52 protein-coding genes, 1 tRNA gene and 1 riboswitch are annotated in these 56,095 nt (G+C 64.6%); of the genes, 30 read left to right on the forward strand and 23 right to left on the reverse strand.

Features of this window, described 5'->3' with window-relative positions; translation table 11 throughout:
• Positions 1-229 (forward strand): hypothetical protein (locus tag CEJ42_RS25165; protein ID WP_207760438.1); only part of this gene is annotated, 229 nt, incomplete at its 5' end.
• Between the two features lie 205 nt (positions 230-434).
• On the opposite strand, the gene metF is transcribed toward CEJ42_RS25165, so the two are convergent.
• The 4 genes from metF to metK form a co-directional block, all read right to left on the reverse strand.
• A complete protein-coding gene (gene metF / locus CEJ42_RS15295; protein ID WP_088751679.1) occupies positions 435-1,280 on the reverse strand; it encodes a methylenetetrahydrofolate reductase [NAD(P)H] in 846 nt (281 codons plus the stop codon).
• The gene (locus CEJ42_RS15300) at positions 1,277-1,630 is read right to left on the reverse strand and encodes a phage holin family protein (protein WP_088751680.1); all 354 of its coding nucleotides are present in this window, start codon (positions 1,628-1,630) and stop codon (positions 1,277-1,279) included. Before CEJ42_RS15300 ends, metF begins: the two co-directional genes overlap by 4 nt.
• A 135-nt stretch (positions 1,631-1,765) precedes the next feature.
• A complete protein-coding gene (ahcY, locus tag CEJ42_RS15305; protein WP_207760439.1) occupies positions 1,766-3,169 on the reverse strand; it encodes an adenosylhomocysteinase in 1,404 nt (467 codons plus the stop codon).
• A 50-nt stretch (positions 3,170-3,219) separates the two neighbouring features.
• Positions 3,220-3,307, reverse strand: a riboswitch (S-adenosyl-L-homocysteine riboswitch).
• Positions 3,308-3,462: 155 nt separating this feature from the next.
• The gene (gene metK / locus CEJ42_RS15310; protein WP_088751682.1) at positions 3,463-4,626 is read right to left on the reverse strand and encodes a methionine adenosyltransferase; all 1,164 of its coding nucleotides are present in this window, start codon (positions 4,624-4,626) and stop codon (positions 3,463-3,465) included.
• A 194-nt stretch (positions 4,627-4,820) separates the two neighbouring features.
• On the opposite strand from metK, the gene CEJ42_RS15315 reads away from it, so the two are divergent.
• From CEJ42_RS15315 to dapF, 3 genes are read left to right on the forward strand one after another with little or no spacing between them, the layout of a single operon-like run.
• Positions 4,821-5,666 carry a lysophospholipid acyltransferase family protein gene (locus tag CEJ42_RS15315; RefSeq protein WP_088751683.1) on the forward strand — a complete coding sequence of 282 codons (846 nt, stop codon included), beginning with the start codon at positions 4,821-4,823 and terminating at the stop codon, positions 5,664-5,666.
• Positions 5,663-6,547 carry an LpxL/LpxP family acyltransferase gene (locus CEJ42_RS15320; RefSeq protein WP_088751684.1) on the forward strand — a complete coding sequence of 295 codons (885 nt, stop codon included), beginning with the start codon at positions 5,663-5,665 and terminating at the stop codon, positions 6,545-6,547. Before CEJ42_RS15315 ends, CEJ42_RS15320 begins: the two co-directional genes overlap by 4 nt.
• A gap of 55 nt (positions 6,548-6,602) precedes the next feature.
• Entirely contained in the window at positions 6,603-7,460 is an 858-nt protein-coding gene (dapF, locus tag CEJ42_RS15325) for a diaminopimelate epimerase (protein WP_088751685.1), read from the forward strand.
• A 94-nt stretch (positions 7,461-7,554) separates the two neighbouring features.
• On the opposite strand, the gene CEJ42_RS15330 is transcribed toward dapF, so the two are convergent.
• On the reverse strand, positions 7,555-9,150 hold the full coding sequence (locus CEJ42_RS15330) for a tetratricopeptide repeat protein (protein WP_088751686.1): 1,596 nt from the start codon (positions 9,148-9,150) through the stop codon (positions 7,555-7,557).
• Between the two features lie 367 nt (positions 9,151-9,517).
• On the opposite strand from CEJ42_RS15330, the gene CEJ42_RS15335 reads away from it, so the two are divergent.
• The 4 genes from CEJ42_RS15335 (at position 9,518) to CEJ42_RS15350 (ending at position 13,520) form a co-directional block, all read left to right on the forward strand.
• A complete protein-coding gene (locus tag CEJ42_RS15335; protein WP_088751687.1) occupies positions 9,518-10,690 on the forward strand; it encodes a porin in 1,173 nt (390 codons plus the stop codon).
• Positions 10,691-11,035: 345 nt separating this feature from the next.
• The gene (locus CEJ42_RS15340; RefSeq protein WP_079217955.1) at positions 11,036-11,704 is read left to right on the forward strand and encodes a DUF484 family protein; all 669 of its coding nucleotides are present in this window, start codon (positions 11,036-11,038) and stop codon (positions 11,702-11,704) included.
• Between the two features lie 63 nt (positions 11,705-11,767).
• Positions 11,768-12,760: a tyrosine recombinase XerC gene (locus CEJ42_RS15345; RefSeq protein ID WP_088751862.1), complete on the forward strand. Its 993-nt coding sequence runs from the start codon at positions 11,768-11,770 to the stop codon at positions 12,758-12,760.
• Positions 12,761-12,947: 187 nt separating this feature from the next.
• Complete coding sequence (locus tag CEJ42_RS15350) at positions 12,948-13,520, forward strand: Fur family transcriptional regulator (protein ID WP_088751688.1); 573 nt, start codon at positions 12,948-12,950, stop codon at positions 13,518-13,520.
• A 39-nt stretch (positions 13,521-13,559) separates the two neighbouring features.
• On the opposite strand, the gene CEJ42_RS15355 is transcribed toward CEJ42_RS15350, so the two are convergent.
• A complete protein-coding gene (locus CEJ42_RS15355) occupies positions 13,560-14,294 on the reverse strand; it encodes an HAD-IA family hydrolase (protein WP_079217953.1) in 735 nt (244 codons plus the stop codon).
• Between the two features lie 98 nt (positions 14,295-14,392).
• Between CEJ42_RS15355 and CEJ42_RS15360 the strand changes: the two genes are divergently transcribed.
• Positions 14,393-15,298, forward strand: a complete 906-nt coding sequence (locus CEJ42_RS15360) for a TraB/GumN family protein (RefSeq protein WP_338064259.1) — start codon at positions 14,393-14,395, stop codon at positions 15,296-15,298.
• A 151-nt stretch (positions 15,299-15,449) separates the two neighbouring features.
• On the opposite strand, the gene argB is transcribed toward CEJ42_RS15360, so the two are convergent.
• From argB to CEJ42_RS15380, 4 genes are all read right to left on the reverse strand, one after another.
• The gene (argB, locus tag CEJ42_RS15365) at positions 15,450-16,343 is read right to left on the reverse strand and encodes an acetylglutamate kinase (protein ID WP_079217951.1); all 894 of its coding nucleotides are present in this window, start codon (positions 16,341-16,343) and stop codon (positions 15,450-15,452) included.
• A 105-nt stretch (positions 16,344-16,448) separates the two neighbouring features.
• Positions 16,449-17,270, reverse strand: a complete 822-nt coding sequence (locus CEJ42_RS15370; RefSeq protein ID WP_088751690.1) for a hypothetical protein — start codon at positions 17,268-17,270, stop codon at positions 16,449-16,451.
• A gap of 53 nt (positions 17,271-17,323) precedes the next feature.
• Positions 17,324-18,100 carry a type III pantothenate kinase gene (locus tag CEJ42_RS15375; protein WP_088751863.1) on the reverse strand — a complete coding sequence of 259 codons (777 nt, stop codon included), beginning with the start codon at positions 18,098-18,100 and terminating at the stop codon, positions 17,324-17,326.
• Positions 18,101-18,114: 14 nt separating this feature from the next.
• Positions 18,115-18,978, reverse strand: coding sequence for a biotin--[acetyl-CoA-carboxylase] ligase (locus CEJ42_RS15380; protein ID WP_420840772.1), 864 nt, complete (start codon positions 18,976-18,978; stop codon positions 18,115-18,117).
• A gap of 171 nt (positions 18,979-19,149) precedes the next feature.
• Between CEJ42_RS15380 and CEJ42_RS15385 the strand changes: the two genes are divergently transcribed.
• From CEJ42_RS15385 to CEJ42_RS24630, 5 genes are all read left to right on the forward strand, one after another.
• Positions 19,150-20,280, forward strand: a complete 1,131-nt coding sequence (locus CEJ42_RS15385) for a VanZ family protein (protein ID WP_088751865.1) — start codon at positions 19,150-19,152, stop codon at positions 20,278-20,280.
• 93 nt (positions 20,281-20,373) lie between these two features.
• Positions 20,374-20,694 (forward strand): (2Fe-2S) ferredoxin domain-containing protein, encoded by a 321-nt coding sequence (locus tag CEJ42_RS15390; protein WP_079217948.1) that lies wholly within the window; start codon positions 20,374-20,376, stop codon positions 20,692-20,694.
• Between the two features lie 17 nt (positions 20,695-20,711).
• Positions 20,712-21,374: an alpha/beta hydrolase gene (locus CEJ42_RS15395; protein WP_088751691.1), complete on the forward strand. Its 663-nt coding sequence runs from the start codon at positions 20,712-20,714 to the stop codon at positions 21,372-21,374.
• Positions 21,375-21,640: 266 nt separating this feature from the next.
• Positions 21,641-22,795, forward strand: coding sequence for a D-alanyl-D-alanine carboxypeptidase family protein (locus CEJ42_RS15400; RefSeq protein WP_088751692.1), 1,155 nt, complete (start codon positions 21,641-21,643; stop codon positions 22,793-22,795).
• Positions 22,796-23,125: 330 nt separating this feature from the next.
• A complete protein-coding gene (locus CEJ42_RS24630) occupies positions 23,126-23,362 on the forward strand; it encodes a hypothetical protein (RefSeq protein ID WP_129587745.1) in 237 nt (78 codons plus the stop codon).
• A gap of 356 nt (positions 23,363-23,718) precedes the next feature.
• Here the strand turns inward: CEJ42_RS24630 and ahpF are convergent, their stop codons facing one another.
• On the reverse strand, positions 23,719-25,314 hold the full coding sequence (gene ahpF, locus CEJ42_RS15405) for an alkyl hydroperoxide reductase subunit F (protein ID WP_088751693.1): 1,596 nt from the start codon (positions 25,312-25,314) through the stop codon (positions 23,719-23,721).
• Between the two features lie 234 nt (positions 25,315-25,548).
• On the reverse strand, positions 25,549-26,112 hold the full coding sequence (gene ahpC, locus CEJ42_RS15410) for an alkyl hydroperoxide reductase subunit C (protein ID WP_079217944.1): 564 nt from the start codon (positions 26,110-26,112) through the stop codon (positions 25,549-25,551).
• A 379-nt stretch (positions 26,113-26,491) separates the two neighbouring features.
• Between ahpC and CEJ42_RS15415 the strand changes: the two genes are divergently transcribed.
• Positions 26,492-26,938: an acyl-CoA thioesterase gene (locus CEJ42_RS15415; RefSeq protein ID WP_088751694.1), complete on the forward strand. Its 447-nt coding sequence runs from the start codon at positions 26,492-26,494 to the stop codon at positions 26,936-26,938.
• A 197-nt stretch (positions 26,939-27,135) separates the two neighbouring features.
• Here CEJ42_RS15415 and CEJ42_RS15420 read toward each other — a convergent pair whose 3' ends face one another.
• Together CEJ42_RS15420 and CEJ42_RS15425 are read right to left on the reverse strand one after the other, a co-directional pair.
• A complete protein-coding gene (locus CEJ42_RS15420; RefSeq protein ID WP_088751695.1) occupies positions 27,136-29,004 on the reverse strand; it encodes a phosphoenolpyruvate carboxykinase (GTP) in 1,869 nt (622 codons plus the stop codon).
• Positions 29,005-29,403: 399 nt separating this feature from the next.
• A complete protein-coding gene (locus CEJ42_RS15425; RefSeq protein ID WP_088751696.1) occupies positions 29,404-30,294 on the reverse strand; it encodes a LysR family transcriptional regulator in 891 nt (296 codons plus the stop codon).
• Positions 30,295-30,480: 186 nt separating this feature from the next.
• On the opposite strand from CEJ42_RS15425, the gene CEJ42_RS15430 reads away from it, so the two are divergent.
• Positions 30,481-31,491, forward strand: coding sequence for a zinc-dependent alcohol dehydrogenase family protein (locus CEJ42_RS15430; RefSeq protein ID WP_207760440.1), 1,011 nt, complete (start codon positions 30,481-30,483; stop codon positions 31,489-31,491).
• 108 nt (positions 31,492-31,599) lie between these two features.
• Positions 31,600-32,586: a D-2-hydroxyacid dehydrogenase family protein gene (locus tag CEJ42_RS15435; RefSeq protein ID WP_088751697.1), complete on the forward strand. Its 987-nt coding sequence runs from the start codon at positions 31,600-31,602 to the stop codon at positions 32,584-32,586.
• Here CEJ42_RS15435 and CEJ42_RS15440 read toward each other — a convergent pair.
• Complete coding sequence (locus CEJ42_RS15440) at positions 32,564-33,328, reverse strand: L-asparaginase (RefSeq protein WP_088751698.1); 765 nt, start codon at positions 33,326-33,328, stop codon at positions 32,564-32,566. The genes CEJ42_RS15435 and CEJ42_RS15440 overlap by 23 nt on opposite strands.
• A 454-nt stretch (positions 33,329-33,782) precedes the next feature.
• Here CEJ42_RS15440 and CEJ42_RS15445 point away from each other — a divergent pair, with 454 nt between their 5' ends.
• Both CEJ42_RS15445 and CEJ42_RS15450 read left to right on the forward strand, forming a co-directional pair.
• Positions 33,783-36,374 carry a chemotaxis protein CheW gene (locus CEJ42_RS15445; RefSeq protein WP_088751699.1) on the forward strand — a complete coding sequence of 864 codons (2,592 nt, stop codon included), beginning with the start codon at positions 33,783-33,785 and terminating at the stop codon, positions 36,372-36,374.
• A 101-nt stretch (positions 36,375-36,475) separates the two neighbouring features.
• Entirely contained in the window at positions 36,476-36,964 is a 489-nt protein-coding gene (locus CEJ42_RS15450; protein WP_079217937.1) for an asparaginase domain-containing protein, read from the forward strand.
• Between the two features lie 25 nt (positions 36,965-36,989).
• On the opposite strand, the gene CEJ42_RS15455 is transcribed toward CEJ42_RS15450, so the two are convergent.
• Positions 36,990-37,892, reverse strand: a complete 903-nt coding sequence (locus tag CEJ42_RS15455) for a LysR family transcriptional regulator (protein ID WP_079217936.1) — start codon at positions 37,890-37,892, stop codon at positions 36,990-36,992.
• Positions 37,893-38,049: 157 nt separating this feature from the next.
• Here CEJ42_RS15455 and CEJ42_RS15460 point away from each other — a divergent pair, with 157 nt between their 5' ends.
• A complete protein-coding gene (locus CEJ42_RS15460) occupies positions 38,050-39,090 on the forward strand; it encodes a YeiH family protein (protein ID WP_088751700.1) in 1,041 nt (346 codons plus the stop codon).
• 82 nt (positions 39,091-39,172) lie between these two features.
• On the opposite strand, the gene CEJ42_RS15465 is transcribed toward CEJ42_RS15460, so the two are convergent.
• Positions 39,173-39,643, reverse strand: a complete 471-nt coding sequence (locus CEJ42_RS15465) for an SRPBCC family protein (protein ID WP_079217934.1) — start codon at positions 39,641-39,643, stop codon at positions 39,173-39,175.
• 109 nt (positions 39,644-39,752) lie between these two features.
• Here CEJ42_RS15465 and CEJ42_RS15470 point away from each other — a divergent pair, with 109 nt between their 5' ends.
• The 7 genes from CEJ42_RS15470 (at position 39,753) to CEJ42_RS15500 (ending at position 47,529) form a co-directional block, all read left to right on the forward strand.
• Positions 39,753-41,825, forward strand: a complete 2,073-nt coding sequence (locus CEJ42_RS15470) for a UvrD-helicase domain-containing protein (RefSeq protein WP_088751701.1) — start codon at positions 39,753-39,755, stop codon at positions 41,823-41,825.
• Between the two features lie 285 nt (positions 41,826-42,110).
• Positions 42,111-42,929, forward strand: coding sequence for a basic amino acid ABC transporter substrate-binding protein (locus tag CEJ42_RS15475; protein WP_088751702.1), 819 nt, complete (start codon positions 42,111-42,113; stop codon positions 42,927-42,929).
• Between the two features lie 89 nt (positions 42,930-43,018).
• Complete coding sequence (locus CEJ42_RS15480) at positions 43,019-43,762, forward strand: amino acid ABC transporter permease (RefSeq protein ID WP_079217931.1); 744 nt, start codon at positions 43,019-43,021, stop codon at positions 43,760-43,762.
• 45 nt (positions 43,763-43,807) lie between these two features.
• Positions 43,808-45,094, forward strand: a complete 1,287-nt coding sequence (locus tag CEJ42_RS15485) for a TIGR03862 family flavoprotein (protein ID WP_088751867.1) — start codon at positions 43,808-43,810, stop codon at positions 45,092-45,094.
• Positions 45,091-45,300: a SlyX family protein gene (locus CEJ42_RS15490; RefSeq protein ID WP_079217930.1), complete on the forward strand. Its 210-nt coding sequence runs from the start codon at positions 45,091-45,093 to the stop codon at positions 45,298-45,300. Before CEJ42_RS15485 ends, CEJ42_RS15490 begins: the two co-directional genes overlap by 4 nt.
• Before the next feature lie 38 nt (positions 45,301-45,338).
• On the forward strand, positions 45,339-46,493 hold the full coding sequence (dinB, locus tag CEJ42_RS15495; RefSeq protein ID WP_088751703.1) for a DNA polymerase IV: 1,155 nt from the start codon (positions 45,339-45,341) through the stop codon (positions 46,491-46,493).
• Positions 46,494-46,602: 109 nt separating this feature from the next.
• Positions 46,603-47,529 carry a recombination-associated protein RdgC gene (locus CEJ42_RS15500; RefSeq protein WP_079217928.1) on the forward strand — a complete coding sequence of 309 codons (927 nt, stop codon included), beginning with the start codon at positions 46,603-46,605 and terminating at the stop codon, positions 47,527-47,529.
• 118 nt (positions 47,530-47,647) lie between these two features.
• Here the strand turns inward: CEJ42_RS15500 and CEJ42_RS15505 are convergent, their stop codons facing one another.
• Both CEJ42_RS15505 and CEJ42_RS24635 read right to left on the reverse strand, forming a co-directional pair.
• Positions 47,648-48,523 carry an NYN domain-containing protein gene (locus CEJ42_RS15505; protein WP_079217927.1) on the reverse strand — a complete coding sequence of 292 codons (876 nt, stop codon included), beginning with the start codon at positions 48,521-48,523 and terminating at the stop codon, positions 47,648-47,650.
• 208 nt (positions 48,524-48,731) lie between these two features.
• A complete protein-coding gene (locus CEJ42_RS24635; RefSeq protein WP_129587746.1) occupies positions 48,732-49,091 on the reverse strand; it encodes a hypothetical protein in 360 nt (119 codons plus the stop codon).
• A gap of 329 nt (positions 49,092-49,420) precedes the next feature.
• On the opposite strand from CEJ42_RS24635, the gene CEJ42_RS15515 reads away from it, so the two are divergent.
• Positions 49,421-49,732: a hypothetical protein gene (locus CEJ42_RS15515; protein WP_129587747.1), complete on the forward strand. Its 312-nt coding sequence runs from the start codon at positions 49,421-49,423 to the stop codon at positions 49,730-49,732.
• A gap of 91 nt (positions 49,733-49,823) precedes the next feature.
• Here the strand turns inward: CEJ42_RS15515 and CEJ42_RS15520 are convergent, their stop codons facing one another.
• Positions 49,824-50,483, reverse strand: coding sequence for a TetR/AcrR family transcriptional regulator (locus CEJ42_RS15520; protein ID WP_079217924.1), 660 nt, complete (start codon positions 50,481-50,483; stop codon positions 49,824-49,826).
• Between the two features lie 283 nt (positions 50,484-50,766).
• On the opposite strand from CEJ42_RS15520, the gene fusA reads away from it, so the two are divergent.
• Positions 50,767-52,872: an elongation factor G gene (fusA, locus tag CEJ42_RS15525; protein ID WP_079217923.1), complete on the forward strand. Its 2,106-nt coding sequence runs from the start codon at positions 50,767-50,769 to the stop codon at positions 52,870-52,872.
• Between the two features lie 79 nt (positions 52,873-52,951).
• On the opposite strand, the gene CEJ42_RS15530 is transcribed toward fusA, so the two are convergent.
• On the reverse strand, positions 52,952-53,764 hold the full coding sequence (locus CEJ42_RS15530) for a class II aldolase/adducin family protein (protein ID WP_088751704.1): 813 nt from the start codon (positions 53,762-53,764) through the stop codon (positions 52,952-52,954).
• A 139-nt stretch (positions 53,765-53,903) separates the two neighbouring features.
• Between CEJ42_RS15530 and CEJ42_RS15535 the strand changes: the two genes are divergently transcribed.
• Entirely contained in the window at positions 53,904-54,794 is an 891-nt protein-coding gene (locus tag CEJ42_RS15535; protein ID WP_088751705.1) for a LysR substrate-binding domain-containing protein, read from the forward strand.
• Between the two features lie 332 nt (positions 54,795-55,126).
• Here the strand turns inward: CEJ42_RS15535 and CEJ42_RS15540 are convergent.
• Together CEJ42_RS15540 and CEJ42_RS15545 are read right to left on the reverse strand one after the other, a co-directional pair.
• Positions 55,127-55,203 (reverse strand) — tRNA-Asp (locus tag CEJ42_RS15540).
• Between the two features lie 123 nt (positions 55,204-55,326).
• The gene (locus CEJ42_RS15545) at positions 55,327-55,920 is read right to left on the reverse strand and encodes a nitroreductase family protein (protein ID WP_088751706.1); all 594 of its coding nucleotides are present in this window, start codon (positions 55,918-55,920) and stop codon (positions 55,327-55,329) included.
• Between the last annotated feature and the right edge of the window lie 175 nt (positions 55,921-56,095).

The following is a 56,095-nucleotide window of genomic DNA, read 5'->3' on the forward strand; positions in this document are numbered from 1 at the left end:
TGGCAAATCGTTTTGTTTGTCAGCAGCAGAGAAACGAGATTATGAAGTTGTTTTTGAATCGCGTCAACTACTTTTTTACGCTTTTCTTAAATTTTTTATCTCGGCGTTTTTAACTTCCCACCTCGACAAATCATTTAAAAACTCTTCAAAACCTTCCGCTTCGCGCCTTCACATCGGCTCTTCTTTCGTTTCGCTTTTGTGCGTCGCGTCAGCAGGGGGCGAACTATAGCAACGCCCATTGACCCACGCAAGCACTTTTTGAAAATAATCAGAAATTATTTATAAAACCACGTCTACCCGAACCAGCCATCTCCGCTGAAAGCCGCAGCCGGCAAGGCTTTGCGGGCAGAACAGTTAAAAGCAGCCCCCCCAAAAACAAAACTGGTACCGCCCCTGACGGGGCGGTACCAGTTTTTTCACACCTTATCTATTGCTTACTGTTTTACCAGACGCTGCCAGATCGCCTGGGTGGGCGCGGCCTGATTGAGCGAATAGAAATGCAGGCCGGGCGCGCCGCCTGCCAGCAGGCGCTCGCACAACTGCGTCACCACATCCAGGCCGAAGGCGCGGATCGACTCCGTGTCATCGCCATAGCTGGCGAGCTTGAGGCGCACCCAGCGCGGGATCTCGGTGCCGCACATGTCCGAGAAACGCATCAGCTGCGAATAATTCGTGATCGGCATGATGCCGGCGATCACCGGGACGTCCGCACCCAGCCTGGTTGCATCTTCGACAAAACGGAAATAGGCGTCCGCGTTATAGAAATACTGGGTAATCGCCGAGTTGGCGCCGGCCTTGACCTTGCGCACGTAGTTCTGCACATCGTCCTGCGGCGACTTGGCTTGCGGGTGCATTTCCGGATAGGCCGCCACTTCGATGTTGAACCAGTCGCCGGTCTCGGCGCGGACGAACTCCACCAGTTCGTTGGCATAGCGAAACTCGCTGGATGCCTGGCTCATTGCGCCGTAGCCGCTGGGCAGGTCGCCGCGCAGCGCCACCAGGCGTTTGACTCCGTTGGCCTTGTAGTCCGCCAGAATCGCACGCAGGCTTTCACGCGAGCTGCCGATACAGGACAAATGCGGGGCAGCCTGATGGCCCTCACCAATGATCTCCAACACGGTGTCGCGCGTACCCTGCTGGGTCGAGCCGCCGGCGCCGAAGGTCACCGAGAAATACTTGGGTTGCAAGGTCGCCAGCTTGGCGCGTGTGGCACGCAGCTTTTCCGCGCCTTCAGCTGTCTTCGGCGGGAAAAACTCGATACTGAAATTATGCTTGCTCATTGGTTCGATCCAGATTTCAACAGCAGCGTCGACAAGGCCCAGGAAACGATGCTATACAGCAATGCGCCGCCTACCGCAGACCAGAAGCCCGCGACATGGAAGCCGCCCACCAGTTGCGCCACGACCCAGAACATCAGGCCGTTGATCACCAGAATGAACAGGCCGAGCGTCACCAGCGTGACCGGCAGCGTCAGCACCACCAGCACCGGGCGCACGATCGTGTTGACGAAGCCCAGGATGAGCGCAGCAATCAGCGCCGCGCCAAAGCTGTCGACCTGCACCGAGTGCATCAGGTAGGGAACGGCCAGCAAGGCCAGGGCATTGATCAGCCAGGTCAGCAACAAACGCATGGCATTTCCTTTCAGCCCCTGTGGGGACATTAAAGAAGAGATGAAAAAACGCCCGGTCTTCGCGATACTGCCGCGACGGCCGGGCGCTGCGCTCCATCAGATGCGAATCCGGCGGCAGCCGGACTCGCGCTCTGATCAGTAGCGGTAGTGATCGGCCTTGTACGGACCGTCGGCCGACACGCCGATATAAGCCGCCTGCTCGGGGGTTAGCGTGGACAGCTGCGCATTGAGCTTCTTCAGCTGCAGGCGGGCAACCTTTTCGTCCAGGTGCTTGGGCAGCGTGTAGACGCCCACTGGATATTGCGAGGTGTTCACGAACAGCTCGATCTGGGCGATGGTCTGGTTGGCGAACGAGGAGCTCATCACATAGGACGGGTGACCAGTGCCGCAACCCAGGTTCACCAGGCGGCCTTCAGCCAGCAGGATGATGCGCTTGCCGTCAGGGAAGATCACGTGGTCGACCTGCGGCTTGATGTTTTCCCAGGTGTACTGCTTCAGGGCGGCAACTTCGATTTCGTTGTCGAAGTGGCCGATGTTGCAGACGATGGCCTGGTCTTTCATCTTCTTCATGTGCTCATGGGTGATCACATGGTAGTTGCCGGTGCAGGTGACGAAGATGTCGCCGTGTTCCGCGGCGTAGTCCATGGTCACGACGCGGTAGCCTTCCATGGCGGCCTGCAGCGCGCAGATCGGGTCGATCTCGGTCACCCAGACCTGGGCCGACAGCGCACGCAGCGCCTGGGCCGAACCCTTGCCGACGTCACCGTAGCCGGCCACGATGGCGACCTTGCCGGCCACCATCACGTCGGTGGCGCGCTTGATGCCGTCCACCAGCGATTCGCGGCAGCCGTACAGATTGTCGAACTTGGACTTGGTGACGGAGTCGTTGACGTTGATCGCCGGGAAGGCCAGCTTGCCTTCCTTGTGCATCTGGTACAGGCGGTGCACGCCGGTGGTGGTCTCTTCGGTCACGCCCTTGATTTCCTTCAGGCGCTTGGAATACCAGTTGCCGTCCTTGGCCAGGTAGCGCTTGATGGAGTTGAACAGGCAGACGGCTTCTTCCGAATCCGGCTTGTCCAGCACCGACAGGTCGGTCTCGGCGCGCGCGCCCAGGTGCAGCAGCAGGGTGGCGTCGCCGCCGTCGTCCAGGATCATGTTCGAGTAGCCGCCGTCGGTCCACTCGAAGATGCGGTGGGTGTATTCCCAGTATTCGTCCAGGTTTTCGCCCTTGACTGCGAACACCGGGGTGCCGGCGGCGGCGATGGCGGCTGCGGCGTGGTCCTGGGTCGAATAGATGTTGCACGAGGCCCAGCGCACCTTGGCGCCCAGCGCTTCCAGCGTCTGGATCAGCACGGCGGTCTGGATCGTCATGTGCAGCGAGCCGGTGATGCGCGCGCCCTTGAGCGGCTGGGATGCGGCGAACTCTTCACGAATCGCCATCAGGCCCGGCATTTCGGTCTCGGCGATCTTGATTTCCTTGCGGCCCCAGTCGGCCAGGCCGATGTCGGCGATGATGTAGTCTTGGGAAGTATTGGTCATGGCGAAACGGCGTTGTTCACGCCCTCCTTTCATAGAAAATCAGAAAAAAAGTAACGTGAGCGCGGTTGCCAAGTGGGATCACTTGTTCATCGCATCAAGCCTGGCAGGGGTTTCCCTGTCGCAACGCTCCTTGCTGCAATGAGGCACTGTGAGATTTACTGCTGAACTCCCGGCATGCAATGCCCACAAGCGGGAACGGTGCGAAGAGAACTTCGCGGGAGGTGCATTGTAGCGCGGGCAAGGCGTTCGGCAAACCCCTTGCGGGGACTTGCCGAACGCCCGCGCCGGCAGGATTACAGACCGGCGGAAGCGCGCAGGGCGGCGACCTTGTCGGTACGCTCCCAGGTGAATTCCGGCTCTTCGCGGCCGAAGTGGCCGTAAGCGGCGGTCTTGGCGTAGATCGGACGCAGCAGGTCCAGCATCTGCACGATGCCCTTCGGACGCAGGTCGAAGTGCTCCAGCACCAGTTGCGACAGCTTTTCATCGCTGATCTTGCCGGTGCCGAAGGTGGTCACCATGACCGAAGTCGGCTTGGCGATGCCGATGGCGTAGGACACCTGGATCTGGCAACGCTCGGCCAGGCCGGCGGCCACGATGTTCTTGGCCACATAACGGCCGGCGTAGGCGGCCGAACGGTCGACCTTGGACGGATCCTTGCCGGAGAACGCGCCGCCGCCGTGCGGAGCTGCGCCGCCGTAGGTGTCGACGATAATCTTGCGGCCGGTCAGGCCGCAGTCGCCTTGCGGACCGCCGATGACGAAGCGACCGGTCGGGTTGATCAGGAAGCGAGTGTTCTTCAGCCATTCGGCCGGCAGCACCGGCTTGATGATTTCCTCGATGGCCGCTTCATGGATGTCTTTTTGCTCGATGTCCGGCGAATGCTGGGTCGACAGCACCACGGTATCGATGGCGACCGGCTTGCCGTCGACATACTTCAGGGTAACCTGGGACTTGGCGTCCGGACGCAGCCACGGCAGGCGGCCGTCCTTGCGCAGTTGCGACTGACGCTCGACGATGCGGTGCGCGTAGTAGATCGCGGCCGGCATCAGTTCCGGGGTTTCGTTGCAGGCATAGCCGAACATCAGGCCCTGGTCGCCGGCGCCCTGCTCGAGGTCCACGCCACGGCCTTCATCCACGCCTTGCGCGATATCCGGGGATTGCTTGTCGTAGGCGACCAGCACCGCGCAGCTCTTGTAGTCGATGCCGAAGTCGGCGTTGTCGTAACCGATGCGCTTGATGGTTTCGCGGGCGACATCGATGTAGTCGACGTTGGCGCGCGTGGTGATTTCACCGGCCAGCACGACTAGGCCCGTGTTGCACAGAGTCTCCGCGGCAACGCGGGATTGGGGATCCTGGGTGAAGATGGCGTCCAGAATCGCGTCGGAGATCTGGTCGGCCACCTTGTCGGGATGGCCTTCGGAGACGGATTCGGAAGTGAAGAGATATTCGTTGGACATGCAAGCCTCTAACTGAAAAACGATTTACCAATGTCGCGCGGCCCATCGTTCAGTCGTGCCTGCGACGCTTTAGCGATATTTGTACCCCGTCTCGCAAGTTGTCATTAACTCGACGGCATGTGCTATTTTACGCCTCTTGCAATTTTCTGCAATTCGGCGGCGGACTCTCGCCCCGTATTTTGTTATCGGCAAGTATGCTCGTTTCTTTATTCCGCCTGCTGTCTTTTTTGCCTTTGCCGGCCTTGCATGCCATAGGCTTTGCCACCGGCTGGCTGGTGTATCTCCTTTCCCCCTCTTACCGGCGGCGCCTGACGCAGAACATCACCCTGGCCGGACATCGCGCCTATCTATATAGAGCAGTCGGCGAAGCCGGCAAGGGCATGTTCGAACTGCCGTTCATCTGGTGCGCCAACCCGAAGCGGGTACTGCGCACCGCCCGCATAGAAGAATGGCAACTGGTGCAGGACGCCCTGGATGCCAAGGCCGGCGTCGTCTTCCTGACTCCGCACCTGGGATGCTTTGAAATCTCGGCCCAATCGGTGGCGCGCCACGCCAGCCTCAGCGTGCTGTATCGCCCGCCGCGCAAGGCCGCGCTGAAACCCCTGATCGAAGGCGCCCGCGCCCGCGCCAACCTGCACCTGGCGCCGGCCAACCTGTCGGGCGTGCGCATCCTGCTCAAGGCGCTGAAGAACGGCCAGGCGATCGGCTTGCTGCCGGACCAGGTGCCGCAGAACGGAGAAGGCGTATGGGCCGACTTTTTCGGCAAGCCCGCCTATACGATGACGCTGCCGGCCAAGCTGCAGCAAATGAGCGGCGCGCCCATCATCCTGGCCTATGCCGAACGCCGCTCCTGGGGCCGCGGCTACACGATCCGCTTCGTGCCCTTCGAAGGCGAACTCGGCGACACGCCCGAGCAGCAGGCGCGCGCCATCAACCACGCGATGGAAAAGCTGATCGCCCGCTGCCCGGCGCAGTATATATGGAGCTACAACCGCTACAAGGTGCCGCCGGGCGTGACGGCGCCGGGAGCGGCGCAATGAAGGCGCTCATCGGGCTGATGTGGCTGCTGCACTGGCTGCCGTTGCCGATCCTGGGCCGACTGGGCGAAGGCATGGGCTGGCTGCTCTATATCTATATGAGGCCGCGCCGGCGCATTACGCTGACCAACCTGCGCCTGTGCTTCCCGGAAAAGACCGAACAGGAGCGACGCGTGATCGCCCGCCGCCACTTCCAGGCCTACGCCCGCAGCGCGCTCGAGCGCGGCATCCTCTGGTGGGCGCCGGAGTCGCGCCTCAAGCGCCTGATCCAGATAGAACCGGCCGTGCCCTTCGACACCCTGGACAAGGGACCGACCATCCTGCTGTGCCCGCATTTTGTCTGCCTGGAAATTCCCGGCATCGCGCTGGTGCTCAACTCCGACTATTCGGTCTGCACGATTTATGCGCGCCAGAAGAACCAGGTGGTGGACGACGCCATCCTCAAGGGCCGTTCGCGTTTTCGCCCAGTGACCTTGCTGTCGCGCGAAAAGGGGGTCAAGCCCATCATCCGCGCCATGCGCGACGGCCTGCCCTTCATCATGCTGCCGGACATGGACTTCGGCATCCGCGATGCCGAATTCGTACCCTTCTTCGGCGTGCCGGCGGCGACCCTGACCGCTACCGCGCGCATTGCCGCGGCCACGGGTGCCTCGGTGGTTCCCGTCATCACCACTTTCCTGCCGGGTTATCGGGGCTGGAAGACCACCTTCTATCCCGCCTGGACCGATTATCCGGGCGACGACATCCTGGCCGCCACCGAGCGCATGAACGCCTTCATCGAAGAGCGCGTGCGCGAGACCCCGGCCGAATACTTCTGGGCGCACAAGCGCTTCAAGACCCGCCCGCCCGGCGCGCCGGACGTCTACCGGCGCGGCGACGAGTAAGTTGCGGCGTGGCCCTGCGCCTGTGAAACGGCGCCTTCGTCCCTATAATGAACTCATGAAGATCAAATTTACCAAGATGCATGGCGCCGGCAACGATTTCGTCGTGCTCGACGCCGTCAACCAGGCCATTTCCCTGACGCCGGCGCAATGGAAGTTCATTGCCGACCGCCGTTTCGGCATCGGCGCCGACCAGATGCTGGTGGTGGAGAAAGCAAGCGGCGCCGGCGTGGATTTCCGCTATCGCATCTACAACGCCGACGGCGGCGAAGTGGAGCAGTGCGGCAACGGCGCCCGCGCGTTCGTCAAGTTCGTCACCGACAAGGGCCTGACCGACAAGCGCGCGATCCGCGTTGAGACCATGTCCGGCGTGATCGAACCGCGTCTCGAAGACGACGGCCGCATCACGGTCGACATGGGTGCCCCCATCCTGACCCCGGCCGACGTGCCGTTCGACAGTGCCGGACTGGAAAGCCGGAGCGAAGGCCAGGACAGCCTGTGGCCGCTGGACGTTGCCGGCAAGACATCATGGATATCGGTGGTGTCGATGGGCAACCCGCATGCGGTGCAGGTGGTGGCCGACAGTGAAGCCGCCCCGGTGCTGGTGGACGGGCCGCTGATCGAGCGCCACGCGCGCTTCCCGCGCCGGGTGAACGCCGGTTTCATGCAAATCGTCGATCGCCATCACATCAACCTGCGCGTCTACGAACGCGGGGCCGGCGAGACCCTGGCCTGCGGCACCGGCGCCTGTGCGGCGGTGGTGGCGGGCATCCGCCGCGGCCTGCTGGACTCGCCGGTAGCCGTGCAGACCCACGGCGGCGTGCTGAGCATCGCCTGGGACGGCGCGGGCAGCCCGGTGATGATGACCGGGCCGGCGGTGTCGGTCTTCGAAGGCGAAATCGAACTACCGGACTGATGCCGGCGATATCGTCGCACTGAATCACCTCACGGAAACAATGAAAAACGGCTTGCCATGGCAAGCCGTTTTTCATGATCGGGCAGTTACCGACTCAAGCCTCGATACGCTGGTCCTCGTTCTCCTCGCCCGCATCAACCTCATCCGGCAAGGCCGTCTTGAGGCGGTACAGGCGCTGGCGATAATTGCCCTCGGGACCGCTGGGGCCGCAATCCACGTCCTCGAAAAGGCGTCCGATGCGATTGAGCACGCCGCGCTCTTCCCCGGTCTCGATCATGATCAGGCGCCGCTTGCTGCGCGCATACTGGGCGCGGATATCCACCATCAGGCAATGGCCGCAGTCGGCCTGCTTGAGGTCGATCAGCAAGGCCTCCGGCCGCGTCAGGCCGAACAGCGTGGCCAGCTCGATACGCGCGGCCAGGAACGGATAGGCGTTGATCAGTTCGCGCGTCAGCTGCGCGCGCGCCTGCACTGCCCATTCGGCCGGCAGCGGACGATCAGCCACCTTGCCCAGCAGCGCCTGCGCCTGCCCGCTGCCCTGGGCCGCCGCCTTCTGCAGCCAGTACAGTGCCCTCACGTCGTTGGCGGGATCGTCGCGCCGGTTGCGCCAGGCGCTCATGCCGCATTCGAGCTGGGCCGCCACATGGCCCATTTCGGCGGCGCGCTCCAGGTAGTGCTGCACATCGGCCAGATTGCGCTGCGAAAACTCCGGCTTCAGATAGATGCGCGACAAGGCATACCATGCCGGCGCCATGCCCTGCTCGCCCGCCAGCGTCAGCCAGCGGATCGCCTTCTTATAGTTAGCGGAGCCCTGGCCGGAAAACACCCGTTCGCCCTGCTCGTCCATGCGGCCGTACAGCAGGCCCAGCGCCAGTTGCGCTTCCCGGTCGTTGGCCAGGGCGGCCAATTCCAGCAATTGCTGGACATGCAGCAGATCCGGACGCTTTCCCGACAGCAGCACCTGCGCCAGGCGCTGCAACAGCACGACGTTCTGGGTCCCGAGGCTAGAAGCCAGCATCTCGGCCGGCGCATTCAACTGCGCCATCAGCGATTCATACTGGCGCAGCAAGGCGTCCGCCAGCGGACGCGCGCGCTGGGCGAATCCGGAAATATCCGATTGACGCCAGGCAGCCTCGGCAAGAGCATGTTGGGCCTGCTCGATACCCGCATCGGCCGCTTTCTGGGTCCATTGATGTACTTCCTCGGCGGGTTGGCCTGCGGCATCAGCCGGGGTCGCCGCAGATTGCGGCGCCTGGGGCGCGGCATCCCGGCCCTGCTGGGCCAGCAGCCACTGCGCATCGGGATTGCCTTCGCGCGCGACCACTTCCAGCGCCCGGATCGCCTTCCTCTTCAGGTCGGCGCTGATCTGCGCCACGTTGCCCAGCACCAGCCGGGCAAACACCAGGCCGGCCTTGCTCTGCCCGGCATCGAAGGCGCGCTCGTACCATTGCGCGGCCTCCTGCGGCTGCGCCAGAGGCATGACGACTTCATAGGGGATATGTTGCGCGATGAGCATCCACGCATCGGACAAACCCTGGCGCGCGGCGCGCTCCAGCCAGTGAAACGCGGTGCCCAGGCTCTGCGGCAAGCCGTTGCCGCCAAACAGGTATCGCTTGCCCAAGGTCAGCTGCGCCTCGGCCTGTCCGGCGCGCGCAGCTCGGATGATTGCCAGATCTTCTCGATTCGCCATCAGCCTTCTACGTTAGGTCAGAAAACCAAAATTATGCACCAGAAATCACATTTCTTTAAAAATGCGATCAAAACACAATAAATGCATCGTTTTAACAACAAGTCATGAGGCGATACGCTGCGGATCAAGTTTCCCCTGCCGCGACCGATAACAACTCATCCCCTGCAAGCGGAAATCTGCCTCTCCGGCATGATCCGCATGGAAAGCGTTTGAAAAAAACAACACTACGTCAGTAGTTTTACGCTTTCAACCAAAATTCCAGCCGCCAAACGACCAATCTGCGGCCATGCCAAATGAGAACCCTTAATGTCTCACCATCCGACCAGAAGTACGGATCCTCAAGACTATTTTTATAGAAGGATGTCAAATGAAAAAATCTCTGCTGGCACTGGCCGTCCTCGGCGCGTTCGCAGGTGCTGCTCAAGCACAAAGCTCCGTTACTATCTACGGTATCGTTGATACCGGTATCGCATACTCCAGCAAGGTTACCGGCGCCCCCGGCGGCGGCACCGGCAGCAAGTTCGGCCTGAACTCCGGCGTGATCCAAGGTTCCCGTATCGGCTTCAAGGGCGTTGAAGATCTGGGCGGCGGTCTGTCGGCCGTGTTCAACCTGGAAACCGGTTTCACCAACGATGACGGCGGCCTGCAAGGCGGCGACAACGTGACCTCCTCCAACCTGTTCCGCCGCAAGTCGGTGGTCGGTCTGGCTGGCGGCTTCGGTACCGTCCTGGTTGGTCGTCAAACCGACTACGCTGACACCATCTCGGCATACACCGCTGTTGCTGACTTCGGCGGCGTGATCCAGAACTCCGGCTCGAACCTGAACCGTCTGCAAGGCGTTCGTTCGAACAACTCGATCAGCTACACCACCACCAACCTGGGTGGCTTCACCGGTAACCTGATCTACGGCTTCGGCGAAACCGCTGGCAAGACCTCCGCTGGTCAAGCCTTCGGCATCGGCGGTAAGTACGAAAACGGTCCCCTGGGTCTGGGCCTGAACTACTACCAATCCAAGGCTGGTGCAACTCCTTCGGACGTTAGCCTGATCCCGGCTGCTGGTACCACCACCGCAACCGTCATCACCAACACCGCCAACGTCGGCAGCTCGGCTCAGAAGGTCCTGAACGTGGTCGCTTCGTACCAGTTCGGCCCGGCACGCGTGTACGCCAACTACTCGCGCGTCAAGCAAGATCTGAACACCGTCGGCACCGCTGGCTTCACCGCTGGTACCCGTACCCTGGCAGCTTCGAAGAAGGCTGACATCTACGAAATCGGTACTGCATACGCTCTGAGCCCGTCCCTGAAGCTGCTGGCTGCTGTGGACCACGCTCGTGCCGACATCGACGGCAGCGGCACCAAGGGTAAGCTGACCCAGATCTCCCTGGGCGCTGACTACTGGCTGTCGAAGCGTACCGACATGTACGCCTTCCTGTCGAACATGCGCGCTACCGACCTGGTCAACCCGGGCGTGACCGGCGGTTCGACCGGTTCCGATGCTAGCCAAACCGCTGTCATCGTCGGCGTTCGCCACAAGTTCTAATTCAAGGATTTGAACCCGGCATGAAAATGTCGGACTTCAAGACTTGAGTTGAAACTGATTCGGGCTTGCATGAGCAATCATGCAAGCCCGTTTCTTTTGTGCGTTTCATCTGTACCCTTCTTTTACATCCCGCCTTTGCGTCTTCCGCTTTTGGCATATCCGGGATGCTCCCGGACGCAAAAAGCGGCAAAGTTGCCGCCGGAAGGCCCGCAAAGCGCCCGAGGCGATTGTCAGCGTTTCCGATAGCGAGGATAATCTCGCGATAATTTCAGGCTTGCCGGCCGGCATGACAAAATGCTTCCGGCCAGACAGCGTGCCTGTCCCACCATAACAACTAAGCTCGCAATGACCACCCAACTGGACTCCGATCTGATTGCCGAATATCTGCTCGATCACCCTCATTTCTTCGAGGAGCATGCCGAGCTGCTGTCGACCGTCAAATTGACCAGCCCGGTCATGGGCCGCGCCGTGTCGCTGCAGGAACGCCAGATGGAAATCCTGCGCGAGAAGATCCGCGTACAGGAACTGCACATGGCCGACCTGATGCGCATCGCCCAGGAAAACGACGAGATCACCAACAAGTTCCAGGCCTGGACCCGCGCCCTGCTGCTCACGCGCGGCGAAGGCGACCTGCCGCGCGCGCTTGTCGATCAATTGAAGGAAATCTTCCACGTGCCGCAAGTCACGGTGCGCCTGTGGACGCTGGGCGAAGCCCACGCGGACAACTGGGCCACCCTGTCGGTATCGGAAGACGCCCGCATCTTCGCCAACGGACTGTCGGCGCCGTTCTGCGGACCGAACAAGGATTTCGAAGCCGCCACCTGGCTCGAAGACGGCGCCTCGGTCAAATCGGTCGCCATCCTGCCGCTGCGCGTGGGCGCATCGCCGGACGCCTTCGGCCTGCTGGTGCTGGGCTCGCCCGACCCCAACCGCTTCACCGCGGACATGGGCACCGACTTCCTCACCCGCATCGGTGAAACCGCCAGCGCCGCACTGGCCTGCCTGCTGCGCTGAAACACACCGCAACCCGGACGCCGCCGCGCCTGACGGTGCGGCCCCGGTCCTGAACGAATGGGCATGGATACCGCTCCACAATCGCTGATCCGGGAATACCTCTCCTCCTTGCGCTCCCAGCGCAAGCTGTCGGAACACACCACCGACAATTACGGGCGCGACCTGCAGGAGCTGTGCGCGCTACTGTGGCCGCCGACCAAAGAGGCGCCAACCGGCGCTGCCGAACCCGATTTGCGCAAGATCACCCAGGTCCAGATCCGCAAATGCGCGGCGCAGCTGCACGCGCGCGGCCTGAACGCGCGTTCGATCTCGCGCAAGTTGTCGGCCTGGCGCGGCTTCTTCGCCTGGCTGTCGATGGAAGTGGAGCTCAAGGCCAATCCGGCCGACGGCGTGAAAGCGCCCAAGAAGAACAAACCCCTGCCCAAGGCGCTGGCCGCCGACGACGCCGTCCGGCTGGTGTCGCAGAGCGATCCCGGCAAGGATCCCTCGTCGTCGATGGCGGCCTGCAACCGCGCCATGTTCGAGCTGTTGTATTCGAGCGGCCTGCGGGTTTCCGAACTGGGCGCGATCGACATCGCCGATGTGCGCGACGGCGCCTATGAATCGGCGGGATGGATCGATGCGGAAAACGCCGAAGTCACGGTTACCGGCAAGGGCGGCAAGAAGCGCAAGGTGCCGGTCGGCAAGGCGGCGCTGGAAGCGATAAGCGCATGGCTGCCGATCCGCGCGCCGCTGGTGAAGGCCGACAACGGCCCCGATTGCCACGCGCTGTTCCTGACCGAACGCGGTACCCGCATGTCGCCGCGCGTGACGCAGCTGCGCCTGAAAGCCCACGGCAAATCGCTGGAAATGGCCAGCGACGTTCATCCGCACATGCTGCGGCATTCGTTCGCCACTCACGTGCTGCAGAGTTCGGGCGACCTGCGCGCGGTGCAGGAGATGCTGGGCCACGCGTCGATTACGGCCACCCAGGTCTACACGGCGCTGGATTTCCAGCGCCTGGCGCAGGTCTACGACCAGGCCCATCCGCGCGCCAAGAAGAGCGATCCGAAGTAAGCGCCACTACCACCAACCCCGCCAATCCCGGCGAATGCCCGCGCGTAGCGAACACGCACGGCCCAAGACCGCCGCGCCGCAGCGGGAAAGGCTGCCCCGCATGGGCTAAAATAGCAATACGCCGCGCGCCATTGATCTGGCGCGCGCAGCGCCAAGCCAGCTTCTGGCAGACTGATTCACCACGCCGATGCCGACCATGAAAGCCAAAGCCGATACCCCCCTCTCCAGCAGCCACGCCAACCAGGCAGCCGCCATGGCCGCGCTGGCGGAGTCGCAACTGCGCGAGGCCGGCGTGCGGGTGACGCAGGCGCGGGTGAACGTGCTGGGCGCCTTGCTGGAAACACGCAGCGCCGCCTCGCACCAGGATATCCAGGATCGCTTCGCCGGCATGGACCGGGTGACGCTGTATCGCGCCCTGGATTGCCTGACCGAGGCCGGCCTGGCACACAAGATCTCCAGCGACGACCGCATCTTCCGCTACAGCGCCGGCGCCGACCATCCCGAGCACGGCCTGCACGACCACTCGCACGGCAAGCAGCACCAGCATGGCCACTTCAAGTGCACCCGCTGCGCGCGCGTGTTCTGCCTGGACGCCAGCGACGGCACCGACTTCCTGGCCACCGTGCTGCCCGACGCCGACAAGCACCGCTCCACCGCCGCCCAGCTGCAGTCCGCCCTGCGCAAGACGCTGGGCAAGGGCTTCCAAAGCCACGAAGTGGAATTGACCATCAAGGGCTGGTGCGCGGACTGCGCGGATTGAATCCGCGCCCGCCTCTGCTTCCTCCCCTCCCCCGCCGCTTCAGCGTGCGGCGCCCAGCTTGGCCAGGCGCCGCGGCAGCTTGCGCACCGAACTCACCTTGACGTCGACATAGGAAGGCAGGCGGCTGCGCACGCGCTGCGCCGTCAGGTGGCCCAGCATCGCATTGCCGATCAGGTACTGGGTCACCCACGCCGTGCGTACGCCCAGTTCGCGCGCGGTCTTCAGGTTGTCCACCGTGTCTTCCACCAGGATGCAGCGGCGCGGGTTGATCTTCTCGCGCGCCAGCAGCTTGCGCAGCATCAGGCGCGACGGCTTGGGACGCAGCTGGCGATGCACGTGCATCGCCTCGATGGAGATGTGGTGCGAGAAATGACGATGCAGCCCGAGGTGTCGCAGCAACTCGCGCGAATAGCGGCGCGGCGCGTTGGTCAACAGGATCTTGCGCCCCGGCAGCTGCTGCAGCCAGCGGCCGATGCCACGCTCGGCGCGCACCATGCCCGGCAGGTCGTCAAACAGATGGGCCTCGTGCAGGAAATCCTCGATGCGCACGCCGTGGTGGCGCACCATGCCCAAAAGCGTGGCGCCGTACAGCTTCCAGTAGTGGCGCCGCAGATGGTTCACCGCGGCCTCGTCGGACGGATGGCCGCCCTCCTCCAGCACGCGTGTGATGTAGCGGTTCATGTTGGCGTTGATGGTCGGGAAAATCGCGTGCGACGCGTTGTGCAGCGTATTGTCGAGATCGAACAGCCAGAGCGGTGTAGTATTTGACGCCATGATTCAGACCAGCCGCATCCGCGCCCGGATGGGCGGAAAACGACCAGGTAACAAGGGAAAGGCAAGCAGTGAAAGGTTTTGCGCAACGACTGATTATAGTGACATTGGCTCTGCTGTTCTGCTTTTACCTGCCGGCGCGCAACGTCGCGGCGGCGGCGCCGGAGGCCGCCAACAACGACGCACCCAGGCGCGGCGCGCTGTACCGCATCTCCGACGGCCGCCACACGCTGCACCTGTTCGGCACCATCCACGTCGGCGCGCCCGATTTCTATCCGCTGGAAAGCCGCATCATGCGCGCCATCGACCAGGCGTCGACCCTGGCGCTTGAACTCGACCCGCAAAACGCCGGCGCGCTGCAGGCCGCCGTCGCACGTCACGGCCTCTATCCCGACGGCCGGCGCTATGAGCAGGAACTGGCGCCCGAACTGGCCAGGCGCACCACCGCGGCGCTTCGGCGCTACCAGTTGCCGGCCGAGCGCCTGCAGAACTTCCGCCCCTGGATGCTGGCCACCGCGCTGACCGTGCAGGAGTACGCCAGCGGCGGCTACAAGCCCGAACTGGCGGTGGACAGCTATCTCGCCGGCGCGGTGCGCGCCCATGGCGGCAAGGTGATCGAACTGGAGAGCGCCGAGCGCCAGATGTCGGTCTTCAGCCGGCTGGACGCCGCGCAGCAGGCGCAATTCCTGGGCGACACGCTCGACGAGCTGGATGACGCCGACCTCGCCCGCAAGCTCGACGAACTGGTCGGCGCCTGGCGCCGCGCCGACAGCGGCGGCTTTGCCCAGGCGCTGCGGGAAATGGACGACGACAAGTCCTTCGCCAGCCGCTTCACCCGCCACGCCCTGCTGGACGAGCGCAACCCCGGCCTGGCCGACGGCATCGCCGCGCTGCTGGCCGGGCAGGACAAGGCGGTGGCCGCCATCGGCATCCTGCACCTGGTGGGCCCGGGCAGCGTGCCGGAACTGCTCCAGCGCAAGGGCCTGCAAGTGGAACAGCTCTACTGAGGTCGCCCGCCAGACAGCGGGCGACGTCGGCACAGACGACCAGTACCGACAAGGCCGGCGCAAACGAAAAAGGGATGAGCAAGCTCATCCCTTTTGTATTGGCGCCAACCGCGCCCCCGTCGCCTGTGCGGAAGCGGGAGCCGCGGTGCCGTCAGTGCGAACGGATCATGGTGCCGAAGGCCTGTTCGGTCAGCACTTCCAGCAGCAGCGAGTGCTCGATGCGGCCGTCGATGATGTGCACGGTGTTCACGCCCGACTTGGCCGCGTCCAGCGCCGAGGAGATCTTCGGCAGCATGCCGCCGGAGATGGTGCCGTCGGCGAACATCTCGTCGATCTCGCGCGCCGACAGGTCGGTCAGCAGGTTGCCGGCCTTGTCCTGCACGCCGGCGATGTTGGTCATCATGATCAGCTTTTCGGCATGCAGGATCTCGGCGATCTTGCCGGCCACCACGTCGGCGTTGATGTTATAGGCCTGGCCGTCGTCGCCGAAGCCGATCGGCGAGATGATGGGGATGAAGGCGTCGTCCTGCAGCGCCTTGACCACCGCCGGGTTGATCGCCTCGATTTCACCCACGTAGCCGATGTCCAGGAATTGGCCCGGCTTTTCCTTGTCCGGCATCTGCATCTTGCGCGCACGGATCAGGCCGCCGTCCTTGCCGGTCAGGCCCACCGCCTGGCCGCCGTAATGATTGATCAGCATCACGATGTCCTGCTGCACTTCGCCGCCCAGCACCCATTCCACCACTTCCATGGTCTCTTCGTCGGTAATGCGCATGCCTTGCACGAAGGTGCCCTGCTTGCCGATCTTCTTGAGCGCCGCATCGATCTGCGGGCCGCCGCCGTGGACCACCACCGGGTTCATGCCGACCAGCTTCAGCAGGATCACATCGCGCGCGAAGCCGTGCTTCAGGCTTTCCTCGGTCATCGCATTGCCGCCGTATTTGACGACGATGGTCTTCCCGTGGAACTTGCGGATGTACGGCAGCGCCTCGGCCAGGATTTCGGCTTTGATCTGGGGCGCTACTTTGGTGAGGTCGGTGGTCATGGCGGAGTCCTGTGGCTAGGTGGATTCGAGGAACGCGATTTTACATGGAAAGAAGAATTCGTTCGTGAGGAATGCTTGCTCTGTGCACGAACGGCAACGCCGGGCTCAGGCAGAGCAGGAGCGGATCTCCTGATCCGGGAAGGCGCTCTTGATGCGCTCCAGCGCCGACCGCGAATCCGGGCTCAGGTCACGCAGCTGGAACACCTGTTTGCCGGCTCCGGAACGACGCGCAATGATGCGCGCGCTGCGCAGGCCCTTGGCGATCAGCTGGCCGACATAGGCCTTGGCAGCCTCCTCGGTGCGGAAGATCCCCAGCGAGATGCCGTAGCGCAGCGCCGGATTGGGGAAACTGTCGGGAATCACGTAGAAATCGCCGATGCCCAGGCGCCGCAGCTCGGCGGTGCGGCGGTCGGCGCCGTCGCGGCCACCTTGCGGCGGGATATAGACCATGTGGCTGGTCACGTCCTGGGTCAGCTTCTGGACCACCTTGTCGCCCAGGTTGAGGCTGGCCAGCTGAGTGGAAAAGCGGCGCGCGTCAGTGGCGCTGAAGTTGCCGACCTCGGTACAGGACGGCGCGCCGGGAGCGGCCTGCGCCACCTGCGTGGTCGGCGCGGCCGCGGCAGCGGCGGTCGCCCCTGCGGGAGCGGGAGTGGCAGGAGTAGCAGGAGCTGCGGGAGCGCCGGCGGCCGGCGCCTGGTCGGGCTTGGCCGCGGCGTCGGGCGCGGCTTGCGCCTCTTGCGTGCGCACCTGGGGCACCAATTTTTCGCTGTTGGGCGGCAGGATGCTCAGCAATTCGGGACGCAGCTGTTCCGCCAGGCGCTGCGGCTCCCGGCGCTCGGACGCGGCCGCGCCCAAATAGCCGCGCTGCAATCCGAACAGCACCACATTGCCCACCACCAGTAGCCAAAAGAACAATTTCAGCTTCATCCGCGCGTCGTCTTCCTTTGCCTGAATCCTTGATGCCTTGATGAAAGGGCGGCTCAGCCGCCTGAGGTCGCGGCCGCATGCAGGCCGATCAGAACCAGATTATCCACTTTTTCCAGGGGAACATCGCCCAGCGCCAGATGCGGCGCCAGCACCGCGCCCGCGCCGCCGGCCAGCAGGCAGCGCAGCGCGCCGCCCGGCCGGGCGCGGCGGCGCTCGGCCAGCGCATGCTCGATGGCGCCGGCCTGGGCCGCGATGCAGCCCGAGACGATGGCGTCCACGGTATTGTCGGCGAAGGCCTGGGCCGGCGGCGCCACCTCGCCGATCTGCGGCAACTGGGCCGTGGACAGCGCCAGCGAGGTCGCCATCGTGCCCAGCCCGGGCAGGATCATGCCGCCCTCGAACACGCCGTCGGCGCTGACCGCGTCGATGGTGGTCGCGGTGCCGCAGGTGGCCACCAGCAGGTCTTCCCCGGGGAACAGCGAACGCGCGCCGATGGCCGCCGCGAACCGGTCGCAGCCCAGTTGAGCGGGATTGCGATAACCGTTGCGCAGGCCGGCGCGCTCAGGCGTCGAGGCGAACCATTCGATCGCGATGCCGGGGCCGAAGGCCTCCTTGAGCGAGGCCTCCAGGCTGTCGCGCAAACCCGGGCCGGCGACATTGGACACCCAGGCCGCATGCACCGGGCCGAGCGCGCGCCACGCATCGGCCAGTTGCGCCGCATCGCCGCGCGCCAGCGCGCCCTCGTGCAGCCAGCGGCCGGCTCCGGCGCGTTCGCGCCCGGCCATCGCCCACTTGATGCGGGTGTTGCCGGCGTCGATCAGCAATACCATCTGCGGCCCCACGCTCATGACTGCAGGCGCAACGACAGGTCGCCGGCCAGCACCGCCACCTGGCCCGCCTCGGTATCCATCAGGAAACGCCCCATCATGTCGACGCCCGCCGCCGTGCCCTCATGCACCACGCGACCGTTGTCGAGGATGCGCACCTGCTGGCCGGCATACGCATGGAATGATTGCCAGCGCTCGACGAAGGCGCCGAAGCCGCGCCGCTCGAACTCCACCAGCACATCGGCCAGCGCACTGGTGATGATGGCCAGCACGGTCTCGCGCGGCTGCTTTTGCAGTTCGGGTGCGGCGCCGACGGCGCGCTGCAATTCGGCCTCGAGTTCGGGCGGCACCGCCAGGTTCAGGCCGATGCCGATCACCGCCCAGGTGGCGTCGCCGCGGCCGCCGTCGGCGGCGGTTTCAATCAGGATGCCGGCCAGCTTGGCGCCGTCGCGCAGCACGTCGTTGGGCCATTTCAGCTGCGCCTGCACGCCGAACACCTCGAGCGCCTCGGCCAGCGCCACGCCGATGGCCAGCGGCAGGCCCAGGAGCGCATGCAGCGGACGCCCGAAACGCCAGGCCAGCGAAAAGGTCAGCGACGATTCCGGCATGGTGCGCCAGGGGCGGCCGGCGCGGCCGCGACCGGCGGTCTGGCGGTCGGCCACGCGCAGCAGCGGGCGCTGCAGGCTGGGCAGGCGCTGCATCAGGTCGACGTTGGTGGAGCCGGTGCGGGCCACCGCCTCGACATCGATGCGCTTGACGTTGGGGTTGTCGGATCCGGCCAGCAGGGTGGCGATGCGCTCGGCATGCACCAGCAGCGAATGGCCTTCGCCGGCGCCGGGTTCGGAGGACGCCGCCGGAGGCAGCTTGGATGTCATGTTCATGCCCGGCATTGTACCGGCAGACGGGCGCAAACCGGCACTCTCAGGCGTTCTCCGGCCCTATCCGGCCATCTGCGGCAACAGCCCGCGCGCCGGCCGCGCGGGGATGGGCGCCACTGCGGCGCAGCCCGAAATCGGTTACCCTCTTGCCCCATGGAAGCCAAGCACGACACCATGGTTGCCCCGGTCCCGGCGGCAAGCGCCGCTCCCGCCGCATCATCCTTCGCGCGCGTGAGCCTGTTGGTGTACACGCTGCTGATCGTCTATGCCAGCTGGTATCCGTTTTCCGGCTGGCGCGACATGGGCCTGGGCCCGTTCGACTATCTCGGCGCGCGCCTGCCTTATTACTGGACCGGCTTCGACGTCTGGACCAATGTCGCCGGCTATGCCCCGCTGGGCGCGCTGCTGGTGCTGGCGATGTATCCGCGCCTGCGCCCGCTGTGGGCGATCTGGCCGGCCACCGCCGTCGGCGTGCTGCTGTCGGCGTGCATGGAGGCGGTGCAGACCTGGCTGCCGACCCGCGTGCCCTCCAATCTCGACCTGATCACCAACTCCGCCGGCGTGTTTCTGGGCGCCATGCTGGGCGCGCTCAGCAGCCGCTATTTCCTGCGCGAGAGCCGTTTCCTGGCGATGCGCCGGCGCTGGTTCTCGGGCGAGGCCAGCCGCGGCCTGGCGGTGGCCGGCCTGTGGCCGCTGGCGCTGATCTACCCGCAGAACCACCTGTTCGGACTGGGCCACCTGGTGCCGCCGCTGTCGTCCTTCTTCTCCGACCTGTTCGACACGCCCATCGACCTTGCCACCACCTGGATCAACAACGCCCAGCTGAGCGCCGAGCAATATTGGCTGGCCGACGTCATCGTCACCGCCTGCGGCCTGACCGGCGCCGCGTTGCTGTTCTTGATGCTGCTGCGGCGCCAGGCGCCGCGCCGCCGGCTGGTGCTGCTTTACCTGCTGGCCTGCATCGCGGTGAAGTCGCTGGCCTGCGCGCTGTTCTTCGCGCCGCAGAACGCCTTCGTCTGGGTCTCGCCCAGCGCAGCCGGCGGCATCATGCTGGGTGCGATGATGGTGGCCGGCCTGTCGTTCGCGCCGCCCACCGCCCAGCGCCGGGTGGCGGCGCTGGCGCTGATCCTGAGCCTGGCGGCGACCAACGCGGTGCCGGCCAACCCCTATTACATCTCGACGCTGGAAACCTGGGTGCAGGGCAAGTTCCTGAACTTCGACGGCGCCGCCCAGTTCCTCTCGGTGCTGTGGCCCTTCCTGGCGATCTGGTTCCTCTACCATCCGGTGCACCGGAAACAAAAATGACCGGGGTGTATCATGGAGCCTTTGCCGCAATGCCGCGCCGGCCAAGGCTGACGCAGCGCTGACGCGGCGCCTGATCCACGGAGCCAACCGCACATGAGCGACAAGCCCTTCTACGAACACCACGTCTTCTTCTGCCTCAACCAGCGCAAGCCGGGCGAGCGCACCTGCTGCGCCGACAAGGGCGCGCAGGCCGCGCAGGAGCACGCCAAAAAACGCATCAAGCAGCTCGGCCTGGCCGGCGAGGGCAAAGTCCGCATCAACAAGGCCGGTTGCCTGGAGCGCTGCGAAGAAGGCCCGGTGGTGGTGATCTACCCGCAGGGCACCTGGTACACCTTCGTCGACAATGAAGACATCGACGAAATCATCGACACCCACATCGTCGGCGGCAAGATCGTCGACCGCCTGAAGATCTGAGCCCCACCCCACAAGCAATGAACGCACACACCCAGAATTTCATGATCGCGGGCGCGGTCGGCCAGCTCGAATGCGCGCTGGACCTGCCCGACGCCGAACTCTTCCCCGCCCCGGTGGGCCTGGCGCTGGTCGCCCACCCGCATCCGCTGTTCGGCGGCACCATGGACAACAAGGTCGCCCAGACGCTGGCGCGCACCTTCCTCGCGCTGGGCTATGTGGCCGTGCGCATGAATTTCCGCGGCGTCGGCAAGTCCGAGGGCGTGCATGACCACGGCGCCGGCGAGACCGACGACATGGCCCTGCTCTTGAAGCACATGCGCGCGCAATATCCCGACCTGCCGCTGGCGCTGGGCGGTTTCTCCTTCGGCACCTTCGTCCAGGCGCAGCTGCAGCAGCGCCTGCTGCAGGAAAACCCGGCCGCGGCCGCCGAGCGCCTGGCGCTGGTGGGCACCGCCGCCGGCAAATGGCCGATGCCGCCGGCGCCGGCCAACACCATCCTGATCCACGGCGAGCTGGACGACACCATCCCCCTGTCCGCGGTACTGGACTGGGCGCGCCCGCAGGAACTGCCGGTGGTGGTGATCCCGGGCTCGGACCACTTTTTTCACCGCAAGCTGCAACATATCAAGAATGTGGTGGTCGAAATGTGGCATCGCCGTCCGGCGGCGCCGCAAGCCTGATCTGCGGCCGCCGTCGCGGCGATGGGATGAACGCCGCCACCGCGGCTTCCGCGAGGGGATTTTCGGGGTAGAAGATCCAATCAAAATGGGGACGGAAGCCGCACGGCGTTTATAATTCCGGGCGTGCAATCCGTCATGCGGTTTCAACCGGATGGTTCTCCATCTGCCGCGCCGGCCGACGGCAGCCGAACCCGCCCGGCATCAATCCGATTTTCAAACCAACAGCAACGATGTTCCCCCGTGCTGGCATTTTTTCTTAGGCACCGATGAAAAAGCTTCTCGCGGCATTCGCCGCCACCGTACTTTCCATAACCACGCTCACCGCTTCCGCCCAATCCCTGCCGCCGCCGACGGTCGCCGCCAAGTCCTGGCTGCTGCTGGACGCCTCGGCCAACCAGGTGATCGCCTCGGCCGATCCGGACATGCGCGTCGAGCCGGCCTCGCTGACCAAGCTGATGACCGCCTACCTGGCCTTCGCCGCGCTGCGCGACAAGCGCCTGTCGCTGGAGCAGGAAGTCAGCGTCTCGGTGAACGCCTGGAAGGTGGATCCGAGCAGCTCGAAGATGTTCATCGAACCCAACAAGCCGGTGTCGATCGACAACCTGCTGTACGGCCTGATCTCGGTATCCGGCAATGACGCCGCCGTGGCCGTGGCCGAAGCGGTGTCCGGCACCGAAGACGCTTTCGTGCAACTGATGAACCGCGAAGCGCAGCGCCAGGGCCTGAGCAACACCCACTTCAGCAACCCGCACGGCCTGCCCAGCCCGGACACGTACACCACCGCGCGCGACCTGGCCATCCTGTGCCGCAACCTGATCAACGATTTCCCCGAGTACTACAAGCGTTATTACTCGGTGAAGAAGTTCACCTACAACAACATCACCCAACCGAACCGCAACCGCCTGCTGTGGCTGGACCCGACGGTGGACGGCATGAAGACCGGCCACACCTCCAGCGCCGGCTACTCGCTGATCACCTCGGCCCATCGCCCTGTGCCCAACGGCGAGCGCCGCCTGATCTCGGTGGTGATCGGCACCGTGTCCGACCAGGTTCGTACGCAGGAAAGCCAGAAGCTGCTGAACTGGGGCTTCCAGAACTTCGACGCCGTGAAGCTGTACGCCAAGGGCCAGCCGGTCGACACGCCTGACGTGTGGAAGGGTTCGCAGGGCAAGATCAAGGTCGGCTTCAAGAACGACGTCTACATCACCATCCCCAAGGGCACCGCCGACAAGGTGAAGACCCACCTGGACCGCAACGACCCGCTGATCGCCCCGATCTCGGAAAACGCCAAGGTCGGCACGCTGAAGGTCACCATCGACGACAAGACCGTCGCCGAACTGCCGGTGGTCGCACTGGAGTCCGTCGGCCCGGCAGGCTTCATCGGCCGCGCATGGGACTCGCTGCGATTGATGTTCAAGTAATCCGCAGTCCGCTTCAAACGAAAACGCCACCGGGATCCGGTGGCGTTTTTTATTGGCGGGAGGGATTCGATGCGCCGCCGGTTGGATGTTCGGCCCGCGGGTTGTGAAGAAATGCGATCGTGTCGGTGGTGGCATCGCGCCGGCCGGAGTGAAGCTGAGGGAAACGTGGGACTTTCTTTTCTGCTATCAACCTGCCGGTGTCGGGCGACGAACGACACTGGATCCCGGCCTTCGCCGGGATGACGGAGGTGGAGGTACGGTGTGCAGAGATTGCGGGCGGAGTCTGCACATCACCGACCGAAGCCGAGAAGCAGATGATGGGAGAGCCAAATGCTGCGTGAAGATATCGCAGACGGAATTTGCACATCACCAACCGAGGCCGAGAAGCAGATGATGGAAGAGCCAATGCTGCAGGAAGATATCGCAGGCGTAGTTTGCACATCACCGAACCGAAGCCGCAGGCAAGCAGCAAGCACAGCGAAGCCGAAGGCGAGCAAGACACAGCGCGAGGCCGAAGGCGAGCCGGATACGCTGTCCCCTTGTGGGCCAGCCGCCGGAGCGCGGTAAAAAATGGATCAGCGGGGCAGCCGGAGCGAAGCGACTCTGCCCTGCCCATTTTTTACCGCGCTCCGGCGGGAACCCCGAAGGGGCTGGCACTTAGGGGCCGCCTTTCTTTGCTTACTTTCTTTGGCGGAGCAAAGAAAGTGAGCGGCTGCCGGGCCGCTCCCGGCGCTCCGTTCCGACCGGAGAAAGATAAGCACAAAGCCAGTACACCGGCACGCAGCAAGACCAGACTACCCAGCCCAGCTCAACCCTGCCCTACTCAACGCAATTCAACCCAATCAAGCACAGAAAAACAAAAACGCCACCGGTCCCCCGATGGCGTTTCAATGCACTACCGAACTACCGAACACTGCAACCGCTTAAGCAGCCACAGCCTCCTTGGCAACCGGCGCCTCGTCATCCACCGAAGACCGGATCAGATGATCAAACGCCGACAACGCTGCAGTAGCACCAGCCCCCACCGCAATCACGATCTGCTTGTAAGGCACCGTCGTCACGTCACCCGCAGCAAACACGCCCGGAATCGAAGTCTGGCCCTTGGCATCGATCTCGATCTCGCCGTGCTTCGACAGCGCAACGGTTCCCTTCAGCCACTCGGTGTTCGGCACCAGGCCGATCTGCACGAACACGCCTTCCAGCTCGACGTGCCTGACCTCGCCGGTCTCGCGTTCCTTGTAGCTGATGCCGTTGACCTTCTTGCCGTCACCGGTGATTTCGGTAGTCTGCGCCGAGGTGACGATGGTCACGTTCGGCAGGCTCTTCAGCTTCTTCACCAGCACCGCGTCAGCCTTCAGTTCGGCCGCGAATTCCAGCAGCGTCACATGCTGCACGAGGCCGGCCAGGTCGATCGCCGCTTCCACGCCGGAGTTGCCGCCGCCGATGACCGACACGCGCTTGCCCTTGAACAGCGGGCCGTCGCAGTGCGGGCAGTAGGCCACGCCGTGGTTGCGGTATTCGCGCTCGCCCGGCACGTTGACTTCGCGCCAGCGCGCACCCGTCGACAGGATCACGGTCTTGCCCTTGAGCACGCCGCCGTTGGCCAGCTTGACTTCGATCAGCTTGTCGCCGGCAATCAGTTGCTCGGCGCGCTGCACGTTCATGATGTCGACGTCGTAGGCCTTCACGTGCTGTTCCAGCGCGGTGGCGAATTGCGGGCCTTCGGTTTCCTTGACGGAGACGAAGTTTTCGATGGCCAGCGTATCCAGCACCTGGCCGCCGAAACGCTCGGCCACGACACCGGTACGGATGCCCTTGCGTGCTGCGTAGATTGCGGCAGCCGCGCCGGCGGGACCGCCGCCGACGATCAGCACGTCGTACGGCTCCTTGGCGCTCAGTTCTTCACCCTTGCGGGCGGCGGCGCCGGTGTCCAGCCTGGCGAGGATTTCTTCCACGCCGGTACGGCCCTGGCCGAACACTTCGCCGTTCATGTAGACGGTCGGCACGGCCATGATCTGGCGCTGCTCGACTTCATTCTGGAACAGTGCGCCGTCGATGGTCACCGAGCGGATGCGCGGGTTGATGATGGACATCACGTTCAACGCCTGCACGACTTCCGGGCAGTTCTGGCAGGTCAGCGAGACATAGGTCTCAAAGCTGTAATCGCCGTCCAGGTTCTTGATCTGCTCGATCACCTTGTCGTCGAGCTTGATCGGGTGGCCGCCGACCTGCAGCAGGGCCAGCACCAGCGAGGTAAATTCATGGCCCATCGGGATCGCGGCGAATTCGACGCTGATATCGGTCCCGGGGCGGTTCAGTTTGAACGAAGGCGCGCGGCCGTTCGCTGCATCGCGATGCTCGACCAGCGTAATGCGGTCCGACAGCAGCACGATCTCTTGCAGGAGCTCCTGCATTTCACGGGCTTTGGCGCCATCATCCAGCGACGCGACTATCTCGATCGGCTGGGTGACCTTTTCCAGGTAGGCCTTCAATTGGGTCTTGAGATTGGCATCAAGCATGATGATTTCACTTTCCTCGTTGGGAGATTCTTGTCGTCCGGACCACGCATCGGCCTTGTGGGCTTCACACGCTTGCCTGCTGGCAGGCCCGGACGTGTACTTCTTTAATCAGTGCATTTAATTGCTGAGTGGGCGTAGCGAGCGGTCCGAGGTCTGCGGGAGAAGCGCAACCGTACGCAAGTACGGTGAGCATCGCAGCGCAGAGATCGGTCCGCGCAGTAGCCCAATCAGTAATTAGATCTTGCCGACCAGGTCCAGGGAGGGCTTCAGGGTCGCAGCGCCTTCTTCCCACTTGGCGGGGCAGACTTCACCCGGGTGCGAAGCGACGTACTGGGCAGCCTTGACCTTGCGCAGCAGTTCGGAAGCGTCACGGCCGATGCCGTTGTCGTGGATTTCCAGAACCTTGATCTGGCCTTCCGGGTTGATCACGAAGGTGCCGCGCAGTGCCAGGCCTTCTTCTTCGATCAGCACTTCGAAGTTGCGTGCCAGGGTAGCGGTCGGGTCGCCGACCAGCGGGTATTGCACCTTCTTGATGGCTTCCGAGGTGTCGTGCCATGCCTTGTGGGCGAAGTGGGTGTCGGTCGAGATGCCGTAGATTTCAACGCCCAGCTTCGAGAATTCAGCGTAGTTGTTTGCCAGATCTTCCAGTTCGGTCGGGCAGACGAAGGTGAAGTCAGCCGGGTAGAACACGAACACGGACCATTTGCCCTTCAGGGTCGCTTCGGAGATGTCGACGAACTTGCCAGCGTGGTAAGCAGTTGCCTTGAACGGTTTGATAGTGGTGTTGATCAGGGACATTTCTATTTCCTTTTTAGGGGGTTGAGTGAAGCAGTGGTGAGAATAGTAAAACGCCGAATCAAATAGATCAATTTTATTTAATCAATATTTTTAATTGGATTTAACTATCGATGTCGAGAACGATGCTATCGGACCGTCAATAGTGCGTATTGCCTGCAGGCAGCACTGCCCGCAAGAATCACATGGCGACGATGCTTGCTTCTGCAAGCCGCCGGGACGGCCAATTTCCGACTGCGATCGCTTAACATTGAAACCTCGCCGCTGCCGAGCCGGACAGCGCGGCGGCCACGAGGCGGGATTGCATCCCGCCGCCATGTTACTGCAAGGCAGGCTCTTTTGCGCACTGCGCAAGAGGGTCACGGAGACAGACAGCCCATCCATGAGCGACAACAGCAAACCCGTGCCCGGCCCACGCGCCGGCTACCGCCACTTCCATCCCATCCAGACCCGCTGGATGGACAACGACGTCTACGGCCACGTCAACAACGTCGTCTACTACAGCTGGTTCGACACGGCGGTGAACCACTACCTGGTGGCCGGCGGCGTGCTCGACATCGAGCGCAGCCCGGTGATCGGGCTGGTGATCGAGACCCGCTGCAACTATTTCGCCTCGATCGCGTTTCCCGAGCAGGTCGAGGTCGGCGTGCGGGTGGCGCATGTCGGGCGCAGCAGCGTGCGCTACGAGCTGGGCATCTTCAAGGACGGCGAGGACAGCGCGGCGGCGCAGGGGCATTTCGTCCACGTGTATGTGGACAGGGAATCGCGCCGGCCGGTAGAGATCCCGGCGAAGATGCGCGAGGCGCTGGCGAGGATTTCGCCGGATTGATTTCCCGCTACAGGCCTATCGAAGGCGTGGCGTCCGTTACGTCTCCGATATGCCCGTCGTGCGGGCGGCTCAGTCCGAACGGCCGATAAAAGACAAAGGCCGGAAATGAAAAACGCCTGCCGTGTCGCCACGGCAGGCGTCTCACTCATCACGATCCGAGTGCGCATCGGGCGGCGCCCGATGCGGCTTCCATGGCATCAGGCAGCCAGCTGCTTCTCCAGCTTGCCCTTCACGCCAACCAGCTCGGCCGGCAGCTTGTGGGCCAGCTTGTCGAACAGCTCGGCGTGCAGTTCCAGCTCCTGCTTCCATGCGGCCTTGTCGATGGAAGTGATGGTGGCGAACTGCTCGGCGGTGAAGTCGATGCCTTCCCACTGCAGGTCGGCGAAGCGCGGGGTGACGCCGAACAGGTGCTCGACGCCGCCGGTCTTCACGCCTTGCGGGTCTTCGATGCGGTCCAGCATCCACTTCAGCACGCGCATGTTGTCGCCGAAGCCCGGCCAGACGAACTTGCCGTTCTCGTCGGTGCGGAACCAGTTCACGCAGTAGATCTTGGGCAGCTCGGCCGGCGAGGCGGCGATCTTCTTGCCGATGTCCAGCCAGTGCTGGAAGTACTCGCTCATGTTGTAGCCGGCGAACGGCAGCATCGCGAACGGGTCGCGGCGCACCACGCCCTGCTGGCCGACGGCCGCGGCGGTGGTTTCCGAACCCATGGTCGCGGCCATGTAGACGCCTTCGACCCAGTTGCGGGCTTCGGTCACCAGCGGCACGGTGGTCGAGCGACGGCCGCCGAAGATGAAGGCCGAGATCGGCACGCCGGCCGGATCGTCCCAGGCCGGGTCGATCACCGGGTTCTGGGTGGCGGCGACGGTGAAGCGCGCGTTCGGGTGCGCGGCCTTGCGGCCGGTTTCCTTGCCGATTTCCGGCGTCCAGTCCTTGCCCTGCCAGTCGATCAGGTGGGCCGGGGCTTCCTTGGTCATGCCTTCCCACCAGACGTCGCCGTCGTCGGTCAGCGCGACGTTGGTGAAGATGGTGTTGGCCGAGACCGAGGCCATGCAGTTGTAGTTGCTCTTCTCGTTGGTGCCCGGCGCCACGCCGAAGTAGCCGGCTTCCGGGTTGATCGCGTACAGGCGGCCGTCGGCGCCCGGCTTGATCCAGGCGATGTCGTCGCCGATGGTGGTGACCTTCCAGCCGCCGAAGGCCTTGGGCGGGATCAGCATGGCGAAGTTGGTCTTGCCGCAGGCCGACGGGAAGGCCGCCGCGACGTAGTGCTTCTTGCCTTCAGGAGACTCCACGCCGAGGATCAGCATGTGCTCGGCCAGCCAGCCCTGGGCGCGGCCCATGGTGGAGGCGATGCGCAGCGCGAAGCACTTCTTGCCCAGCAGCGCGTTGCCGCCGTAGCCGGAACCATAGGACCAGATTTCGCGGGTTTCGGGGTAATGCACGATGTACTTGGTGGCGTTGCACGGCCATGCCACGTCTTTCTGGCCGGCGGCCAGCGGCGCGCCCACGGTATGCACGCAGGGCACGAACTCGCCGTCGGCGCCCAGCACGTCATACACGGCGCGGCCCATGCGGGTCATGATGCGCATGTTGACGGCCACGTACGGCGAGTCGGACAGCTCGACGCCGATGTGGGCGATCGGCGAACCCAGCGGGCCCATCGAGAACGGCACCACGTACAGCGTGCGGCCGGCCATGGAGCCGTCGAACAGGCCGTTCAGGGTCTGGCGCATTTCGGCCGGGTCGGTCCAGTTGTTGGTCGGGCCGGCGTCTTCCTTGTTGGGGGTGCAGATGAAGGTGCGGTCTTCGACACGCGCCACGTCGGACGGGTCGGAGCAGGCCAGGTAGCTGTTCGGGCGCTTTTCCTGGTTCAGCTTCTTCATGGTGCCGGCGGCGACCATTTCGCCGCACAGGCGGTCGTATTCCTCCTGGGAACCGTCGCACCAGTAAATGCGAGCCGGCTTGGTCAGCGCGGCGATCTCGGCGACCCAGTTGATCAGTTTCTGGTGTTTGACGTAAGCGGGAGCGTTCACTGCGGGAACACCGGCCATGAGGGGTTGGTTCATAAGTACTACCTCCAATGCCACAAAGTTAATGAATTCGTCTTGGCACGGCAGGATCGTCGTTGCTTGAAACCGGCGGGGCGGAAATCACGCCAGCCAGCGATACGGCGGTCTTGTCGACGGCGACCGCCATCCTCGGGATACCGGTCGCTGGGCCCGCAACCGTGGGTTGGCGCGGGGCTTGGCTCACTCTTCGACAGTGAAAAGTGCAAAAAGGTGGCAGGGATTGTACCCCGTAAAAAAAGAATTTACTGAAATTTGTAGCGAGAAATACCCGAGTTATGTAGTAAGTAATTACAAATTAAAAAAAATCTGTTTTTTCATTACTCAGGCGCATAACACGAATTTCCGTAGAATCCGCATAAATACTGGATTTGCGCGGGATTGCGGGCACATTGCCATTCACGTTGTGAATATCTCTTTCAAAAAATCAACAAAAACTTTCACCTTGGCCGTCTCGCGACGCCCGGATTGGTAGAGCGCGTAGATATCCGGGCCGCTCGCCTGCCAATCTTCCAGGACGGGAACCAGCTCGCCATTTCGCAGGGCCGGCACCAGCGACACCGACATCTGCTGGATGATGCCGCAGCCGGCCTTGGCGGCGGCGATCACGGACTCGACATGATCCATCTGCACCAGCCCCCGCGGAATATGCGAGCCAAGCTCGCCGTCGCGGGTGAATTTCCAGGGCCTGACCATGCGCGTGCGCGGGTTCAGGAAACCCAGGCAGGCAAACTGGTCCAGCGACTCGGGCGACGCCGGCCAGCCGTTTTGCTGCAGGAAAGCGGGCGCGGCGCAGCAGACATAGCGGGTCGACATCAGCTTGCGCGCCACCAGCCCGGAGTCCGGCAGCTCCCCGATGCGCACCAGCACGTCCACGCCCTCTTCCACCATATCGATCATGCGGTCGCCCACGGTGATGCGCAGTTCGAGTTCGGGATAACGCTGCATGAAGCGCGGCAAGGCCGGCGCCACGTACTGGCGGCTGATCACGCTGGGCAGGTCGACCCGCAGCACGCCGGCCGGGGTGGCGCCGGCGTCGCGCAGGCCGGCTTCGAGCTCGCCCATGTCGGCCAGCAGGCGCAGGGCCTGGGCGTGGCAATGGCGCCCCTCTTCGGTGAGCGACATGCTGCGGGTGGTGCGGTTGATCAGGCGCACCTTGAAATGCGCCTCCAGCGCGGCGACGTGGTTGGTGACCGATGAGGTCGACATCGAGAGTTTCTCCGCCGCGCGGCTGAAGGCGCCGGCTTCGACCACCGCACAAAACACCCTGAGCATGTCCAGCCTGTCCATCGCGACCTCCCTGTTGTTGTGGTTCGATTCTAGGCCAAGTCGGCGCCGGGATTATCCGGTTCCGCGCAATTCTGATTTCTCCGGCGCCCCGTTTTTCGGCCGCGCCCGGCTGCCTACACTGCCCTGCATCGACCGCACGGCAAGGCTGCCGGCGGCGAAACCCCATCCAACCGCAAGGAGAACGCCATGACCGTCCATACCAACAACACCATGCAAGCCGCCGTGCTCGAACGCTTCGGCGCCCCGCTCGCCCTGGCCGACGTCGAGATCCCGGCGCTGCGCCCCGGCCAGGCGCTGGTGCGCATTGCCGCCAGCGGCGTCAATCCGCTCGACACCAAGATCCAGGCCGGCAACGCCGCCCACGCCCAGGCCAGGCTTCCGGCCATCCTCGGCATCGACCTGGCCGGCACGGTAGAGGCCGTGGCGCCCGGCGAGACCCGTTTCCAGCCCGGCGACGAGGTCTACGGCATGACCGGCGGCGTGGGCGGCGTGCAGGGCTCGCTGGCCCAGTTCGCCGCGGTCGACGCCGACCTGCTGGCCATCAAGCCGCGCGGGCTGGACATGCGCCAGGCTGCCGCGCTGCCACTGATCTTCATTACCGCCTGGGAAGGCCTGGTCGACCGCGCCCGCGTGCACGCCGGCCAGAAGGTGCTGGTGCATGGCGGCGCCGGCGGCGTCGGCCATATCGCCATCCAGATCGCCCGCGCCTTCGGCGCCGAGGTGTACGCCACCGGCAGCGCCGGGCAAAAAGGGATCATCGAAAGCCTGGGCGCCGTCGCCATCGACTACCGCAGCGAGAGCGTGGACGACTATGTGGCCCGCCACACCGGCGGCGAAGGCTTCGACATCGTCTACGACACCGTCGGCGGCGCCACGCTGGACGCCTCCTTCGCCGCCGCCCGCCGTTATCACGGCCACGTGGTCAGCTGCTTGGGCTGGGGCGCGCACAAGCTGGCGCCGCTGTCGTTCCGCGCCGCCACCTACTCGGGCGTATTCACGCTGCTGCCGCTGCTGTCGGGACGCGAGCGCGCCCACCATGGCCAGATCATGCAAGAAGCAACGCGCCTGGCCGACGCCGGCGCCCTGCGCGTGCTGATGGATGAGCGCCGCTTCGCCTTGCACCAGGCCAACGAGGCGCAGGCCATCGTCGCCGCCGGCCAGGCGCGCGGCAAGCTGGTGGTCGACGTGGCCGGCTGAGCCGCCGGGCCGAGCCGAAAGGCGGCAATCGCTTTATGATGACGTCCGGGCGCCTTCATCCACCTTCGCAAGGCGCAGCTCAACCAAGGCCAAGCCACGGAGACCATCATGAAAATTGCCATCCTCGACGATTACCAGGACGCGGTGCGCCACCTCGACTGCTTCCGCATGCTCGACGGCCACGACGTCAAGGTGTTCAGCAACACCGTGCGCGGCGTGGGCCAGCTGGCCGCGCGCCTGGCGCCGTTCGACGCGCTGGTGCTGATCCGCGAGCGCAGCTCGCTGAACAAGGCACTGCTGGAAAAACTGCCGCTGCTCAAGCTGATCTCCCAGACCGGCAAGGTCAGCGGCCACATCGACGTGGCCGCCGCCAGCGAACGCGGCATCGCCATCGTCGAGGGCGTGGGCGACCCGACCGCGCCGGCCGAGCTGACCTGGGCGCTGATCATGGCGGCCATGCGCCGCGTGCCGCAGTATTGTGAAGCGCTGCGCGCCGGCGCCTGGCAACAGGTCTCGGCCACGCCGCACCACAACGTCATCGGCAGCGCGCTGAAGGGCCGCACGCTGGGCGTCTGGGGCTACGGCAAGATCGGCAGGATGGTGGCCGGCTACGGTCGCGCCTTCGGCATGAAAGTGGTGGTGTGGGGACGCGACGCCAGCCGCGAGCAGGCGACCAAGGACGGCTATGAGGCCGCATCGGACAAGGAAGATTTCTTCAGCCGCGCCGACGTGCTGACGCTGCACCTGCGCCTGAACGACGCCACCCGCGCCATCGTCAAGGCGTCCGACCTGGCCCTGATGAAGCCGACCGCCTGCTTCGTCAATACCAGCCGCGCCGAACTGGTCGAGGAAGGCGCGCTGGAATCCGCGCTGCAACAGGGCAAACCCGGCCTGGCCGCGCTCGACGTGTACGAGCGCGAACCGCTGCCGGTCGACTCGCCGCTGCTGAAGATGGATAACGTGGTGGCCGCGCCGCACCTGGGCTATGTGGAAAAGGACGGCTACGAGCTGTATTTCCGCGCCGCCTTCCAGAACATCCTCGACTACGCCGCCGGCGCGCCCAAGAACGTGCTCAATCCAGAGGTTCTGAAGTAAAGCGGTGAACGGTGCGCACCGGCGGGTTGTACTGCAAGAGCGGCGACTTGCCGGACGCCTTCCACAGATGCCGCCAGCCCGGCGGCCACGGCAGCGGCGGACCTGAGTATTCGGGCACGTTGCGCCGGATCGGGATCACCGGCAGATGCTCCGGCATCTTGCCGTTGTAGTGCCAGCCCAGGCTGTAGGCATAGTCGGGCAACAACGTGGCGCACACCAGCTCGAACCAGTTGGCGTGCTCCTCATCCTCGCCCAGGGCCTGCGCCAGGCCCTGCGGATCGAACTGCGCCAGCAGCCGCGCCAGCTCCTGGGGCGACGCGCCCGGCGTATCGCCCCAGCCCATCACCGGATTGAAGTTGTAGTCGGCCCCCGAGCCATACCAGCCCTCGCGCCAGGGCCGCTCTATCCATTGCCGCGCGCCGGCGAACAGGTGCCAGCGCCAGTGCAGGCCGGAAGGCTTGGGCCAGGTGTAAAGGTAGAGCCGCTGGTAGCCCGCGCGGTGCAGCTCGCGCACCATCGCCATCAGCCGCGCGTGCGGCATGCGGTCCGGCGGCGCGCGGCGGAACTTGATGGGCGTGCCGTCGGCGTGCTGCACTTCGTCGGACGACAGGTTCAGGTCCAGCGTGCGCACTTCGCTGCCGAAGCGCGCAGAAATCCATCCCGTCATCAGATTGACGAGCACGATCACGCCATAGCCGCGATGGCGGTGGAAGATGACGGTGCCGGGTGCCAGTGGTTTCATATCCGGTTCATTATAAGACTCATCGCAAAAAGAGATTCCGGGCGTGCCAACGCCGGAAAAAATCCCGCCAATCGGATGGCGGATTGCCACAATCCGCCATCATTCCTGTCCGCGTGAAAAGCCGCATCTGGTCTGACCGGCCTTACCTGTTTCCACGTCGCATCATTCAAAAAATCTCATGTAAAGAACTGTGGTGCGAACGCCGAATTTCAAGCTTTTCATCACGCGATAACCGGCGCCCTTGGCTACAATCCGCGGCGCGGCAAAAACACTATAAAAAATTTGCCGAAAGGGGGAGGCGCGCGGCGCTCGCTACGTCGCAGGCATGACCGGCGATTGGCACGCAATTTGCAATTCCCTCTTTTGCAAAACACAAAAAAACAAACAACAGATGTCGGAAGATCCAACATCGCAGTTCGTTGGTCTTGCGGCACTACCAGAGGGTAACAACAACATGCCACACGCCACGACCATACAGACCGAAACCTTTTTGCCGTACATGCGCGACGTCGCCAAATGCGAACAGTCGCTCCAGGAACTGAACCTCATGTGGCGCGTCATCGAAGCCTCGGCCAAGATGAACTGCCCCGCCGAAGCCAAGACCATCCTGCCCACCATGGCCGCCACCCGCTCCGGCTTCTCCCGGCTGGAACGCGAACTGGTGAGCAGCCTGGTGGAAGAAAAAGTGCGCAACGTGCTGGCCGAGATCGGCACCAAGGCGCAATACGTGATCGACATCGTGGTGCGCAACCTGTTCGAGCGCACCGCCGACGTCGGCTTTCTGGCCACCGACCGCGAGCTGTGCAATTTCGTCGCCGGCGTCACCGACTCGGCCGATGCGGCGCGCTATCGCCTGCGCGAATACCGCAACAAGTACACCGTCTACGACGAGATCATCCTGCTCGATACCGAAGGCAACGTGCTGGTGCAGATCGATCCGTCCACGCCGCTGGAACACAGCGCCGATGCGCTGATCCGGCAGACGCTGGAGTCCGAGACCTATGTCGAGACCTTCCGCGCCACCGACCTGCGCCCGGGCAAGGACCGTGCACTGATCTACTCTCGCCGCATGCATCATCCCCAAACTGGTGCGGTGATCGGCGTGCTGTGCCTGTGCTTCCACTTCGAAGAAGAGATGGCCGGCATCTTCGCCGCCCATCGCGATCCCGAGGCGCGCGCCAACATGCTGCTGCTGGATGGCGACAACCGCGTCATCTCCAGCGCCGACGACCTGTGGATCCCGCCCGGCACCGTGGTGCCGGTCAACACCGGCGGCCAGCCGCAGCTGATGATGTTCTGCGGGCGCGAATACCTGGTGCGCACCTTCGCCTCCGAGGGCTACCAGGGTTATCCGGGGCCGGTGGGTTGGCAGGGCCAGGTGATGATCCCGGTCGAGGTCGCCTTCTCCGGCATCGTCAGCGACGTGCTGTCGCGCCTGTCGCCCGAGCTGGCCGAAGGCCTGCTGTCGCACGCGCATTCTTTCTGCCCGCCGCTCTACGAGATCATGACCGCCGCCAAGACCATCCAGCGCATCGTCTGGAACGGCCAGGTGATGACCGCCGGCCAGCGCGGCGAGATGCTCAAGCTCAAAACCATCCTCGACCAGATCAGCGAGACCGGCAACCGCAGCAACGAGCTGTTCGCCCAATCCATTCACGATCTCTACCAGACGGTGCTGGCGTCCAGCATGCGCGACGCCGAGTTCAGCACCGGCCTGCTGGTCGACCTGCTGGACCGCAACCTGTACGAGCGCTCCGACGACTGCCGCTGGTGGGCGCTGACGCCCGAGCTGCGCGCCACGCTGGCGCAGGCCGAGATCGGCGACGCCGAGGCCGCCAAGCTGGGCGAGATCCTGGCCTACATCAACGGCCTCTACACGGTCTACACGCGCCTGTTCATCTACGACCGCCATGGCCGCATCGTCGCCAGCACCGGCGACGGCCTGGACGGCGTGCTCGGCAGCAGCATCGACGCGGCGACGCTGGAGCAGGTCATGTCGCTGCGCAGCCAGCAGCACTACCACGTCAGCAGCTTCGCGCCGAGCCCGCTGTACGGCGATCGCGACACCTACATCTACCATGCCGCCATCCGCGCCCTGGACAATGACGGCGAGGTGGTCGGCGGCATCGGCATCGTGTTCGACTCCGAACCGGAGCTGCGCAACATGCTGCGCGCGGGCCTGGCCGGCAAGGACAAGATGAGCGCGTTCTACGTCGACCGCGCCGGCCGCATCCTCTCCGGCACCGACGACAGCCGCCCGGTGGGCGCGACGCTGGAGATCGACCCGGCGCTGCTGCAGGTGGCCAACGGCGAAGCGCGCTCGGGCGTCATCGTGCACGACGGCCAGTACGCCATCGTCGCCGCCAGCGCCTCCAACGGCTATCGCGAATTCAAGGTCAGCGACGGCTACAAGGAAGACGTGATCGCGGTGGTGTTCCAGTGCTTCGGCGCGGTCAACGAAGGCAGCCTGCAAAACACTGGCGGCGAGTTCCTGCTGGAAAGCGAGGCGGCGTCCTCGGAGGACCTGGAATACGCCACCTTCTTCTCCGACCAGAACCTGTTCGCCATCTCGGCGGCCAGCGTGATGGAGGCGGTGCCGTATTCGTCCGTGCTGCCGACCTCGATGGGCAGCCGCGCCGAGCAGGTCGGCGTGCTCGGCCTGAACCGCGACGACCAGCACAAGGAGTTCATCTGGGTGTTCGACCTCGGCCACCTGATCCGCGGCACCCGCTCGGCGGCCACCAGCAGCAGCCAGGTGATGATCGTGCGCCACGGCGCGCACACCATCGGGCTGCTGGTCGACGAGCTGCATGCGGTGCCGCAGTTCAGCCCCGCGCAGATCATCCACACGCCCTTTGCGATGCAGGGCGAGTCGATGCTGGTGACGCAGGTGATCAAGGCCAACGGCGGCAAGCTGCTGATCCAGGCCATCGAGGTGGAGCGCCTGTTCGCCTACGTGGTCGACGGCACCATTCCGCTGCCGCCGCCGGCGCCCGAACTGGTGGCCGCGGCGCAGGCGCAGGAGCGCGAACTGATGGCGGCGTGAGCGACGCAGGTGCGCCCGGCATGGCCCGCCGGGGCGTGAAAGCAGGCGTCGTCCGTGTAAGATAGCGGACGGCGCTTTTTTCACTTCTTGATAGGACAACCATGAGCCTGCGCATCATCGCCACCGGCGGCACCTTCGACAAGCACTACGACGAGATCGCGGGCCAGCTCGACTTCGGCGCCAGCCACCTGCCTCAAGTGATTTCACGCGCGCGCATCACCGCCGAAGTGATTCTCGAAGAACTCAAGCTGCTGGATTCGCTGGAGATGCAGGACGCCGACCGCCAGCGCATCCTGGCCTGCTGCCAGAACTCCACCCAGCAGGCCATCGTCATCGTGCACGGCACCGATACCATGCAGCTGACCGCCCAGGTATTGGGCCAGGCGCTACAGGACAAGACCGTGGTGCTGACCGGCGCCATGATCCCCTACGAGATCGCCAACTCCGACGCTCTTTTCAACTTCGGTTTCGCCTGCGGCGTGGCGCAGGTGCTGCCGCCGGGCGTGTATGTCGCCATGAACGGCCAGATCTTCGCCTGGAACAAGGTGGCCAAGAACCGCAGCGCCGGCGTGTTCGAGCCGATCAGGTAAGTCACACGCCCAAGCGCTTTTCACCTCACGCCGGCGGCTGCCGGCGCGCCCACTCGCGGCAGAACTCCAGCAGCGCCGCCAGGCTCGGCGACGGCGCGCGGTGGCTGCTGACCACCATGTAGAAGTGCCGGCGCAGGACCGGCAGCGGCGTGGCCAGCTCCACCAGCTTGCCCGATTCGATCAGGTCTTCCACCACCGCGCGCGACAGGCAGCTGATGCCCAGCCCTTCGGCAGTGGCGCGCTTGATCGCCTCAGAATTGCCGAACTCGAACGAGGAAGGCAGGTGGTGCAGGTAGGGAATCAGCGCATGCTCGACCGCCTCGCGCGTGCCGGAGCCGGCCTCGCGCAGCAGCCAGTCGGCTTCGCGCAGCATCTTCAGCGTGATCTTGCGCCCGCCTTCGACAATCGGATGGCCCGGTGCGGCCACCACGATCAGTTCGTCGGTCATCCACGGCTCGACCTCGACATCGCTGGCGTGGCACGGGCCTTCGATCAGCGCCGCGTCGACTTCAAAATTGACCACCGCGTCGACGATGTCGGCGGTATTGGCGACCAGCGCGCGCACGCGGGCGCCGGCGTGGCGCTTGCGGTAGGACGAGATCATCGCCGGCAGCATGTAGCTGCCGATGGTGGTGGAGGCGCCGATATGCAGCTCGCTGCCGGAGGCGGGATCGACGAACTGGCGCTCGATGGTCTGCGCCGCGTCCAGCATGTGGCGCGCCTGCGGCAGCAGCAGGCGGCCGCTGTCGTTCAACACCAGCCGCTTGCCGACCCGGTCGAACAGCTGCACGCCGAGCAGGTGTTCCAGCTCGTTCAACGAGGCGCTGGCGGCCGACTGCGACAGCGCCACCAGCTCGGCCGCGGCCGTGGTGGTGCCGGACTGCGCCACCGCCAGGAAAATCTGCAATTGCCTCAAGGTAATTTTCATCGCATCCCCGCCCGCGCCCGGGTTCCCATCGCCCGGGACGCCGCATCAATCAACCGGTTTAATTGGTTGATATTAGCAAAATAACGCGTTTTTCTTTTATATCCGCAGCACTTACAGTGCACTCCATCAAGACAAAGAACACCGCGTGGAGAGTGAAATGCGTACCGCAAGCCATCCTCAGACCCTGCATCCGGCGCTGGCCGGCCTGGCCCTCTCGGGCGCCGTCGCCTGGGCGGCGATGAGCCTGGGCGACATCCCCTGGCTGCAAAGCCACGGCTTCTCGGCCCTGACCGTGGCCATCGTGCTGGGCATCCTGCTGGGCAATACCCTGTATCCCCGGCTGGCGCCGAGCTGCGGCGAAGGCGTGAAGTTTTCCAAGCAGATGCTGCTGCGCGCCGGCATCATCCTGTACGGCTTTCGCCTGACCTTCCAGGACATCGCCCACGTCGGCGTGACCGGCGTGGTGATCGACGCGGCGATGCTGCTGTCGACCTTCGGCCTGGCATGGCTGGTGGGGGTGAAGTTGCTCAAGCTGGAACGCGACGCCGCGCTGCTGATCGGCGCCGGCAGCTCGATCTGCGGCGCGGCGGCGGTGATGGCGACCGAACCGGTGCTGCGCGCCCGCGCCGAACAGGTCACCGTGGCCATCTCGACGGTGGTGATCTTCGGCTCGCTGGCGATCTTCCTCTACCCCCTGCTCTATACGCTGCAAACCGAACCGGCCTGGGGCGTGCGCCTGCCCGACTTCGGCATCTACATCGGCTCGACCGTGCACGAAGTGGCCCAGGTGCTGGCCGCGGCACGCTCGATCGACCAGCACACGGCCGACGTCGCGGTGATCACCAAGATGGTCCGGGTGATGATGCTGGCGCCCTTCCTGCTGATGCTGTCGATGAAGGCCGGCCCGTCGGTCGCCGGCGAACGCGGCAAGCTGTCGGTGCCCTGGTTCGCCTTCGCCTTCATCGGCGTGGTGGTGCTGAACTCCTTCATGCCGCTGCCGGACGCGCTCAACAAGATCGTGCTGCAGGCCGACACCTTCATGCTGGCCATGGCGATGGCAGCGCTGGGCCTGACCACCCATCTCTCGGCAATCCGCAATGCCGGCATCAAGCCGCTGCTGCTGGGCGCCATCCTGTTCGGCTGGCTGGTAGTGGGCGGGGCGCTGGTCAACGGCGCGCTGGGCCGGCTGCTGGGCTGACAAGCGCTGATGCCGCGCCCCGGCGGCAATAAAAAAAGCGCGGCCTGTCATGGGCCGCGCTTTTTTCATGGAGCCAACCGACTCAGTGCAATTCGCCCCGCACCGTCAGCTCGCGGATGATGCGCACGGTGTCGATGTCGGCCTCCTGATAGGCCGAACGGCGGAATTCGTTGTAGAAGGCTTCTTCGCCGCCGACGGTGTCGGGCTGGCCGTCGTCGTACTCGAAGCGCACGAAGAGTATCCCCTCCTGCGGCTCCTCGATGGTCATGCTCATGCGTGAGGCCGGGATCTCGCCCTGGGCCGGCACCTCGTAGAGCACCTGGATCTGGGGCAGGTAGGTGACGCGGTCGTAGATCACCAGTTCGCCGTAGCGCAGCTCGCGGCGCACGCTGTCCAGGCTCTTGTCGGACAGGCGGGCGTCATCCAGATGCGGCATGAACAGCTTGGGCGCCTCGGCGCGCGTGACCAGGCCGCGCCACAACTGCTCGCGGGTCAGGGGGTCGATCAGCGGGTTCAGCGGATCGTTGATCTGGATGAGATGGTTGAATTTCATGGTTGTGCTCTTGCTGGTCTGCTTGGCTTGTCTGCGGCCATTGTCCCACATCGGGCGCGATCATCGGGACTGATACAATGGTCCGTTTTTTCCTCCCTCCCCGATACGCATGTCCGCCCCCTCCTTCGGTCTGAACAAGCCGCAAAGCGAAGCCGTCCATTACATGGCCGGCCCGTGCCTTGTGCTGGCCGGCGCCGGCTCGGGCAAGACCCGCGTGATCACGCAGAAGATCGCCCACCTGATCGAGAACTGCGGCTACGAATCGAGGAACATCGCGGCGCTGACCTTCACCAACAAGGCGGCGCTGGAAATGCAGGAGCGCATCGCCAAGCTGCTGAAGGATCCGAAGCAGGCCAAGCACCTCACAGTGTCGACCTTCCACTCGCTGGGGGTGAAGATACTGCGCCAGGAGTCCAAGCATCTGGGGTTGAAGGACCGCTTTTCAATCATGGACAGCGACGATTGTTTTTCCCTGGTGCAAGAACTGGCGGTCACCACCGACAAGGCCATCATCCGCGGCATCCAGAACTCCATCTCGCTGTGGAAGAACGGCCTGGTCGATCCCGAGGTCGCCTTGAAGAGCGCCCAGACCGAGGACGAGGCGCAGGCGGCGCGCATCTTCCGCAGCTACGTCGCCACGCTCAAGGCCTACCAGGCGGTGGACTTCGACGACCTGATCCGGTTGCCGGTGGAGCTCTTCCAGAGCAACGAGGAAGTGCGCGACCGCTGGCAGCGCAAGCTGCGCTACCTGCTGATCGACGAATACCAGGACACCAACACCTGCCAGTACGAACTGGTGAAGCTGCTGGTGACCGGCGTGGGCAAGAAACCCATGTTCACCGCCGTGGGCGACGACGACCAGGCCATCTACGCCTGGCGCGGCGCCACCATCGAGAACCTGAAGCTCCTGGGCGTGGACTTCCCCAACCTGCACCTGATCAAGCTGGAGCAGAACTACCGCTCCAGCACGCGCATCCTGCAGGCGGCCAACGCGGTCATCTCCAACAACCCCAAGCTGTTCGACAAGACCTTGTGGTCCGAGCACGGCCTGGGCGACCCGATCTCGGTGATGGCGATGGACGACGAGGAGTCCGAGGCCGACCAGATCGCCATCTCGCTCTCCGCCCACCGCTTCGAGCGGCGCGCCAAGTTCGCCGACTACGCCATCCTGTACCGCGGCAACCACCAGGCGCGCATCCTCGAGAAGGCGCTGCGCCGCGAACGCATCCCCTACGTGATGTCGGGCGGGCAGAGCTACTTCGACCGCGCCGAGATCAAGGACATCATCGCCTACCTGCGCCTGATCGCGAACCAGGACGACGACCCCGCCTTCATCCGCGCCGTCACCACGCCGCGCCGCGGCGTCGGCCAGGCCACGCTGGAAGTGCTGGGCACCCTGGCCGGGCAGTGGCAGTGCTCGCTGTTCGAGGCGGTCTACAAGGGCGGCCTGGAAGACAAGCTGACCGACCGCCAGCTGCTGCCGCTGCGCAAGTTCTGCGACTTCATCAACGCGCTGGAGTCGCGCGCCACCCGCCCTGGCCCGTCGGGCAGCGGCGAGAACGCGGGGAAGGTGCTGGACGACATGATGGAAGCCATCAACTACGAGTTCTACCTCTACGACAGCTTCGAGGAGCGCGCCGCGCAGGCGCGCTGGCAGAACGTGGTGGACTTCACCAACTGGCTGAAGGAACGCGCCTGCGGCGGTCGCGAGCGCGACGGTGAAGAAAAGAACCTGCTCGAGATCACCCAGATGGTGGCGCTGATGAGCATGCTCGAAGGCCGCGACGAAGAACAGGACGCGGTGCGCATGTCGACCTTGCATGCCTCCAAGGGCCTGGAGTTTCCGCATGTGTTCCTGGTGGGCGTGGAAGAAGGCATCCTGCCGCACAAGGGCGACCCGGACACGCCGCCGGAAGCCGCCGCCGCACGCGTGGAAGAGGAGCGCCGCCTGATGTACGTCGGCATTACCCGCGCGCAGCGCTCGCTGCACCTGTCGTGGTGCAAGCGCCGCAAGCGCGCCAAGGAAGTGATCGAATGCCAGATCTCGCGCTTCGTGAAGGAAATGCGGCTCGACGAAGGCACGGCGATCCCGCTGGAAGAAGAGAAGATCACGCCGCAGGCGCGCCTGGCCAACCTCAAGGCCTTGCTGGCCAAACCCAAGCCGACGCCGGATCCGGCCTGAGGCGGCGACGCAGGTCGCGCTGCGCCCGGAGCCGGGCACAAAGATTTCCGCTTTCGCAACTTTGCCCGCACTTTTATCCGGTAAAAGGTCGCAATCGCGGTGAAAACGTGGTTTTGCCGGAATTTATTTACGGATTTCGTCCGCGAGTGCCCGCCTGCGGGGCCGGTCGGTTTACAATCTCGCCTGCAAAAAAATCCCGTTGTTTCAGTGAAGAAACATTGCCGTGACCGTTCCGGCCCTATCGGCGGCGATTCATTCAATATTCAAACCTAGGAAATCCTGAAGATGATCAAGATGTTCTCCCGCTACGCCCGCGCGCTGGCGCTGACCGCCGGCTTCGTCGGCATGCTGGGCCTGGCCGCCTGCGGCAAGCAGGAAGAGAAAGCCGCCGAAGCGCCTGCCGCACCGCAAGCTGCTGCGCCCGCTCGCGTGTACCTGGTGGGCGTGGAATCGGCCTACGCGCCGTTCTCCTCGGAAAACGAACAGAAGACCGTGGTCGGCTTCGACATCGACGTGATGAAGGTGCTGGCCAAGAAGATCGGCATCGAAGTGAAGTTCGTGCCGACGCCGTTCGAGAGCATCTTCAATTCCCTGGCCCAGGGCGACCTGGACCTGCTGATCTCGGCCATCACCATCACCGACGAACGCAAGAAGTCGGTCAGCTTCTCCGATCCTTACTTCGTGGCCACCCAGGCCATCGCCGTGCCCGCCAATGACACCAAGGTCACCAAGATGGACGACCTGAAGACCCTGGCCGTGGGCACCCAGAGCGGCACCTCCGGCGACGAGCTGGTGCAGCAGGTGCTGGGCAAGAACAGCGCCAAGATCAAGCGCTTCGAGTCCACCCCGCTGGCCCTGAAGGAACTGGAAAGCGGCGGCGTCGATGCGGTCGTGGCCGACGAGCCGGTGGTGAAGAACTACATCGCCAACAACCCCAACAGCAAGCTGCGCACCGTCAACGACCCGACCTTCCCCAAGGAAGACTACGGCATCGCCGTGCGTCGCGACGATCCGGAACTGCTGGCCAAGGTCAACAAGGCCCTGGCCGAGATGAAGGCCGACGGCAGCTTCGCGGCCATCAGCGCGCAGTATTTCGGCAAGTAAGCCAGGCATGACCCGGCGACGGCGGCTGCGGGCCGCCGTCGCGTTTTTCTGAAGCGCAATTTCGTTCCAACCCACCAATCGAGTCCGACATGGATTTCCGCTGGAGCATCATCCAAGGCTATGCGCCGCTGTTCGCCAAGGGCATCCTGATGACGCTGCAGGTGTCGCTGATCAGCATCGTGATCGGCTGCCTGATCGGCCTCATGGTGGGCATGCTGCGCCTGTCGGACGTGCGCCACGGCGGCTGGAAATGGCCGCTGAAGGCCGGCCGCTGGATCGCCGGCTTCTACGTCGCCTTCTTCCGCGGCACGCCGCTGTTCGTGCAGATCATGCTGGTCCACTTCGCGGTGATGCCGGCGCTGGTGCACCAGGAGCACGGCCTGATCATTTCGGGCGAGCTGGCGCGCACGATCAAGCAGGACTACGGCGCCTTCCTGTCGGGCACGGTGGCGCTCTCGCTCAATGCCGGCGCCTATATCTCCGAGATCTTCCGCGCCGGCATCCAGTCGATCGAGCGCGGCCAGTCCTATGCCGCCGCCAGCCTGGGCATGAACTACGGCCTGACCATGCGCTACGTGGTGTTGCCGCAGGCTTTCCGCCGCATGCTGCCGCCGCTGGGCAACGAAGCCATCACGCTGTTGAAGGACTCCTCGCTGGTCTCGGCCATCGGCCTGGCCGAGCTGGCCTATGCCGCGCGCACCGTGGCCGGCACCTACGCCCGCTACTGGGAACCGTACATCACCATTTCCGCGATCTACTTCGCCATGACCATCTGCCTGGCGCTGGTGGTGGCCCGTCTCGAAAACAAATACAGCGCGCCGCATCGCCGCTGATAGTGCAACCCGGCGCGCCGACGTATCATGGCGCGCATGACCTCCATGCAGAACCTCCCCTCCCTTACGCCCGGCCTGCGCGTGGCCGTGATCGGCGCCGGCCCGGCCGGCCTGATGGCCGCTGAAGTGCTGGCGCAGCACGGCGCGGCCGTCGACGTCTACGACGCCATGCCCTCGGCCGGCCGCAAGTTCCTGCTGGCCGGGCGCGGCGGCATGAACATCACCCATTCCGAGCCGCAGCCGGACTTCCTGCCGCGCTACGGCAACCGGCGCGAACAGCTGGCGCCCTTCGTGCGCCGCTTCGACGCCGAGCGCCTGCGCGACTGGATCCACGCACTGGGCATCGACACCTTCATCGGCACCTCGGGCCGCGTGTTCCCGCGCGAGATGAAGGCCGCGCCGCTGCTGCGCGCCTGGCTGCACCGGCTGCGCGAATCCGGCGTGCGCTTCCACATGCGGCACCGCTGGCTGGGCTGGAACCAGGACGGCACGCTGCAACTGTCCTCGCCTGAAGGCGACGTCAGCGCGCCGGCCGACGCCGTGGTGCTGGCCCTGGGCGGCGCCAGCTGGCCGCGCCTGGGTTCGGACGGCGCCTGGACCCGCATCCTGCAGGACAAGCAGGTCGGCGTGGCGCCGCTGCGGCCGGCCAACTGCGGCTTCGACCTGGCCTGGAGCGAACATTTCCGCGAGCGCTTTGCCGGCGAACCGGTCAAGCCGGTGGTGGCCAGCGTGGCCCTGCCAAGCGGCGGCATGCACAACCGCCGCGGCGAGTTCGTCGTCACCGCCGACGGTATCGAAGGCAGCCTGGTGTACGCCCTGTCGGCCGGCCTGCGCGAGGCGATCGCCGCCGACGGCAGCGCGCGCCTGTACCTCGACCTGCTGCCCGACTGGACGCTGGAGAAAGTGCAAAGCGAACTGACCCATCCGCGCGGCGCGCGTTCCATGTCCAGCCACCTGCAAAGCCGGCTGCACCTCAAAGGCGTGAAGGCCGGCCTGCTGCGCGAGATCGTCAGCAAGGAGGATTTCGCCGATGCCGGCAAACTGGCGCGCGCCATCAAGGCGCTGCCGCTGACGCTGTTGCGGGCCCGCCCGATCGCCGAAGCCATCAGCAGCGCCGGCGGCGTCAGCTTCGAGGCGCTGGACGATGCGCTGATGCTGCGCGCGCTGCCCGGCGTGTTCTGCGCCGGCGAGATGCTGGACTGGGAGGCGCCCACCGGCGGCTATCTGCTGACCGCGTGCTTCGCCACCGGGCGCGCCGCGGGTGCGGGTGTATTACACTGGCTGTCCGCCGGCAACCGGCAAGGCAAGCAGCAAGAGGAGCAGCACAAGTGAGCAGCGAAGACCGCATCATCGACATCGAAATGAAGCTGGCGCACCAGGAACACCTGGTCGACGAGCTCAACCAGACCGTATATCGCCAGCAAAAGAAGATCGACGAGCTGGAAATGCTGCTGGGCGCGCTGGCCAAGCGTTTCAAGGAACTGGCCGACACCAGCCAGGACCGCGCCGCCGCCAACGAGAAGCCGCCCCACTACTGATCCGCGGGCGGCGTCCTGCCGCCCGCTGCATTCCCATCATGCAATCCGATCGCCGCCGCATCGCCCACATCGACATGGATGCCTTCTATGCCTCGGTGGAGCTGCTGCGCTACCCCGAGCTGCGCGGGCAGCCGGTGGTCATCGGCGGCGGCTCGGCGACCAGGCCGGTCGAGCTGCCCGACGGCACGCGCCAGTACTTCCGCATGCGCGACTACGCCGGGCGCGGCGTGGTCACCACCTCTACCTACGAGGCGCGCGCGCTGGGCGTGTTTTCCGCCATGGGCATCATGAAGGCGGCGCAGCTGGCGCCGGACGCCATCCTGCTGCCGACCGACTTCGAGGCCTACCGCAAGTATTCGCGCATGTTCAAGGAGGCGGTGGCCGGCATCGCGCCGCAGATCGAAGACCGCGGCATCGACGAAATCTACGTCGACCTCTCGGCCTGGCACGACGACGTCGAGGACGTCGCCCGCCGCATCAAGGAGGCCGTGCATGCGGCGACGTCGCTGACCTGCTCCATCGGCGTGGCGCCCAACAAGATGCTGGCCAAGATCTCGTCCGAACTGGACAAGCCCAACGGCCTCACCATCCTCACCCGTGACGACATCGAGCGCCGCATCTGGCCGCTGGCCGTGCGCAAGATCAACGGCATCGGCCCCAAGGCGGCGGAGAAGCTTGCCGCGCTGGGCATCGAGACCGTCGCCGACCTGGCGCAGGCGCAGCCCGAGCTGCTGCGCGCGCATTTCGGGCGCAGCTATTCGGAGTGGCTGGGGCGCGTGGCCCAGGGCATCGACGAGCGACCGGTGCAGACTTACTCCGAACCCAAGTCGATCAGCCGCGAGACCACCTTCGAGCGCGACCTGCACGCGCGCGCCGACCGCGCCCGGCTGTCGGAAATCTTCACTGCGCTGTGCGTGCGCCTGGCCGACGACCTCAAGCGCAAGGGCTATGTCGGCCGCACCATCGGCATCAAGCTGAAGTACGCGGACTTTCGCGGCGTCACGCGCGACGTCACGCTGCCGGAGCCGACCGGCGACGCCGCCGTGATCCGGCAGGCCGCCGGCGAGTGCCTCAAGCGCGTGCCGCTGGACAAGAAACTGCGCCTGCTGGGCGTACGCGTGGGCACCCTCACCCACAAGGACGAGCTGGCCACAGCCCCCGTCGCGGCCCAGGCCGAACTTCCGTTTTCCTGATCCGGCGGGGTCGTCAGCGGCGCCGGGTTTTAATCATGCAACGTGGACAATCCGACATCGCTTTGGCCGGGACCGGGGGTGTAAAATGGCTGCTTTTGCCCGGATCCATATGTGGTTTAAGAATCTCCAGATTTATCGCCTGCCCGCGCCGTGGGCGGTCAACGCCGACGAGCTCGAAAGCCAGCTCGCGCCCCAGGCCTTCACCGCCTGCTCCAGCATCGAAATGCAGAGCCAGGGCTGGGTCTCGCCCCGCAACAACGGCAGGCTGGTGCACGAAGTGAACCGCCAGCTGCTGCTGCAACTGTCCACCGAAAAGAAGCTGCTGCCCTCGACCGTGGTCAACCAGGTCACCAAGGCGCGCGCCGCCGAGCTGGAAGAGCAGCAAGGCTTCCCGCCGGGCCGCAAGCAGACCAAGGAACTGAAGGAACAGGTCACCGACGAACTGCTGCCGCGCGCCTTCTCGGTGCTGCGCAGCACCTTCGTGTGGATCGATCCGGTCAACGGCTGGCTGCTGGTCGATGCCGGCAGCCCGTCCAAGGCCGAGGAAGTGCTCAAGCTGCTGTTCAAGGCGATTCCCAAGTTCCCGCTGGAGACGCTGCGCACCGTCATGTCGCCGGGTGCGGCCATGACCGACTGGCTGGCCAGCGACGAAGCCCCCTATGGTTTCACCGTGGACCAGGACACCGAGCTGCGCTCCACCGCCGAGAGCAAGGCCACCGTGCGCTATGTGCGCCACACGCTGGAGGCGGAAGACGTACGCCGCCACATCGAGTCCGGCAAGCAGTGCACGCGCCTGGCGCTGACGTGGGCCGACAAGGTCTCCTTCGTGCTGACCGAGAACCTGTCGGTGAAGCGCATCGCCCCGCTGGACGTGTTGAAGGAAGACGTCGACATCAGCGGCAAGGATGAGAACGAGCGCCTGGACGGCGACTTCCTGCTGATGACCGGCGAACTGGCCAAGCTGCTGGCTTCGCTGGTGGAAGCACTGGGCGGACAGCTGAAGGAAAACGACGGCGCCATGGCCAAGGCCGCCTGAGCCGTCTTTCGCACCACAGCGGCGCGGCCTCCGGGTCGCGCCGCGCATCACCCGGCCGGGCGCGGCGACTTTGCGCTGCGGCCTGCCCTCCCCTTTCCCCTATTTACCCGTCTGCGGACTACAGCCCGGGCTTGGCCGCGCGATCCTTGTTGCGCTTGTCCGCCACGTAGCTGTGGCCATTGCCGGCCTTGACGATCTCGAACAGGCCGGTGGCGGCGAACAGCGCCGGGAAATTCTTCACGCCGTAATTGCGCGGATCGATCGGCGCCTGCCGCTTGGCGGCGCTGCCGGCGGCCGACATCGAGGCCCATCCGTCTTCCTGGGCTGCGGCCTCGACTGCGCCGCGCAGCAGCGTGACCAGGGTGGCGTCCTGCGCCAGCGACTTGCCCGCGGGCTTGCCGCCGTTCTTCTCGGCGCTGCGCTCCACGGTCTTTTCCACATTCTTGTCCGCGCCCTTCTCGGCCGCCTTGGCGCGGGTCGCGCGCGACCGGGTCTTGGGCGCGGCGGGCTCGGCGGCGAGCGGCGCGTGGCCGGCGTCGCTCAGGCTGTCGAGGTAGAGGAAGGTAGTGCAGGCATTGACGAACGGCGCCGGCGTCTTGCGCTCGCCGAAGCCGTAGACGTCGTGGCCGTTGGCCTTGAGCTGCATGACCAGCGGCGTGAAGTCGGCATCGCTCGAAGCCAGGCAGAAAGCGTCCGGCTTTTGCGTGTAGAGCAGCTCCATGGCGTCGATCACCAGCGCGATGTCGGTGGCGTTCTTGCCGCTGGAATAGCTGAACTGCTGGATCGGGCGCACGGCGAACTCATGCAGCTTGTCCTTCCAGCCCTTCAGGCTGTTGCTGCCCCAGTCGCCATAGGCGCGGCGGATATTGGCCGTGCCGTACTTGGACAGCTCCGCCAGCATTGCCGCGATCTTGGTGTGCGAAACATTGTCGGCGTCGATCAGCAGGGCGATCCTGCGATCCGAGCCTGCGCGTGTGCTGCTGTCATTGTCCATTGATACGCCTCATTCATGATGGTCGGACATCGCCGCCGCTGCGGCGATGTGCAATCGCGTATCGTACGGCAAGGCGCGCGCCGCTGCCACCGCAGCCGGCTCCGGTTCGCGCCTTCCGCTTGCAGCGCAGCGCTCTTGGCCGCGCGCCGGCGGCCTCTTGCTGCCTCAGGCGTCGTTCTCTTGCTCTCTGTTGCTCTCCCTTGCGCGCTTATGCGGCGCCCTTTTCATCGGGCAGGATGCGGCGGTAGCTGTTCTTGCGCCGCGGCCACAGCACCTTCTTCTCGCGGAAGATCGCGGTCTTTTCCTGTTCGGATATCGCCGCCTCTTCGGCGGAGGACTCCGCACAGGGCAGGTCGCCGCGCGCGTTCAGATGGGTCGCGATCGCGAGTTCGATTTCCGCGTCGGTGAAATGCTTGCCTGATTTGAATGACATCTTTTTCTCCGGGGAGTGATGCTCCATCCGTGTCGACGCATCGCGGCAGGCGCGCGCCATGTTCGCCGCGCGCGAGTACGCGCGGCCACGCGAGGCTGCTGCGGACATCTGGAAAACCGACAGGGAACCGCTCAAGGGCGACGCCGGAAATCGGGGAAGGAGCCGTGGTCGGGTAAGGCTGCGCGAATCGATGGAATGAATGGGAAGCGTCGATTCGCCGGAGGGACACATGCTTGTTGCCGCTGCAACAGTACTCCGATTCGCGCCGCGAAAGAGGCGACATGCGAAGAACATGCGCTTATATTTTCCTATGCAAGCGGCGCCGCCGATAGCGATTCGATGCAAAGTTGCGCTCGCGCAATGCAATCGGACTCCCGCCCGCATTTATTTGACGGCGAATGCGGCAATCCCGCCGGCGGGGTATACCATGGGCGCCATTCAGGTTCATTCCTTCAGGAGGCGTCATGAATTCCGCACAGTATTTCGATGTTCCCAGCTTGAATCGTCAATTGGCCCAGGAGTTCGGGCATCGCCAGGCGCACCACGGCCTCAATACCCGCGTCCCCAGCCACGCCGAAGTGCAGACCCTGGGCTCGGATGAGATCTCGGCCGTGCTCGATCGCTGGATTTCCCACAGCGCCACCGAGATCATTCCCAGCCGCGCCCAGATCATCAAGGTCAAGGAAGTGCTCAGCGCCCGTGCCGACGCCCAGGCCATGTCGGTGCCGATCGGCATCTGCGACAAGCGCATCGGGGACAACGATTTGCCTTGGTAAGCGCCGGGCGTCGCATCAGCAAAGACAAAGGCCGCGCAACGCGGCCTTTCTTGTTTGAAGCCGCGCTTGCGGCCAGGCAAGAATCCCGGAATCAGGCTGCCCTGGCGGCGCCCTTGCGCTTGCCGGCCACCACCAGCGCGTGTTCCAGCGGCAACATCGCGTGTTCCAGCGTCGCCGCCAGCCGCGCGGCCGACACGCCGTCGCGCGCGCCCAGCGCCAGGCCGTTCAGGAAACTGGTATAGAAGTCGCCCAGTGCGGTCACGTCCGCATCGGCCCGGATCTCGCCCTCGCGCTGGGCCTGCAGCAGGCGCGCGCGTATCTCGTTGCGGCGCTTGTGACGGCGCTGCGAAAGGGCGTCGCTGTGCTCGGCATTCTCGGGAGCGCAGTTGATCGCCGAGATCACCACCATGCATCCCTTCCCTGCCGGCAGGCCGGGCACGCCGTGCTTGCCGCTGTACATCCGCACGCTGGCGCGCAGCATCGCGCACAGGTCTTCGCGGATTCCGCGGCCGGCCTGCAGCTCGCGCAGCGGCTCGGCGCTGACGGTGCGCGAATAGACATCCACGGCTTCGCGAAACAGGGCGTTCTTGTCGCCGAAGGCCGCGTACAGGCTGGGCGCCTTCACGCCGATGGCCTCGGTCAGGTCGGCCATGGTTGTGCCTTCGTAACCCTTGCTCCAGAAAACCTGCATGGCCAGCTGCAGCGCCTGTTCGCGGTCGAAGCTGCGCGGGCGGCCGCGTGTTCGTATCATCGGTGTCCTTTGCGGGTTGCCCCTTTTGTTGCCCGGATTACCCTTAGGGGTAATGGATTTGTCAGGCAGTGTAGTTTATTTTAATCTGCATTACAAAAATAATGCCGCTTGCTCTTGAAGAAACCCCGCGGCATTCCTATTATCTAATCCTCGTTACATAAATGTGGCGAAAACGGCAAAGCGCAAGGCCGGACCAACTCCCGGAATTGCCGTACCGACAACCATAACCGTTCAATCCTCGCTCCACTCAGAGCACCAACGGCACCCATCGAAAGGATATGCCATGAGCCGCAAGACCCGAATAGAAAACTACCGCAACATCGGTATCAGCGCCCACATCGACGCAGGCAAGACCACGACCACCGAGCGCATTCTTTTTTATACCGGCGTCAACCACAAGATCGGCGAAGTGCATAACGGTGCGGCCACCATGGATTGGATGGAGCAGGAGCAGGAACGCGGCATCACCATCACCTCGGCCGCCACCACCGCCTTCTGGAAGGGCATGGCCGGCAATTATGCGGAGCATCGCATCAATATCATCGATACCCCGGGCCACGTCGACTTCACCATCGAAGTCGAGCGCTCGATGCGCGTGCTGGACGGCGCGGTGATGGTGTACGACTCGGTGGGCGGCGTGCAGCCGCAGTCCGAGACCGTCTGGCGCCAGGCCAACAAGTACAAGGTGCCGCGCATCGCCTTCGTCAACAAGATGGACCGCATCGGCGCGGACTTCTTCCGCGTGCAGCGCCAGATCGAAGAGCGCCTGAAGGGCAATGCGGTGCCGATCCAGATTCCGGTGGGTGCCGAAGACCACTTCTCGGGCGTGATCGACCTGGTCAAGATGAAAGCCATCATCTGGGACGAGGCCAGCCAGGGCGTGCTGTTCAAGTACGAAGACATTCCGGCCGAGCTGGAGGACAGCGCGCGCCAGTGGCGCGACAAGATGGTCGAACAGGCCGCCGAGGCGAATGAAGAGCTGCTGGAGAAATATCTCTCCGGCAATCCGCTCTCCGAGGACGACATCAAGCGCGGCCTGCGCCTGCGCACGGTGGCCGGCGAAATCGTGCCGATGCTGGCCGGCAGCGCGTTCAAGAACAAGGGCGTGCAGGCCATGCTGGACGCGGTGATCGACTACCTGCCCTCGCCCGTCGACGTGCCGGCCATCGCCGGCCATGCCGAGGACGATTCGGAGATCGAACGCCATCCGTCGGATGAGGAGCCGTTCTCGGCGCTGGCCTTCAAGATCATGACCGATCCGTTCGTGGGTCAGTTGACCTTCTTCCGGGTGTATTCGGGCATCGTCAATTCCGGCGACACGGTCTACAACCCGCTCAAGGGCAAGAAGGAACGCTTGGGCCGCATCCTGCAGATGCACGCCAACGAGCGCAAGGAGATCAAGGAAGTGTTCGCCGGCGACATCGCTGCCGCCGTGGGCCTGAAGGACGTGACCACCGGCGACACGCTGTCGGATCCGGAGCACCCGATCATCCTGGAACGCATGATCTTCCCGGAGCCGGTGATCTCGCAGGCGGTCGAGCCCAAGACCAAGGCCGACCAGGAGAAGATGGGTATCGCCCTGAACCGCCTGGCGCAGGAGGATCCGTCCTTCCGCGTGCATACCGACGAGGAATCGGGCCAGACCATCATGTCCGGCATGGGCGAGCTGCACCTGGAAATCCTGGTGGACCGCATGAAGCGCGAGTTCAACGTCGAAGCCACCGTCGGCAAGCCGCAGGTGGCCTACCGCGAAGCGATCCGCAAGGGCGTGGAAGACGTCGAGGGCAAGTTCGTCAAGCAGTCCGGCGGACGCGGCCAGTACGGCCACGTGGTGATCAAGCTGGAGCCGCAGCCGGCCGGCAAGGGCTATGAGTTCGTCGATGCCATCAAGGGTGGCGTGGTGCCGCGCGAATTCATCCCGGCGGTCGACAAGGGCATCCAGGAATCGCTGAAGGCCGGCGTGCTGGCGGGTTACCCGGTGGTGGACGTGAAGGCGACGCTGACCTTCGGCTCCTACCACGACGTCGACTCCAACGAGAACGCCTTCCGCATGGCCGGCTCGATGGCCTTCAAGGAAGCGATGAAGCGCGCCGGCCCCATGCTGCTGGAGCCGATGATGCAAGTCGAGGTGGAAACGCCGGAAGACTTCATGGGCAACGTGATGGGCGACCTGTCGTCGCGCCGCGGCATGGTACAGGGCATGGAAGACATGGTCGGCGGCGGCAAGCTGGTGCGCGCCGAGGTGCCGCTGTCGGAGATGTTCGGCTACTCGACCACGCTGCGTTCGCTGTCGCAGGGCCGCGCGACCTACTCGATGGAGTTCAAGCACTACGCCGAGGCGCCGCGCCAGGTGGTGGAGCAGTTGAGCGGCGGCAAGGCCAAGGGCTGAGCTTCATCCACGGTCTTTCGCCGATGAAAAAGCCGATGCGTCGCAGGACGCATCGGCTTTTTTCTTGCCCGGCCGGCCCTCAGGTGAACATGTCGGGCTGGGTCGCCACCAGGTGCTCGTAGATGGGCTGGAAGTGCAGCCAGCCGATGTAGTCGCTGCCGACATGCTCGCGGCTGTAGCGCGCCTTGTCCGGCGGCACCAGCCGGGGCGTCTGGCCGGATGCGGCGATCAGCAGCTGCTGCTTGCAGCAGCGCTCCAGCGCGATGAACCAGAACGCCGCCGACTCGATCCCGTGGCGGCTGGCGGTCAGCAGCCCGTGGTTCTGGTGGATCGCCGCCTTCACCCCGGCGAACGCGTTGGCTACCCGATGGCCGCCCTTCACTTCCACCGCGACCTTGCCGGCCTCGTCGCCGATGACCACATGGTCTTCATAGAACGCCGCCGCATCCTGGCTGATGGGCAAGAGCGGCTGGCCCAGCGCGGCGAAGGCGGTGCCGTATTCGGTGTGGGCATGGCACATCGAGACGATATCGGGATGCGCCTCGTGCACCGCCGCGTGCAGCACGAAACCGGCGCGGTTGACCGCGTAGTCGCCCTCCACCACGCGCCCCTCATGATCGACCAGGATCAGGTTCGACAAGCGCACCTGGGCGAAATGCACGCACATCGGATTGGTCCAGTACAAATGCGGGCGCTCCGGATCGCGCACCGTCAGGTGCCCGGCAAAACCGTAGTCGAAGCCCTGCTGGGCAAAGGCGCGGCAGGCCGCGACCAGGCGCTTCTTCAGGTGCAGGCGCTGCTCCTCCGGGTTCTTGAAATCGGGCATCTCGGGAAAGCGCAGTCCCAGCTGCTCGGGCTGGTAGACGGAAGTGCGTTTGACGCTGTCCAGCATGGGGTCTCCTCAGGTGTTCTGGTTGGAACGCCCATGGTGGCAGCGCAGGCGCGCGTTGACAAAAGACCTGTTTTCACCGATTGTTGAATCAGGCTCAACCATCTTTCATGAACCCGATTTCTCGATTGCCCGAGTGCCGATGCGCAAACTGCCTTCCTTCTTTTCCCTGCGCGCCTTCGAGGCCGCTGCCCGCCTGGGCAGTTTCACGCGCGCGGCCGAAGAGTTGCACCTGACCACCTCGGCCATCAGCCACCAGGTGCGCGCGCTGGAAGAATGGTGCGGCAAGGATCTGTTCATCCGCCAGACGCGGCGCGTGAGCCTGACCATGGAAGGCCAGCTGCTGCAGGATAAATTGTCCACCGCCTTCGACGCCATCGAAGACGCCTGCGCGGCGCTGCGCCCGGGTGACGCGCGCAGCGTGCTGGCGGTGCATTGCGCGCCCAGCTTCGCCGGCAAATGGCTCAGCCCGCGCCTGGGCCGCTTCATGCAGGCGCATCCCGACATCACGCTGCAGATGTCGACCAGCGCCGAACCGGTGGACCTGCAGCGCGATAGCGCGGTCGGCATCGACATCACCTATGGCATGCCGCCGCAACGCGACGGCGTGGTCGTGGAAGCGCTGGGCATCGAGGCGACGGTGCCGCTGTGCTCGCCCGAACTGCTGCGCCGGCATGCGGTGCGCGAGCCCAAGGACCTGCTGGGACTGACGCTGATCGAATCCAAGCTCAATCCGGTGCGCTGGAAGGACTGGTTCGACCTGCACGGAATCCGCCTGCCCGCCCGCGCCCATTCCTCATTTGACCGCGGCTCGCTGGCGGTGGCCGCGGCAGTGGACGGCCTGGGCGTGGCGCTGGAGACGGCGCGCTTCGCGGAAGCGGAACTGGCGCGCGGGGCGCTGGTGGTGGTCGGCGGCGAGGCGTTCAGGACGATAGAGCGGGAGATGCATTTTCTCTGCTACCGGAAGGGCGATGCGGGGATGCGCGGGGTGAAGGCGTTCAGGGAATGGATCAGTGCCGTCACTGAGGCCTGAGGCGGGTCGTTGCAGAAAAAGGGCGCGGCGGTGTCGACGCCATGCAGAGCGAGGATCACTCGCAGGCGATTCTTTTCCAGCGCAAGCGAATCTCCCCGTTGAATATTTTTTACCGCGCAAAAAGAAAAACGCCCGCTCAACTTTCGTTGAACGGGCGTTTTATTTGGCGGAGCGGACGGGGCTCTCCTACACCAGCGCAGGCCGCGGAATCGCTTGCAAGCGATTCCCTTCTCGCCCCGCCGGGAGCCGCGCAGGCGGCTCCCTCCACTCCGCATTTTTGCTTCGCAAAAAGAAAAACGCCCGCTCAACTTTCGTTGAACGGGCGTTTTATTTGGCGGAGCGGACGGGGCTCGAACCCGCGACCCCCGGCGTGACAGGCCGGTATTCTAACCAACTGAACTACCACTCCTAAATCGTCTTCAGCGGAACTGCTCTTGCTGAAAGACCGCTATTCTATAAGAGCCTTTTTTAAAAAGCCAGTACTTTGTAGCGGTTTTGCGAAAATATTTACGGCTTGCTGTCGTCGCCGCGATCAGGCCTTGAACTTGCCTTCGAACGCCAGCTTGGACAGCGGCTCGCGCGGGCTCGGCAGCTCGCGCGCCTGCAGGCCTTCCGGCAGGATGGACTTGTCGCCCAGCTTGCCGATGGCGACCATGGCCTCTACCGAGAACTCGGCCGGCACGTTCAGTTCGGTGCGCGCCTTTTCACGGTCGAAGCCGGCCATGCCGTGCGCGTGCCAGCCGGAGATGCTGGCTTGCAGCGCCATGTAGCCCCAGGCCGAACCGGTGTCGAAGGAATGCGTCGGCGCCGGCACGGCTTCGGTGGCGCCGGGCGGGACCATCACGGTACGCGAGAGCACCACCACCAGCACGGAAGCCTTCTCGGCCCAGCTGCGGTTGAATTCGTTCAACAGGCCCAGCAGGCTTTGCCACGCCGGCGTGCCGCGGCGCGCGTAGACGAAGCGCCAGGGTTGCGCATTGTAGGCCGACGGCGCCCAGCGTGCGGCTTCCAGGAAGGTCAGCACGGTTTCTTCCGAAATGTCTGCGCCGGTGTAGGCGCGCGGCGACCAGCGGTTGATGAAGTGCGGATCGATGGGATAGTCGGCTGCGCGCGGATTGGAAGACATGCTTGCTCCTGTGGATGAGGTCGAGAGAAAGCGGCATCTTAGCAGCGCGACATTTTTCTTGCAGACGGCGGCGCGTCTTGCCCTGCGAAGAACGCGGACATCCGGCGACACTGCGCCTGCGCGAACACCGCGGACGTAAAAAAGCCCGCGCACCTTGCGGCGGCGGGCTAAATCC

The organism is Herbaspirillum robiniae, from assembly GCF_002213415.1.
Classification (GTDB): Bacteria; Pseudomonadota; Gammaproteobacteria; order Burkholderiales; family Burkholderiaceae_D; genus Herbaspirillum; species Herbaspirillum robiniae.

Bases quoted from the DNA above. Each gene is read 5' to 3' on its own strand.
- metF (WP_088751679.1), bottom strand. From the start codon at position 1,280: ATGAGCAAGCATAATTTCAGTATCGAGTTTTTCCCGCCGAAGACAGCT.
- CEJ42_RS15300 (WP_088751680.1), bottom strand. From the start codon at position 1,630: ATGCGTTTGTTGCTGACCTGGCTGATCAATGCCCTGGCCTTGCTGGCC.
- ahcY (WP_207760439.1), bottom strand. From the start codon at position 3,169: ATGACCAATACTTCCCAAGACTACATCATCGCCGACATCGGCCTGGCC.
- metK (WP_088751682.1), bottom strand. From the start codon at position 4,626: ATGTCCAACGAATATCTCTTCACTTCCGAATCCGTCTCCGAAGGCCAT.
- CEJ42_RS15315 (WP_088751683.1), top strand. From the start codon at position 4,821: ATGCTCGTTTCTTTATTCCGCCTGCTGTCTTTTTTGCCTTTGCCGGCC.
- CEJ42_RS15320 (WP_088751684.1), top strand. From the start codon at position 5,663: ATGAAGGCGCTCATCGGGCTGATGTGGCTGCTGCACTGGCTGCCGTTG.
- dapF (WP_088751685.1), top strand. From the start codon at position 6,603: ATGAAGATCAAATTTACCAAGATGCATGGCGCCGGCAACGATTTCGTC.
- CEJ42_RS15330 (WP_088751686.1), bottom strand. From the start codon at position 9,150: ATGGCGAATCGAGAAGATCTGGCAATCATCCGAGCTGCGCGCGCCGGA.
- CEJ42_RS15335 (WP_088751687.1), top strand. From the start codon at position 9,518: ATGAAAAAATCTCTGCTGGCACTGGCCGTCCTCGGCGCGTTCGCAGGT.
- CEJ42_RS15340 (WP_079217955.1), top strand. From the start codon at position 11,036: ATGACCACCCAACTGGACTCCGATCTGATTGCCGAATATCTGCTCGAT.
- CEJ42_RS15345 (WP_088751862.1), top strand. From the start codon at position 11,768: ATGGATACCGCTCCACAATCGCTGATCCGGGAATACCTCTCCTCCTTG.
- CEJ42_RS15350 (WP_088751688.1), top strand. From the start codon at position 12,948: ATGCCGACCATGAAAGCCAAAGCCGATACCCCCCTCTCCAGCAGCCAC.
- CEJ42_RS15355 (WP_079217953.1), bottom strand. From the start codon at position 14,294: ATGGCGTCAAATACTACACCGCTCTGGCTGTTCGATCTCGACAATACG.
- argB (WP_079217951.1), bottom strand. From the start codon at position 16,343: ATGACCACCGACCTCACCAAAGTAGCGCCCCAGATCAAAGCCGAAATC.
- CEJ42_RS15370 (WP_088751690.1), bottom strand. From the start codon at position 17,270: ATGAAGCTGAAATTGTTCTTTTGGCTACTGGTGGTGGGCAATGTGGTG.
- CEJ42_RS15375 (WP_088751863.1), bottom strand. From the start codon at position 18,100: ATGGTATTGCTGATCGACGCCGGCAACACCCGCATCAAGTGGGCGATG.
- CEJ42_RS15380 (WP_420840772.1), bottom strand. From the start codon at position 18,978: ATGAACATGACATCCAAGCTGCCTCCGGCGGCGTCCTCCGAACCCGGC.
- CEJ42_RS15385 (WP_088751865.1), top strand. From the start codon at position 19,150: ATGGTTGCCCCGGTCCCGGCGGCAAGCGCCGCTCCCGCCGCATCATCC.
- CEJ42_RS15390 (WP_079217948.1), top strand. From the start codon at position 20,374: ATGAGCGACAAGCCCTTCTACGAACACCACGTCTTCTTCTGCCTCAAC.
- CEJ42_RS15395 (WP_088751691.1), top strand. From the start codon at position 20,712: ATGAACGCACACACCCAGAATTTCATGATCGCGGGCGCGGTCGGCCAG.
- CEJ42_RS15400 (WP_088751692.1), top strand. From the start codon at position 21,641: ATGAAAAAGCTTCTCGCGGCATTCGCCGCCACCGTACTTTCCATAACC.
- CEJ42_RS24630 (WP_129587745.1), top strand. From the start codon at position 23,126: ATGCTGCGTGAAGATATCGCAGACGGAATTTGCACATCACCAACCGAG.
- ahpF (WP_088751693.1), bottom strand. From the start codon at position 25,314: ATGCTTGATGCCAATCTCAAGACCCAATTGAAGGCCTACCTGGAAAAG.
- ahpC (WP_079217944.1), bottom strand. From the start codon at position 26,112: ATGTCCCTGATCAACACCACTATCAAACCGTTCAAGGCAACTGCTTAC.
- CEJ42_RS15415 (WP_088751694.1), top strand. From the start codon at position 26,492: ATGAGCGACAACAGCAAACCCGTGCCCGGCCCACGCGCCGGCTACCGC.
- CEJ42_RS15420 (WP_088751695.1), bottom strand. From the start codon at position 29,004: ATGAACCAACCCCTCATGGCCGGTGTTCCCGCAGTGAACGCTCCCGCT.
- CEJ42_RS15425 (WP_088751696.1), bottom strand. From the start codon at position 30,294: ATGGACAGGCTGGACATGCTCAGGGTGTTTTGTGCGGTGGTCGAAGCC.
- CEJ42_RS15430 (WP_207760440.1), top strand. From the start codon at position 30,481: ATGACCGTCCATACCAACAACACCATGCAAGCCGCCGTGCTCGAACGC.
- CEJ42_RS15435 (WP_088751697.1), top strand. From the start codon at position 31,600: ATGAAAATTGCCATCCTCGACGATTACCAGGACGCGGTGCGCCACCTC.
- CEJ42_RS15440 (WP_088751698.1), bottom strand. From the start codon at position 33,328: ATGAAACCACTGGCACCCGGCACCGTCATCTTCCACCGCCATCGCGGC.
- CEJ42_RS15445 (WP_088751699.1), top strand. From the start codon at position 33,783: ATGCCACACGCCACGACCATACAGACCGAAACCTTTTTGCCGTACATG.
- CEJ42_RS15450 (WP_079217937.1), top strand. From the start codon at position 36,476: ATGAGCCTGCGCATCATCGCCACCGGCGGCACCTTCGACAAGCACTAC.
- CEJ42_RS15455 (WP_079217936.1), bottom strand. From the start codon at position 37,892: ATGAAAATTACCTTGAGGCAATTGCAGATTTTCCTGGCGGTGGCGCAG.
- CEJ42_RS15460 (WP_088751700.1), top strand. From the start codon at position 38,050: ATGCGTACCGCAAGCCATCCTCAGACCCTGCATCCGGCGCTGGCCGGC.
- CEJ42_RS15465 (WP_079217934.1), bottom strand. From the start codon at position 39,643: ATGAAATTCAACCATCTCATCCAGATCAACGATCCGCTGAACCCGCTG.
- CEJ42_RS15470 (WP_088751701.1), top strand. From the start codon at position 39,753: ATGTCCGCCCCCTCCTTCGGTCTGAACAAGCCGCAAAGCGAAGCCGTC.
- CEJ42_RS15475 (WP_088751702.1), top strand. From the start codon at position 42,111: ATGATCAAGATGTTCTCCCGCTACGCCCGCGCGCTGGCGCTGACCGCC.
- CEJ42_RS15480 (WP_079217931.1), top strand. From the start codon at position 43,019: ATGGATTTCCGCTGGAGCATCATCCAAGGCTATGCGCCGCTGTTCGCC.
- CEJ42_RS15485 (WP_088751867.1), top strand. From the start codon at position 43,808: ATGCAGAACCTCCCCTCCCTTACGCCCGGCCTGCGCGTGGCCGTGATC.
- dinB (WP_088751703.1), top strand. From the start codon at position 45,339: ATGCAATCCGATCGCCGCCGCATCGCCCACATCGACATGGATGCCTTC.
- CEJ42_RS15500 (WP_079217928.1), top strand. From the start codon at position 46,603: ATGTGGTTTAAGAATCTCCAGATTTATCGCCTGCCCGCGCCGTGGGCG.
- CEJ42_RS15505 (WP_079217927.1), bottom strand. From the start codon at position 48,523: ATGGACAATGACAGCAGCACACGCGCAGGCTCGGATCGCAGGATCGCC.
- CEJ42_RS15515 (WP_129587747.1), top strand. From the start codon at position 49,421: ATGAATTCCGCACAGTATTTCGATGTTCCCAGCTTGAATCGTCAATTG.
- CEJ42_RS15520 (WP_079217924.1), bottom strand. From the start codon at position 50,483: ATGATACGAACACGCGGCCGCCCGCGCAGCTTCGACCGCGAACAGGCG.
- fusA (WP_079217923.1), top strand. From the start codon at position 50,767: ATGAGCCGCAAGACCCGAATAGAAAACTACCGCAACATCGGTATCAGC.
- CEJ42_RS15530 (WP_088751704.1), bottom strand. From the start codon at position 53,764: ATGCTGGACAGCGTCAAACGCACTTCCGTCTACCAGCCCGAGCAGCTG.
- CEJ42_RS15535 (WP_088751705.1), top strand. From the start codon at position 53,904: ATGCGCAAACTGCCTTCCTTCTTTTCCCTGCGCGCCTTCGAGGCCGCT.
- CEJ42_RS15545 (WP_088751706.1), bottom strand. From the start codon at position 55,920: ATGTCTTCCAATCCGCGCGCAGCCGACTATCCCATCGATCCGCACTTC.